Annotated in this window: 60 protein-coding genes (1 of these 60 running past the window's edge); 28 read left to right on the forward strand and 32 right to left on the reverse strand. The window is 74.4% G+C overall.

Annotated elements, in window-relative coordinates:
* Positions 1–126: 126 nt before the first annotated feature.
* Together ACZ3YL_RS04535 and ACZ3YL_RS04540 are read right to left on the reverse strand one after the other, a co-directional pair.
* A complete protein-coding gene (locus ACZ3YL_RS04535) occupies positions 127–975 on the reverse strand; it encodes an ABC transporter permease (protein ID WP_465655355.1) in 849 nt (282 codons plus the stop codon).
* The gene (locus tag ACZ3YL_RS04540) at positions 972–1,910 is read right to left on the reverse strand and encodes an ABC transporter ATP-binding protein (protein ID WP_188305646.1); all 939 of its coding nucleotides are present in this window, start codon (positions 1,908–1,910) and stop codon (positions 972–974) included. The genes ACZ3YL_RS04535 and ACZ3YL_RS04540 overlap by 4 nt, the downstream gene beginning before the upstream one ends.
* A gap of 189 nt (positions 1,911–2,099) precedes the next feature.
* On the opposite strand from ACZ3YL_RS04540, the gene ACZ3YL_RS04545 reads away from it, so the two are divergent.
* Positions 2,100–2,588 (forward strand): GNAT family N-acetyltransferase, encoded by a 489-nt coding sequence (locus tag ACZ3YL_RS04545; RefSeq protein WP_188305647.1) that lies wholly within the window; start codon positions 2,100–2,102, stop codon positions 2,586–2,588.
* A complete protein-coding gene (locus ACZ3YL_RS04550; protein ID WP_465655356.1) occupies positions 2,585–3,034 on the forward strand; it encodes a DUF5946 family protein in 450 nt (149 codons plus the stop codon). The genes ACZ3YL_RS04545 and ACZ3YL_RS04550 overlap by 4 nt, the downstream gene beginning before the upstream one ends.
* 204 nt (positions 3,035–3,238) lie before the next feature.
* On the opposite strand, the gene ACZ3YL_RS04555 is transcribed toward ACZ3YL_RS04550, so the two are convergent.
* The 7 genes from ACZ3YL_RS04555 to ACZ3YL_RS04585 all read right to left on the reverse strand — a co-directional run bounded on the left by ACZ3YL_RS04555 (position 3,239) and on the right by ACZ3YL_RS04585 (position 7,125).
* The gene (locus ACZ3YL_RS04555; protein WP_465655358.1) at positions 3,239–3,808 is read right to left on the reverse strand and encodes a hypothetical protein; all 570 of its coding nucleotides are present in this window, start codon (positions 3,806–3,808) and stop codon (positions 3,239–3,241) included.
* Positions 3,805–4,383, reverse strand: coding sequence for a hypothetical protein (locus ACZ3YL_RS04560; RefSeq protein ID WP_188305649.1), 579 nt, complete (start codon positions 4,381–4,383; stop codon positions 3,805–3,807). Before ACZ3YL_RS04560 ends, ACZ3YL_RS04555 begins: the two co-directional genes overlap by 4 nt.
* 117 nt (positions 4,384–4,500) lie before the next feature.
* Entirely contained in the window at positions 4,501–4,926 is a 426-nt protein-coding gene (locus ACZ3YL_RS04565) for an ATP-binding protein (protein ID WP_188305650.1), read from the reverse strand.
* 99 nt (positions 4,927–5,025) lie between these two features.
* Positions 5,026–5,424, reverse strand: coding sequence for a hypothetical protein (locus tag ACZ3YL_RS04570; protein ID WP_465655361.1), 399 nt, complete (start codon positions 5,422–5,424; stop codon positions 5,026–5,028).
* 342 nt (positions 5,425–5,766) lie between these two features.
* On the reverse strand, positions 5,767–6,138 hold the full coding sequence (locus tag ACZ3YL_RS04575) for a hypothetical protein (RefSeq protein ID WP_465655363.1): 372 nt from the start codon (positions 6,136–6,138) through the stop codon (positions 5,767–5,769).
* A gap of 77 nt (positions 6,139–6,215) precedes the next feature.
* Positions 6,216–6,566 (reverse strand): STAS domain-containing protein, encoded by a 351-nt coding sequence (locus ACZ3YL_RS04580; RefSeq protein ID WP_465655365.1) that lies wholly within the window; start codon positions 6,564–6,566, stop codon positions 6,216–6,218.
* 121 nt (positions 6,567–6,687) lie between these two features.
* Positions 6,688–7,125 carry an STAS domain-containing protein gene (locus ACZ3YL_RS04585; protein WP_188307926.1) on the reverse strand — a complete coding sequence of 146 codons (438 nt, stop codon included), beginning with the start codon at positions 7,123–7,125 and terminating at the stop codon, positions 6,688–6,690.
* A 266-nt stretch (positions 7,126–7,391) separates the two neighbouring features.
* On the opposite strand from ACZ3YL_RS04585, the gene ACZ3YL_RS04590 reads away from it, so the two are divergent.
* The 5 genes from ACZ3YL_RS04590 (at position 7,392) to qcrB (ending at position 12,075) form a co-directional block, all read left to right on the forward strand.
* A complete protein-coding gene (locus ACZ3YL_RS04590) occupies positions 7,392–7,616 on the forward strand; it encodes a hypothetical protein (RefSeq protein WP_465655367.1) in 225 nt (74 codons plus the stop codon).
* A 66-nt stretch (positions 7,617–7,682) separates the two neighbouring features.
* Positions 7,683–8,888 (forward strand): AI-2E family transporter, encoded by a 1,206-nt coding sequence (locus ACZ3YL_RS04595; RefSeq protein WP_465655369.1) that lies wholly within the window; start codon positions 7,683–7,685, stop codon positions 8,886–8,888.
* Positions 8,889–9,016: 128 nt separating this feature from the next.
* Positions 9,017–9,646 carry a pyridoxamine 5'-phosphate oxidase family protein gene (locus ACZ3YL_RS04600; RefSeq protein ID WP_465655371.1) on the forward strand — a complete coding sequence of 210 codons (630 nt, stop codon included), beginning with the start codon at positions 9,017–9,019 and terminating at the stop codon, positions 9,644–9,646.
* Positions 9,647–9,766: 120 nt separating this feature from the next.
* Positions 9,767–10,240 (forward strand): nucleoside deaminase, encoded by a 474-nt coding sequence (locus ACZ3YL_RS04605; RefSeq protein WP_465655373.1) that lies wholly within the window; start codon positions 9,767–9,769, stop codon positions 10,238–10,240.
* A 104-nt stretch (positions 10,241–10,344) separates the two neighbouring features.
* The gene (qcrB, locus tag ACZ3YL_RS04610; protein ID WP_465655375.1) at positions 10,345–12,075 is read left to right on the forward strand and encodes a cytochrome bc1 complex cytochrome b subunit; all 1,731 of its coding nucleotides are present in this window, start codon (positions 10,345–10,347) and stop codon (positions 12,073–12,075) included.
* Here qcrB and ctaF read toward each other — a convergent pair.
* Both ctaF and ctaD read right to left on the reverse strand, forming a co-directional pair.
* Positions 12,035–12,436, reverse strand: coding sequence for an aa3-type cytochrome oxidase subunit IV (gene ctaF, locus ACZ3YL_RS04615; RefSeq protein ID WP_188306793.1), 402 nt, complete (start codon positions 12,434–12,436; stop codon positions 12,035–12,037). The genes qcrB and ctaF overlap by 41 nt on opposite strands.
* Positions 12,433–14,160 carry an aa3-type cytochrome oxidase subunit I gene (gene ctaD / locus ACZ3YL_RS04620; RefSeq protein ID WP_188306792.1) on the reverse strand — a complete coding sequence of 576 codons (1,728 nt, stop codon included), beginning with the start codon at positions 14,158–14,160 and terminating at the stop codon, positions 12,433–12,435. The genes ctaF and ctaD overlap by 4 nt, the downstream gene beginning before the upstream one ends.
* Positions 14,161–14,426: 266 nt before the next feature.
* On the opposite strand from ctaD, the gene ACZ3YL_RS04625 reads away from it, so the two are divergent.
* Both ACZ3YL_RS04625 and ACZ3YL_RS04630 read left to right on the forward strand, forming a co-directional pair.
* On the forward strand, positions 14,427–14,792 hold the full coding sequence (locus tag ACZ3YL_RS04625) for a DUF488 domain-containing protein (protein WP_188306791.1): 366 nt from the start codon (positions 14,427–14,429) through the stop codon (positions 14,790–14,792).
* 93 nt (positions 14,793–14,885) lie between these two features.
* A complete protein-coding gene (locus ACZ3YL_RS04630) occupies positions 14,886–15,152 on the forward strand; it encodes a hypothetical protein (protein WP_188306790.1) in 267 nt (88 codons plus the stop codon).
* Between the two features lie 65 nt (positions 15,153–15,217).
* Here ACZ3YL_RS04630 and ACZ3YL_RS04635 read toward each other — a convergent pair whose 3' ends face one another.
* A complete protein-coding gene (locus tag ACZ3YL_RS04635; RefSeq protein WP_465655378.1) occupies positions 15,218–16,405 on the reverse strand; it encodes an MFS transporter in 1,188 nt (395 codons plus the stop codon).
* A gap of 115 nt (positions 16,406–16,520) precedes the next feature.
* Between ACZ3YL_RS04635 and ACZ3YL_RS04640 the strand changes: the two genes are divergently transcribed.
* The 3 genes from ACZ3YL_RS04640 to ACZ3YL_RS04650 all read left to right on the forward strand — a co-directional run bounded on the left by ACZ3YL_RS04640 (position 16,521) and on the right by ACZ3YL_RS04650 (position 21,379).
* Positions 16,521–17,369, forward strand: a complete 849-nt coding sequence (locus ACZ3YL_RS04640; RefSeq protein ID WP_188307593.1) for a helix-turn-helix transcriptional regulator — start codon at positions 16,521–16,523, stop codon at positions 17,367–17,369.
* A gap of 89 nt (positions 17,370–17,458) precedes the next feature.
* Entirely contained in the window at positions 17,459–19,747 is a 2,289-nt protein-coding gene (locus tag ACZ3YL_RS04645) for an alpha-N-acetylglucosaminidase (RefSeq protein WP_465655380.1), read from the forward strand.
* A 9-nt stretch (positions 19,748–19,756) separates the two neighbouring features.
* The gene (locus tag ACZ3YL_RS04650) at positions 19,757–21,379 is read left to right on the forward strand and encodes an FAD-binding oxidoreductase (RefSeq protein ID WP_465655382.1); all 1,623 of its coding nucleotides are present in this window, start codon (positions 19,757–19,759) and stop codon (positions 21,377–21,379) included.
* A gap of 116 nt (positions 21,380–21,495) precedes the next feature.
* On the opposite strand, the gene ACZ3YL_RS04655 is transcribed toward ACZ3YL_RS04650, so the two are convergent.
* Complete coding sequence (locus ACZ3YL_RS04655) at positions 21,496–22,527, reverse strand: homoserine dehydrogenase (RefSeq protein WP_465655384.1); 1,032 nt, start codon at positions 22,525–22,527, stop codon at positions 21,496–21,498.
* Positions 22,528–22,662: 135 nt separating this feature from the next.
* Here ACZ3YL_RS04655 and ACZ3YL_RS04660 point away from each other — a divergent pair, with 135 nt between their 5' ends.
* Positions 22,663–22,830, forward strand: coding sequence for a hydrophobic protein (locus ACZ3YL_RS04660; protein WP_465655386.1), 168 nt, complete (start codon positions 22,663–22,665; stop codon positions 22,828–22,830).
* Between the two features lie 30 nt (positions 22,831–22,860).
* Here the strand turns inward: ACZ3YL_RS04660 and ACZ3YL_RS04665 are convergent, their stop codons facing one another.
* From ACZ3YL_RS04665 to ACZ3YL_RS04685, 5 genes are all read right to left on the reverse strand, one after another.
* Entirely contained in the window at positions 22,861–23,148 is a 288-nt protein-coding gene (locus ACZ3YL_RS04665; protein ID WP_188307126.1) for a helix-turn-helix transcriptional regulator, read from the reverse strand.
* A gap of 256 nt (positions 23,149–23,404) precedes the next feature.
* The gene (locus tag ACZ3YL_RS04670; RefSeq protein WP_465655387.1) at positions 23,405–23,971 is read right to left on the reverse strand and encodes a DJ-1/PfpI/YhbO family deglycase/protease; all 567 of its coding nucleotides are present in this window, start codon (positions 23,969–23,971) and stop codon (positions 23,405–23,407) included.
* A gap of 214 nt (positions 23,972–24,185) precedes the next feature.
* Positions 24,186–24,398 carry a DUF6296 family protein gene (locus tag ACZ3YL_RS04675; protein ID WP_188307128.1) on the reverse strand — a complete coding sequence of 71 codons (213 nt, stop codon included), beginning with the start codon at positions 24,396–24,398 and terminating at the stop codon, positions 24,186–24,188.
* Positions 24,399–24,426: 28 nt separating this feature from the next.
* Positions 24,427–24,852 (reverse strand): hypothetical protein, encoded by a 426-nt coding sequence (locus ACZ3YL_RS04680; protein WP_465655389.1) that lies wholly within the window; start codon positions 24,850–24,852, stop codon positions 24,427–24,429.
* A gap of 130 nt (positions 24,853–24,982) precedes the next feature.
* On the reverse strand, positions 24,983–25,441 hold the full coding sequence (locus tag ACZ3YL_RS04685; protein ID WP_188307130.1) for an SRPBCC family protein: 459 nt from the start codon (positions 25,439–25,441) through the stop codon (positions 24,983–24,985).
* 160 nt (positions 25,442–25,601) lie between these two features.
* Here ACZ3YL_RS04685 and ACZ3YL_RS04690 point away from each other — a divergent pair, with 160 nt between their 5' ends.
* The 6 genes from ACZ3YL_RS04690 (at position 25,602) to ACZ3YL_RS04715 (ending at position 32,675) form a co-directional block, all read left to right on the forward strand.
* On the forward strand, positions 25,602–25,826 hold the full coding sequence (locus tag ACZ3YL_RS04690; RefSeq protein WP_188307131.1) for a hypothetical protein: 225 nt from the start codon (positions 25,602–25,604) through the stop codon (positions 25,824–25,826).
* 523 nt (positions 25,827–26,349) lie between these two features.
* Positions 26,350–27,978: a M48 family metallopeptidase gene (locus ACZ3YL_RS04695; RefSeq protein WP_465655391.1), complete on the forward strand. Its 1,629-nt coding sequence runs from the start codon at positions 26,350–26,352 to the stop codon at positions 27,976–27,978.
* A gap of 59 nt (positions 27,979–28,037) precedes the next feature.
* Positions 28,038–29,171, forward strand: a complete 1,134-nt coding sequence (locus tag ACZ3YL_RS04700; RefSeq protein WP_465655393.1) for a hypothetical protein — start codon at positions 28,038–28,040, stop codon at positions 29,169–29,171.
* 138 nt (positions 29,172–29,309) lie between these two features.
* Entirely contained in the window at positions 29,310–30,197 is an 888-nt protein-coding gene (locus tag ACZ3YL_RS04705) for a Rieske (2Fe-2S) protein (RefSeq protein WP_465655395.1), read from the forward strand.
* Positions 30,198–30,491: 294 nt separating this feature from the next.
* Positions 30,492–31,130 (forward strand): endonuclease, encoded by a 639-nt coding sequence (locus ACZ3YL_RS04710; protein WP_465655397.1) that lies wholly within the window; start codon positions 30,492–30,494, stop codon positions 31,128–31,130.
* Positions 31,131–31,529: 399 nt separating this feature from the next.
* Positions 31,530–32,675, forward strand: coding sequence for an FAD-dependent oxidoreductase (locus tag ACZ3YL_RS04715; RefSeq protein WP_465655399.1), 1,146 nt, complete (start codon positions 31,530–31,532; stop codon positions 32,673–32,675).
* Between the two features lie 102 nt (positions 32,676–32,777).
* Here ACZ3YL_RS04715 and ACZ3YL_RS04720 read toward each other — a convergent pair whose 3' ends face one another.
* Positions 32,778–33,683, reverse strand: coding sequence for a SigB/SigF/SigG family RNA polymerase sigma factor (locus tag ACZ3YL_RS04720; protein WP_317621035.1), 906 nt, complete (start codon positions 33,681–33,683; stop codon positions 32,778–32,780).
* A 271-nt stretch (positions 33,684–33,954) separates the two neighbouring features.
* On the opposite strand from ACZ3YL_RS04720, the gene ACZ3YL_RS04725 reads away from it, so the two are divergent.
* The 5 genes from ACZ3YL_RS04725 (at position 33,955) to ACZ3YL_RS04745 (ending at position 36,869) form a co-directional block, all read left to right on the forward strand.
* On the forward strand, positions 33,955–34,278 hold the full coding sequence (locus ACZ3YL_RS04725) for a plasmid stabilization protein (protein WP_465655401.1): 324 nt from the start codon (positions 33,955–33,957) through the stop codon (positions 34,276–34,278).
* Between the two features lie 271 nt (positions 34,279–34,549).
* Complete coding sequence (locus ACZ3YL_RS04730) at positions 34,550–35,206, forward strand: DUF6328 family protein (RefSeq protein ID WP_465655403.1); 657 nt, start codon at positions 34,550–34,552, stop codon at positions 35,204–35,206.
* A 48-nt stretch (positions 35,207–35,254) separates the two neighbouring features.
* Positions 35,255–35,518, forward strand: coding sequence for a hypothetical protein (locus ACZ3YL_RS04735; protein ID WP_465655405.1), 264 nt, complete (start codon positions 35,255–35,257; stop codon positions 35,516–35,518).
* A gap of 195 nt (positions 35,519–35,713) precedes the next feature.
* Positions 35,714–36,022 (forward strand): hypothetical protein, encoded by a 309-nt coding sequence (locus ACZ3YL_RS04740; RefSeq protein ID WP_465655407.1) that lies wholly within the window; start codon positions 35,714–35,716, stop codon positions 36,020–36,022.
* 64 nt (positions 36,023–36,086) lie between these two features.
* Entirely contained in the window at positions 36,087–36,869 is a 783-nt protein-coding gene (locus ACZ3YL_RS04745) for a YhjD/YihY/BrkB family envelope integrity protein (RefSeq protein WP_465655408.1), read from the forward strand.
* Positions 36,870–36,896: 27 nt separating this feature from the next.
* On the opposite strand, the gene ACZ3YL_RS04750 is transcribed toward ACZ3YL_RS04745, so the two are convergent.
* The 3 genes from ACZ3YL_RS04750 to ACZ3YL_RS04760 all read right to left on the reverse strand — a co-directional run bounded on the left by ACZ3YL_RS04750 (position 36,897) and on the right by ACZ3YL_RS04760 (position 38,938).
* Complete coding sequence (locus ACZ3YL_RS04750; protein WP_465655410.1) at positions 36,897–37,751, reverse strand: STAS domain-containing protein; 855 nt, start codon at positions 37,749–37,751, stop codon at positions 36,897–36,899.
* Positions 37,752–37,985: 234 nt separating this feature from the next.
* Positions 37,986–38,489, reverse strand: coding sequence for a hemerythrin domain-containing protein (locus ACZ3YL_RS04755; protein ID WP_188304617.1), 504 nt, complete (start codon positions 38,487–38,489; stop codon positions 37,986–37,988).
* A 212-nt stretch (positions 38,490–38,701) separates the two neighbouring features.
* Positions 38,702–38,938, reverse strand: coding sequence for a DUF6296 family protein (locus ACZ3YL_RS04760; RefSeq protein WP_188304616.1), 237 nt, complete (start codon positions 38,936–38,938; stop codon positions 38,702–38,704).
* Between the two features lie 158 nt (positions 38,939–39,096).
* Here ACZ3YL_RS04760 and ACZ3YL_RS04765 point away from each other — a divergent pair, with 158 nt between their 5' ends.
* Positions 39,097–39,753 (forward strand): HemK2/MTQ2 family protein methyltransferase, encoded by a 657-nt coding sequence (locus ACZ3YL_RS04765; RefSeq protein ID WP_465655413.1) that lies wholly within the window; start codon positions 39,097–39,099, stop codon positions 39,751–39,753.
* 46 nt (positions 39,754–39,799) lie between these two features.
* Positions 39,800–39,994, forward strand: coding sequence for a CDGSH iron-sulfur domain-containing protein (locus tag ACZ3YL_RS04770; protein WP_317621033.1), 195 nt, complete (start codon positions 39,800–39,802; stop codon positions 39,992–39,994).
* Here the strand turns inward: ACZ3YL_RS04770 and ACZ3YL_RS04775 are convergent.
* The gene (locus ACZ3YL_RS04775; protein ID WP_465655416.1) at positions 39,968–40,981 is read right to left on the reverse strand and encodes an iron-containing redox enzyme family protein; all 1,014 of its coding nucleotides are present in this window, start codon (positions 40,979–40,981) and stop codon (positions 39,968–39,970) included. The genes ACZ3YL_RS04770 and ACZ3YL_RS04775 overlap by 27 nt on opposite strands.
* Before the next feature lie 165 nt (positions 40,982–41,146).
* Between ACZ3YL_RS04775 and ACZ3YL_RS04780 the strand changes: the two genes are divergently transcribed.
* Together ACZ3YL_RS04780 and ACZ3YL_RS04785 are read left to right on the forward strand one after the other, a co-directional pair.
* A complete protein-coding gene (locus ACZ3YL_RS04780) occupies positions 41,147–42,100 on the forward strand; it encodes a TIGR03557 family F420-dependent LLM class oxidoreductase (RefSeq protein WP_465655418.1) in 954 nt (317 codons plus the stop codon).
* Between the two features lie 162 nt (positions 42,101–42,262).
* Positions 42,263–42,757: a hypothetical protein gene (locus tag ACZ3YL_RS04785; protein WP_188304611.1), complete on the forward strand. Its 495-nt coding sequence runs from the start codon at positions 42,263–42,265 to the stop codon at positions 42,755–42,757.
* A gap of 189 nt (positions 42,758–42,946) precedes the next feature.
* On the opposite strand, the gene ACZ3YL_RS04790 is transcribed toward ACZ3YL_RS04785, so the two are convergent.
* The 9 genes from ACZ3YL_RS04790 to ACZ3YL_RS04830 form a co-directional block, all read right to left on the reverse strand.
* On the reverse strand, positions 42,947–43,936 hold the full coding sequence (locus ACZ3YL_RS04790) for a S41 family peptidase (protein ID WP_465655420.1): 990 nt from the start codon (positions 43,934–43,936) through the stop codon (positions 42,947–42,949).
* A 162-nt stretch (positions 43,937–44,098) separates the two neighbouring features.
* A complete protein-coding gene (locus ACZ3YL_RS04795; RefSeq protein WP_465655422.1) occupies positions 44,099–44,293 on the reverse strand; it encodes a hypothetical protein in 195 nt (64 codons plus the stop codon).
* A 71-nt stretch (positions 44,294–44,364) separates the two neighbouring features.
* Positions 44,365–44,733: a PRC-barrel domain-containing protein gene (locus tag ACZ3YL_RS04800; RefSeq protein WP_188304608.1), complete on the reverse strand. Its 369-nt coding sequence runs from the start codon at positions 44,731–44,733 to the stop codon at positions 44,365–44,367.
* Positions 44,734–44,872: 139 nt separating this feature from the next.
* Positions 44,873–45,211, reverse strand: a complete 339-nt coding sequence (locus tag ACZ3YL_RS04805) for a hypothetical protein (protein WP_465655425.1) — start codon at positions 45,209–45,211, stop codon at positions 44,873–44,875.
* Between the two features lie 203 nt (positions 45,212–45,414).
* A complete protein-coding gene (locus ACZ3YL_RS04810) occupies positions 45,415–47,739 on the reverse strand; it encodes a SpoIIE family protein phosphatase (protein WP_465655427.1) in 2,325 nt (774 codons plus the stop codon).
* Entirely contained in the window at positions 47,736–51,572 is a 3,837-nt protein-coding gene (locus ACZ3YL_RS04815; protein ID WP_465655429.1) for a HAMP domain-containing protein, read from the reverse strand. Before ACZ3YL_RS04815 ends, ACZ3YL_RS04810 begins: the two co-directional genes overlap by 4 nt.
* Before the next feature lie 219 nt (positions 51,573–51,791).
* Positions 51,792–52,256 (reverse strand): ATP-binding protein, encoded by a 465-nt coding sequence (locus tag ACZ3YL_RS04820; protein ID WP_188304820.1) that lies wholly within the window; start codon positions 52,254–52,256, stop codon positions 51,792–51,794.
* On the reverse strand, positions 52,256–52,699 hold the full coding sequence (locus tag ACZ3YL_RS04825) for an STAS domain-containing protein (protein WP_188304821.1): 444 nt from the start codon (positions 52,697–52,699) through the stop codon (positions 52,256–52,258). The genes ACZ3YL_RS04820 and ACZ3YL_RS04825 overlap by 1 nt, the downstream gene beginning before the upstream one ends.
* 271 nt (positions 52,700–52,970) lie before the next feature.
* A protein-coding gene (locus ACZ3YL_RS04830; RefSeq protein WP_188304822.1) for a MerR family transcriptional regulator crosses the window boundary here: on the reverse strand, positions 52,971–53,302 show its 3' portion. It continues 91 nt past the right edge of the window; only the last 332 of its 423 coding nucleotides appear in the window; the start codon falls outside the window, past its right edge; its stop codon occupies positions 52,971–52,973.

Genomic DNA, 53,302 nt, shown 5'->3' on the forward strand with positions numbered 1-53,302 from the left:
CTACCTGCCTGGCCCGACGGGCCGGCGCGCCGGGTCCCCACCGCCCACCGCGAACCGCCCCACCGCCGGGGGGCGCGGGGGTAGGGGCCGCCGCCCCCACCGCGAGTGTCCCAGGCTCCGCCGGGCTCAGGCGTCCGTGCGCTTCAGCCGTACGGCGGCGCCGGCGAGCGCGAGCACCGTCCAGCCGAGGAAGACCAGCAGGCCGGCCGTCGGCGAGAGCGTGGTCGAGTCGTGGTGCAGGGCGAACATCGCCTCACCGGCGTGGCTGGGCAGGTACGGGCTGATGTGGCTCTGCCAGGAGGTGGGCAGCAGCGAGGTCAGGCCCGGGATCAGCATCAGCGAGGCGACCAGGACGGCGATGCCGCCGGCCACCGAGCGCAGCAGCGCGCCGAGGGCGACGCCGATCACGCCGACCAGGGCGAGGTAGAGCCCGGCGCCGAACAGGCCGCGCACCACGCCGGTGTCGGAGAGGGTCATCGCCGCCCGGGTGCCGGACAGGATGCCGCTGTCCGCCGAGAAGGTGACGAACACCCCGATGGTGCCCAGCACCAGCGCGATCAGGCCGTACACCGCGGCCTTGGACCACAGCACCGGCAGGCGGCGCGGCACGGCGGCCAGGGTGGAGCGGATCATGCCGGTCGAGTACTCGCCGGCCGCGACCAGCACCCCGAGGACGCCGAGCGCCAGCTGGGCGAAGTTGGTGCCGAACAGGGAGAGGCTGAGCGCGCTCGCGTCGGCGAAGTCCCGGTCCATCGGGCGGCCGGAGGTGATCCGCGACTTGAACTGGAAGGCGGCGATAAGGCCGAAGGCGACCAGGAACAGCAGCGCCAGTCCGAGGGTGATCCAGGTGGAGCGCAGCGACCACAGCTTGGCCCACTCCGAGCGCAGCACGCGCGCGGCCGTCACCTTGTAGACGGGGCGGGCGGGGCGCGGGTCGGCGCTCTCCGATGTCTGACTGGGGGCGATCGTGGTCATGCCGCGCTCCTCTGGGTGTCGGAGGTGGTCGTGGTGCCGTGGTACTCGACGGCGTCCCGGGTGAGGTCCATGAAGGCCTCCTCCAGGGAGACCGTCCGGGGGGTCAGCTCGAACACCGCGATGCCGTGCTCGGCGGCGGTGAGGCCGATCTCGCGGGCCGTCCGCCCGGTGACCAGCAGTTCCTCCGAGCCGGAGCGGCCGGTGATCTCCACGTCGGGGCCGGCGAGCGCCGAGCGCAACCGGGTCGGGTCGGCACTGACGACCTTGACGACGTCGCCGCCGGCCTGCTGGACCAGCTCCTGGACGGTGGTGTCGGCCAGCAGCTTGCCCCGCCCGACGATGATCAGGTGGTCGGCGACCAGCGAGACCTCGCTCATCAGGTGCGAGGAGACGAAGACGGTGCGGCCTTCGGCGGCGAGCGAGGTGAGCAGGTTGCGGATCCACAGCACGCCCTCGGGGTCGAGCCCGTTGACCGGCTCGTCCAGCATCACCGTGGCCGGGTCGCCCAGCAGGGCGGCCGCGATGCCGAGCCGCTGGCCCATGCCGAGCGAGAACGCCCCGGCGCGCTTGCGGGCCACCGACTGCAGGCCGGTCAGCTCGATGACCTCCTCGACCCGGCGGCGCGGGATGCCGTGGGTGTGGGCCTGGGCCATCAGGTGGTTGAAGGCCGAGCGGCCGGGGTGGATCGACTTGGCCTCCAGCAGCGCGCCCACCTCCTGCAGCGGCGCGGCGTGCTCGGCGTACCGACGGCCGTTGACGCGCACCGAGCCGCTGGTGGGCGCGTCCAGTCCGACGATCATCCGCATGGTGGTCGACTTCCCCGCCCCGTTGGGTCCGAGGAACCCGGTCACCGCCCCCGGCCGGACCGTGAAGTCCAGCCCGTCCACGGCGGTCTTCTCCCCGTACCGCTTCGTCAGCTGGTGCGCCTCGATCATCGCTCGCCCTTACGTCCAGGGGCCGGGCCGTCCCGGCCGCCCACGTTTCCACGCTAGGGCCGGGAGCGGCCGGATCCGTGGCACCGCGGACTGATCATCGGACGGCGTGTAGTACCGCGGTACCACACCGTCGCCCTACCCGGGGAAACTCGCTTTCGCCGCCCGGCCAGGCCGGGCGAGGATGGCGGCATGGACGATCGGAAAGTGACCCTGCGTCAGATGACCCCGGCCGAGTACCAGTCGGCCACCGAGATCCGCGAGGCCGACACCATCCGTGAACTGGCCAGGCTGATGCCGGAGGAGCAGGCCCGCGAGCGTACCCGCCAGGGCACCGCCAGGTTCCTCCCGGACGGCCCGGACACCCCCGGCCACCACCTGGTCGTCGCCGAGGACGAGTCCGGCCGGACGGTCGGCACCGCCTGGATCGGCCCCGACCCCCGCTCGGAGTCCGGTACCTCCACCTCCGCCTGGCTCTTCCACCTCCGTGTCCTGCCCGAGTACCGCCGGCACGGCTACGGCGCCGCCATCCTGACCGCCGCCGAACAGCTCGTCGCCCGCCTGGGCGGGACCGACCTCGCCCTGAACGTCTTCGGCGGCAACGACGCGGCCATCGCCCTGTACCGCCGCTGCGGCTACGGCGTCTCGGCGATGTCCATGAGCAAGACCGTGCGCGGGTGACGGGCGCCGAGCCCTGCGGGGAGTGCGGTGCCCGGGGGTGTGCGGGGCTGTTCCACGGGCTGCTGGCGCTGGACCACTCGCGGGCACAGCCGTGGGGGCCGTTGCACGGGGTCTCGGTGTCCTGCTTCCTGTTGCAGCACCCGGGCCGGCTGCCCGGGGACGGCGGGGCGGGCGCGCGGGGGTTGCTGCGGGCGTACCTCGACGGCGGGCTGCCGGCGGTGGAGCGGCTGGTCGGGCGGGCCCGGCGGGCGAACTCCCACCGCGTGCCGGGCAGGCCTCCGACGGGCGCGGCGGTGCGGCCGGGAGGGGAGGCGCCGCGGGGCGGGTTCGCGGCGACCATCGAGGAGGTCGCGGTGGACGGGACGTTCCCGGCCGACGGCTTCCCCGAACGGGTGCGGGCGTGGGCGGCGGCCACGCTGGCGGCATGGGGCGACGACGGGGCGTAGCCGCTCCGGGACCGGGACGGGACCGTCGCCCCATGCGCATGGGGCACCCCCGGCGGTGCCATGGAGGGGCGGGTCGACCGGCCTGCGCAATCCCCTCCCTGGAGGACAGCATGAGCGCCAGATCGGCCAGCCCGGTGGCGGTCGCCGCCAGGCGCCTTCAAGGGAAGGCGCCCCGACTTCCGCCCTCGCCCCGCCGCCCTGCCCTCAGCTGCTGAGCAGTCGGTCGAAGAAGGCGCGGTACTGCTTCAGCGCCACCCGCAGCTCCTCCGTGTCGGCCTCCCCGTCGCGGTTCCACTGGCTCTCCAGCCCGTTCTTGCGGCCCGCGAAGTACTCGGCCAGGCGGCGCATCAGATCGGCGACCAGCTCGTCCGCGTCGCGGACCGCCTCCCGGGGGTCGTCGACGAAGCGGGTCTGGACCTCCTGCCACCGGGACCGCAGTTCCTCCGCCTCGCCCGGCGGCAGCAGGGACTCGCGCTCCCCCCGCTCCGCCTCACCGTCGGCGGGCAGCTCGCCCTCGACGGCGCGGCCCGAGGTTCCTCCGGCCGCCCCCGTTTCCGCCGTATCCGTTTCCGCCGTATCCGTTCCGGCCGCCTGCGTTCCCACCGCCTCGCTTCCTCCGGCCGTGTCGTCCGCGCGCGGCTCCTCCGCCGCCTCGGTGGCCTCGCCGGGGTAGACGGGCCGCTCCCTCGTCTCCGGCGGCTCGTCGGCCCGCACACCCGCGAGGATGTCCTCGGTCGACGTCCGTCGCTCGTCGTCGTGGTTCATCGGCGTCATCTCGGTCGCTCCGTTCCGCCTCGTTCCGTCCCACCCCTTTCCGGTCCGCCGTCGAGGAGCGCGTCGAACAGCGCGCGGTAGTGCACCATCGCGCCCCGCAGTTCCTCGGTGGTGGCCTCGCCGCGGCCGGCCTCGGTGTTGACGGCGTGCGCGGCGCGGTAGTGCTCCAGGGTGCGGCCGTGCTCGACCGACAGGTCGCGCAGCCGCTGTTCGTAGTTCTCCGTCGGGTAGCCGCGGTCCCGCATGAGCGTCGTGACCAGGCGGTCAGCGTCCTGAACGGCGGCGCCCGGCCGGTCGACGAACTCCTGCTGCACCTGGATCCAGTCCTGGCTGTAGCGCTGCCTCGCCTCGGCCGGCAGCGGTCTGATGTCCAGCTCCTGGTGGCGCAGCTCGCGCTCCCGCAGCTCGCGTTCAGCCGCGATCCGGCTGTCCGACCTGTTCACGGTCCGTTCGTACTCGGGGCCGAATCGTTCCCGCAGCCGGCGGCGGCGGTTGACGAACCACAGCACCGCGACGGCGAGGACCACCACGACGGCGATCGGCACGATGATCGCGACGAGTTCTCCTGTCGACATCGGGCCCTCCTTGCAACTTCGATGCCGAGCCGCTGCCCAGTACCCGGGGTTCGAAACGCCTGTTCCCGGACTTCACCGACCCGGCCAGGCAGCGCCGGCCCCACGCACGACCAACCGTCAGTCCTCGGGGACCCGCAGCTCGCACCAGACCGTCTTGCCCGCGCCCGCCGGGCGCCAGCCCCAGCTCAGCGCGAGGCGGCTCAACAGGACCAGGCCGAGACCACCGGTGTCCCCTTCGCCGTGCGGCAGGCGCGGCAGCGGCGGGCGCCGGCTCGCGTCGCTGACCTCGATCCGCAGCACCCCCGGGCAGCGCACCAGGAGCAGCGCGCCGGGTGCGCCGGTGTGCCGGACGGCGTTGCCGACCAGCTCGGAGACCAGCAGGACGGCGTCGGCGACCACCAGGGGATCGGCCACGTCCGCCAGGAAGGCGGCGGTGCAGGAACGCGCCTCGGCGACCACCCCCGGCCGGGCGGACAACGGGAGCCGGCGCGCCCACGGCCGCGCGGAGGAGCGGGCCCGCGCGGGCACCCGGGCGCCGCCCATCCGACCACACCTCCCTCGTCCCTGTCGTGTCTCCGGCCCTACCGAACCGTCCGCCCGGGCCGCAGCCTCGGTCGACGACCGGACCTCACCACCCGAACCTCAATGCCCGAACAGGTGCCGGCCGCGCCGCGGCTGCGGCTCGCGCGGGATGCCGGCGGCCCGGCCGCCCTGCTCGGCGGCGCGCTCCTCCGGGCTCACCGGCGGGGTGCCACGGTCCTCCAGCGGCGCGGTCGGCTCCACCCGCCGGGCCGCGCCGTATCCGGCGGCCCGCTCGGCGCGCCGCGAGGGCCGCCAGGCCGGTCGCATCATGGCGAGACCCAGGCAGAAGACCAGGGCGAGGGCGAGGCCCGCGAGGAAGATCCCGAGGCTGTCGAGCTTCACGAGGTCGTTGCCGAGGATCGTCACCTGGTACTCCGGCCCGCCGCCGAGGTTGTCGGCGATCAGCAGCCCGGTGAAGGCACCGGAGGCCGCCAGCAGCAGAAGTCCTAGCAGCAGCATGGGGATTCCCCTTCCGTCCCGTTCTCGCCCCCACTTCCAGGCCGCGCCTACCCGGCGGATCCCGTCCGTAACGGTCCGGCGGGGACCGGTCGCCGACCCGTGCGACTGGTCCTGGCCGATCGGCTGGTCCGCGAACGGTGACACCCGGCTCCGGGCCTCGTCCCTGGCCTCGGCCCCCGGCCTGGTCGTCGGTCGCACCGGGCGGGCAGCGCGGGTTCCGTCCCGCTCCGCTTCGGAGCGGCACCGTTCCGCCCCTTCCCGTTCGCGAGACTCCTCGGGCGTGGGCCGGACGATGAGGCCGTGGCATGCCCGGGTGGTCGGTTCCGTCACGGCCGCTCGAAGTCAGGCAGGGGTGGGACGCCCACAGGCCGTCCGCAGCTCGGCAGCGGTCCCGTGCGGGTCATCCGTCTCCACCGCGATCCCGGCGAACGGTGCGGGCGGCCGCAGCTCCACGCGCAGCACGGCGTGCCGGTGCCCTCGCAGGGCGACGAAGTCCCGCCCGTCCTTGTGCCGCCACACGCCCAGGCAGAGCGCGCCGGGCACGGCCAGCCCACTGATCCGGATCCCGCGCAGCGCCCGCCAACGGTCCGGCTGGACCTCGACCGCCGTGACGGCTTCCAGCGGCGCCCGCACCTCCCGTCGGCGGGTCACGATGCGCTCCCACCACGTCAGCCGGACGACCAGGTCGTCACCGTCGACCAGCAGCCTGGCCATGCTCTGCTCCTCTCCTCCCCCGTCGCCTCTTCCCCCGGTCGCCCGGCACGGTCGTCCTCCCGGCGCGGTCGGCGGGATCAGCCGGGGACGGTGTCGCGCACCCTGAAGGCGTCGGTGGCACCGGTGAGTTCCAGCATCCGCAGCACCAGTGGGCGGGGGCGGGCCAGTTCGATCCGGCTGCCGTGGGCGGCCGCGCCGACTTGGGCGCGGAACAGCTCGTAGAGGCCGGTCGAGTCGCAGAACTCCAGCCCGGCGCAGTCGATCACGACGACGGTGGCGGGCTCGGCCAGGGCCGGCGCGAGGACGGCGTTCAGCTCGGCGACCGAGTCGAGGTCGAGTTCGCCGTACAGGGCGATCACGGTGCCCCCGGCCCACGGCGACGCCTGTGCGGTGAGGACCGCGGGCTCACCGCGGCGGTCGGACGCCAAGCCTCGGCCATTCGGCTGCCGGCGCGTCATCGTGCTCCTCCTCCTGGCTCTTCCCTCGGAGGGACTCCCACTGCGCGACTGTCCACGGCAGGGCCCGGGAAACGCCGGAAGAAGGGGTGAGTCAGCCGGGTTCCTCCGATTCCCGGCCGGGCGCAGGGGGATCGGCGACGGCCCCCGGCGTCGCGTCGGGGTCGGGGCCGGGGTCGGACCGGATCCGCAGCACGGTGTCGGTACCGGTGACCTCGAACAGCCGGGCCACGATCGGGCGCGGCCTCACGACGTCGAGGGTCCGCCCGGCCGCCTCCGCGTCGAGCCGGGCCTGCAGCAGGATGTTCAGACCGGTGGAGTCGCAGAACCGCAGCTCGGCCAGGTCGACCACGATCCGGCGGATCCCGTCGTGCAGCGGCCGGGCGAGTACGGTGCGCAGCGCGTCCGCCGAGTCGCGGTCCAGCTCTCCGGCCATCGTGACGATCCGCTCCGACGCCCGGTCGTCCACCGCCACGTACAGGCCCCCGCTGTGTCGTTCCCCCTCGCGGGGGACCTCGGTTGGCCCTCGCATCACGCGCTCCCGGTCCGGTCGGTGCGGCAGGGCTGCCGTCCCGACCATCATGCCGCGCGGCGCCCCGAACCGCTCGGACGGCCGTCGGAACCGCCCGGACGGCTCCGGGCCACGGATCCTCCGCCCCGAGGTGTACGAGCCCCTGGGCCGGAGAGACGCTGGGGGCAGGACTTCCGTCCGGAGGCTTCCAGGGAGGACGCCCGGAGTGAGCCGCGCGCCGGCTCCGCGAGCACGGGAGCAGGTCCACGACGAAGGAGGCGAGCCCCATGAGCGACCAGGACCCGACCCGCGACCACGACCGGCCCGTACCCAAGGACCCGCCCGTCCCGGTCGAAACCCCCGAGTCACGAACGGACGACGAGGACGGACCACCACTGGTCCCCGAGGAGGGGCAGCACACTCCGCACGCCGAACCGACGCACGCCGAACCGACGCACGCCGAACCGACCGAACCGGCCCACGAGCCGGAGCCCCACGAGACCCCCGACTGAGCCGGCCGTGCCGCACCCCGGACACCGTCCCCCGACCGCGCCCCGCCGACGGCGGGGAGCCGGCCCATGGGCGTGACCGGCCCCGGCCCGGGCCGACGCCCCCGGCCGCTCGGCAGCCGCCCGCCCCGGGTGACGCTGCGCCGGGCCCGTCCGGCGGCGCCCCCGGAGCGCGTCCCGGCCGGGCTGCGCACCACCGCCGGGTACATCTGGCGGCTGGGGCTGCTCGGGGTGGCCGCGTACCTGGTCGTCGAGGTGCTCGGCGAGCTGGAGATGCCGGTGATAGCGCTGTTCGTGGCGCTGGTGATCACCTCGGTGCTGCGCCCGCTGGTCGACCTGCTCGCCCGGGTGCTACCCCGCTCGCTCGCCGTGCTGGTGGCCTTCGTGTGCGCGATCGCGCTGGTCGGCGGAGTCCTGGCGCTGGTGGGGACGAACGTCGCCGACCAGTGGAACCAGATCGGCGACGAGCTGCGCGGCGGTCTCGGCCGGATCGACCACTGGCTCACCGGCGCCCCCTTCCATCTGCGGTCCGGCACCGTCACGGACCTGCGGACGAAGATCGGCGCGTTTGTCTCGGCCCACCGCTCGGCGCTGCTGACCACCGCGCTCAGCGGCGCGAGCCGGGCCGTCGAGCTGGTCACCGGGCTGGCCCTCGCGGTGTTCTGCTCGGTGTTCTTCCTGCACTCCGGCGACCGGATGTGGGCCTGGGCGCAGCGCCAGCTCCCGGCCCGGGCCCGCCCCGCCTGGAGCCGGGCCGGACAGGCCGCCTGGCAGACCTTCGCCGGCTACACCCGCGGGGTGCTGATCGTGGCGGCGGTCAACGCGGTGCTGGTCGGCATCGCCTTGGCCGTCCTGCGGGTGCCGCTGGTGCTGCCGCTGATGGTGCTGGAGTTCGTGGCTGCGCTGGTGCCCCTGGTCGGCTCCCCGATCGCCCTGGCGGTGGCCGCGCTGGTGGCGCTGGCCGCGCGCGGGCCGGTGGTCGCGCTGCTGGTGCTGGCCCTGATCGTGGTGATCGGCCAGATCGAGGGCCATCTGCTGCATCCGCTGGTGCTGAGCTGGTCGGTGCGCATCCACCCGGTGGCGGTGGCCCTGTCGGTGATCGGCGGCGCGGTGCTGGCCGGGGTGCTGGGCGCGGTGGTCGCGGTGCCGGTGGTGTCGGTGGCCTGGGCGGTGCTCACCGAGCTGCGGGACCACCGTGCGCGGGGGCGTCCGCCATCAGGGCGCGATGCCCCGGCGGTGGGCGAGCACCCGCACCGGTCCCCGCGCGACCGCTGACGTCCGTCCCGGCCCCCTCCCACCACCCGGCTGCCGCTGGGGCTGCCCCCTGACGTCCCCGGCGGCTCGCGCCCTAGGCTGGCCGCAACGTCACGGCACGGGACGATCGCACGGGGAAGGGGACGCCGATGTGGGCGGACGGGCTGGTGGAGATCACTTCGGAGGACGAGCTGCGGGAGATACTCGGGGCGCCGACCCCGCGGGACGCGGGGAAGGTACGGACGTTGCTGCACGAGCACGACCGCGCGTGGCTGGCGGCCTCGCCGTTCTGCGTGGTCTCCACGGCCGCGGCCGACGGCAGGTGCGACGCCTCGCCGAAGGGCGATCCGGCCGGCTTCACCCTGGTCCTGGACGACACCACGATCGTGGTGCCGGAGCGCCCCGGCAACCGGCGTACGGACGGCTTCCGGAACGTCCTGGGCAACCCCCACGTCGGCCTGCTGTACGTGGTCCCCGGCCGCGGCGACACCCTGCGGATCAACGGCCGGGCCCGCCTCGTGCGCGACGCGCCGTTCTTCGACCGGCTGGTGGTCAACGGGCACCGGCCCCCGGTGGCGCTCCTGGTCGAGATCGAGGAGGTGTTCTACCACTGCTCCAAGTCCTTCCTGCGCTCCGCGCTCTGGAAGCCCGAGTCCTGGGACCCGCAGGCGGCCCCGTCCCGGGCACGCATCGCCAGGAGCCTGGAGCGGCCGGACGAGGCCCTGGCGGACCTGGAGCAGTACTACGGCCCGCAGTACGGCGCCCGGCTCTACGGCTGAGCCGAGGGGGGTGCCGGGGCGGCCCCGCGAGGTCCGGGTGACACTGGTCGAGGGGCCCGGAGGCGCGGCCGCCCCGCTCTGCCCCCGCCCCGCCGTTCGCCCCGCCCGAGGAGACCCGCCATGGCCGACCACTCCCCCGCCCACCTGCTCGCCGCCATCGAACTCGGCGCCTCCGCCCGGGCCCACGGCAACCACCCCTTCGGCGCGCTGCTCACCGGCCCGGACGGGGACGTCCTGCTGACCGCCGAGAACACCGTGCTGACCGACCACGACGTCACCGCCCACGCGGAGCTCAACCTGGTCCGCGAGGCCTCCCGCACCCTGGCCCCGCACCAACTCGCCGAGGCCACCCTCTACTCCAGCACCGAGCCGTGCGCGATGTGCGCCGGGGCGATCTACTGGAGCGGCATCCGTCGGGTCGTCTACGCCCTCGCCGCGCCCGAGCTGAACGCCATCGCGGGCGCGGACCCGGACGAGCCGGTCCTCGACCTGCCCTGCCGTGCGGTCTTCGCGGCCGGCGGCAGCACGGTGGAGGTGTCGGGCCCGTTCCTCTTCGAGGAGGCCTCCGCCGTCCACGTCGGCTACTGGGGGTAGCCGACCGCGCCGGTTGCTCCGGTGGGGTGCTCCGCGCTCGCTCGGGAGCAGTATCGGGAGGCCCTGCCCGGCCGGTCCGGGCGTTTCGCACTAGGTTGCCCGCTATGGACGGAAACCAGGGCCACGACCGGCGGGTACCCGCGAACCCGCCCGCGCCCGCCGAGCGCGCCGTACGGGCCGTCGACGGGCGGCTCCCGCTGACGGAGGCGGGCCGGCTGCTGCTCCGCAAGGCGTTCCCCGACCACTGGTCGTTCCTGCTGAGCGAACTGGCCCTGTACAGCTTCGTCTTCCTGCTGCTGACCGGAGTGTTCCTCACCTTCTTCTTCACCCCGAGCATGGGCGACATCGACTACCAGGGCCCGTACCTGCCGCTGCGCGGGGTGCGGATGTCCGAGGCCTACGCCTCGACCCTGCGGATCAGCTTCGAGGTGCGCGGCGGCCTGCTGGTCCGTCAGATCCACCACTGGGCGGCCCTGCTGTTCGTCGCCTCGATCTGCGCGCACCTGCTGCGGGTGTTCTTCACCGGCGCGTTCCGCCGCCCGCGCGAGCTGAACTGGGTGATCGGGGTGACGCTGCTGACCCTCGCCCTGCTGGAGGGGTTCTCCGGCTACTCGCTGCCGGACGACACGCTGTCCGGCACCGGGCTCAGGATCGCCGAGGGCGTGCTGCTCTCGGTGCCGCTGGTCGGCACCTACCTGAGCTTCTTCGCCTTCGGCGGCGAGTTCCCCGGGCACGCGGTCATCCCGCGGCTGTTCACCGTGCACGTCCTCCTGGTGCCCGGTCTGCTGCTGGCGCTGATCGGGGCGCACCTGACCCTGGTGGTGGTGCTCAAGCACACCCAGTGGGCGGCGCCGGGCCGGACCAACCGGAACGTGGTGGGGCTCCCCTTCTTCCCCCAGTTCCTGACCCGCACCACCGGCCTGGCCTTCACCGTCGGCGGCATCCTGACGCTGTCCGCGCTGGCCGCGGAGATCAACCCGATCTGGCGCTACAGCGCGTACCGGCCGGACATCGCCGGGGCGGGCGCCCAGCCTGACTGGTACATCGGCTTCATCGAGGGGGCGCTGCGGCTGATGCCGGCCGTCGAGACCGGGGTGCTCGGGCACACCATCGCGTGGAACGCCTTCCTGCCCGCCCTGGTGGTGCCCGGCCTGCTGTTCGGGGTGCTGTACGCCTACCCCTTCGTGGAGCGCTGGCTCACCCCCGGTGGCGGCGAGCACCACCTGTGCGACCGGCCGCGCAACAAGCCGATCCGTACGGCGCTCGGGGTCGCCGGGGTCACCGGCTACACGGTGCTGCTGGTCGCCGGCGGCAACGACGTGATCGCGTACGTCTTCGGCGTCTCCGTCAACTCCCTGACCTGGGTGCTGCGGGCGGCGTTCTTCCTGGCGCCGGCGCTGGCGTTCCTGCTCACCCGCTGGCTCTGCCTCGCCCTCCAGGACAGGGACCGCTCCCGGCTGCTGGAGGGCGACGCGACCGGCCGGATCGACCAGTCGATCGAGGGCGGCTTCGACGGGCACCGCAGGCCGGTGCCGGCGGCCGAGCGGTACGCGATGCTGGTGCGCGACGCCCCGCGGCCGGCCGAGCCGCTGCCCGGGGCGCCGCGCACCGAACGGGCCCGGGCGGCACTCGGCTCCTGGTACCACGGCGACCGGGTCGACCTGCCCGCCACCGAGCAGGAGGCCCGCGCCGTCGCGGCCGTCCTCACCGACCCGGTGCACCCCGCGCGGCCGACGGCCCAGCGGCCCGCGCTCCCGGAGGGACGCGGGCCGTTGGGCCGGCTGTTCCACAGGTTCAGGCCCCGCCGTCGCCGCGGTCGTGGTACTGGAAGATGAAGCCGAACACGGCGAAGCCGAGCAGCACCGCCCCGCAGACGATCAGCCAGCGGGCGAACACCAGGCCCAGCGCGAAGACCGCCAGGCCCGCCGCCGTGAGCACCGGGTAGCCGCTGCGGGCCGGGAAGAAGCCCACCGGCCCGGCGGACTCCACGATCTCGGCGTCCTTGCGGTCCTGGGGCCGCCCGCCGCCGCGCCGCTGGTGCTGGACGAACCAGAACAGCGCGACCAGCCCCGACATCAGGAACGCCACCGTCAGGATCGCCTTGCCGGCCGGCTCCCGCGCCCAGAACCCGTAGACCAGCCCGGTCACCGCGAAGAACACCGTCATGACGGCGAACAGCCACCCCTCGGCCTTCATCGCGCCTCCCCCCGTCCGCTCCGGCCGCCCTGCGGCTGCCCGGAGCCGCTCGACGAGCCGTCCGGCGGCACCTCCGGGTGGTGCAGGTCGAAGGCCGGCGACTCGGAGCGGATCCGGGGCAGCACCAGGAAGTTGTGGTGCGGCGGTGGACTGGAGGTGGCCCATTCGAGGGAGCGGCCCCAGCCCCACGGATCGTCCTGCTCGACCCGGGTGCCGTGCCGGGTGGTGGTCCAGACGTTGTAGAAGAACGGCAGGTTGGAGACCCCGAGCAGGAAGGCCCCGACCGAGGCGACCACGTTGAGCGTGGTGAAACCGTCCACCGCCAGGTACGTCGCGTAGCGGCGGGGCATGCCCTGGGCGCCCAGCCAGTGCATCACCAGGAAGGTGGTCTGGAACCCGATGAACAGGATCCAGAAGTGCACCTTGCCGATCCGCTCGTCGAGCATCTTCCCGGTGATCTTCGGCCACCAGAAGTAGAAGCCCGCGAAGGTCGCGAACACCACCGTCCCGAACAGGACGTAGTGGAGGTGGGCCACCACGAAGTAGCTGTCGGTGACGTGGAAGTCGATCGGCGGCGCGGCCAGCAGCACCCCGCTCAGGCCGCCGAACAGGAAGGTCACCAGGAAGCCGACCGACCACAGCATCGGGGTCTCGAAGGACAGCGAGCCGTGCCACATCGTGCCGATCCAGTTGAAGAACTTCACCCCGGTGGGCACCGCGATCAGGAAGGACATCATCGAGAAGAACGGCAGCAGCACCTGCCCGGTGGCGAACATGTGGTGCGCCCACACCGACATCGACAGCGAGGTGATGGCGATGGTCGCGCCGATCATCCCGTAGTAGCCGAACAGCGGCTTGCGGCTGAACACCGGGATGATCTCGCTGACGATGCCGAAGAACGGCACCGCGACGATGTACACCTCCGGGTGGCCGAAGAACCAGAACAGGTGCTGCCACAGCATCGCCCCGCCGTTGGCCGGGTCGAAGACGTGGGCGCCGAACTTGCGGTCCGCCTCCAGCAGCAGCAGGGCCGCGGTGAGCACCGGGAAGGCCAGCAGCACCATGATCGAGGTGAACAGCACGTTCCAGGTGAAGATCGGCATCCGGAACAGCGTCATGCCCGGCGCCCGCAGGCAGGTGATGGTGGTGATGAAGTTGACCGAACCCAGGATCGTCCCGAGACCGGCCACCACCAGGCCGAGGGCCCACAGGTCCGGCCCCGTTCCCGGCGAGTGCTCCGGCCCGTTCAGCGGCGCGTAGGCGAACCAGCCGAAGGCGGGGGCGCCGCCCGCGGTGAGGAAGCCGCTCAGCACCATCAGGCCGCCCAGCAGGAAGGCCCAGTAGGTGAAGGCGTTCAGCCGGGGGAAGGCCACGTCGGGCGCGCCGATCTGCAGCGGCATGATCGCGTTGGCGAAGCCGGCGAAGGTCGGGGTGGCGAACAGCAGCAGCATGATCGTGCCGTGCATGGTGAACATCTGGTTGTAGCGCTCGTTCGACAGGAACCCGGTGTCGGGGCCCAGCAGCTGCGTCCGCATCAGCAGCGCCATCAGGCCCCCGACCAGGAAGAACCCGAAGGCCGTCGCCAGGTAGAGGTTGCCGATCACCTTGTGGTCCGTGGTGAACAGCCAGTGCAGCAGCCTGCTGCCCCGCCGCACCCGCAGCCGGACGCGCGGCGGCGCGCCGGTGCCGACGGTGGAGTCGACGGTGGTGTCGGACGCACTCATGGAACCTCCGCAGCGGAACCGGATGACACCCCCCGGCAGCGCCTCGGACCCCGTCCTCCCCGGACTGGTCGGCCGCGCGCACCGGGAGCGACCCTAGCGGCGGCGGATCGGTGCCCCGGGGCGCCACGCGGCACCGGCGGGCGCGCGCCGCCCCCCGCTGCGCCGTCGGTGTGCGGATCCGCCCGGTCCGGGCACACGCTGGTGTGGGCGGACCCACCAGTGTGGGCGGACCCGCCACCAGCACACCGAGCCGGGAGGAACCCGTCATGGCCGCACAGATCACTTACCGGCGGATCTACGAGGACGCCTCGCCCCGGGACGGGCAGCGGGTGCTGGTGGACCGCGTCTGGCCGCGCGGGATGAAGAAGGAGGACGCGCACCTGGACGAATGGCTGCGCGACGTCGCCCCGTCGACCGGACTGCGCCAGTGGTACGGCCACGACCCGGAGCGCTTCACCGAGTTCCGCCGCCGCTACCTCGCCGAGCTGCGCGACACCGAGCACCGGGAGGCCGCCGGGCACCTGCGCGAGCTGGCCGCCCACGACCCGCTCACCCTGCTGACCGCCACCAGGGACGCCGACCACAGCCAGGCGGCCGTGCTCGCCGACTGGCTGGCGAAGAGGCAGCACTGAACGGCGGGATCCGGCGATGGCGGCCGGGGCCATGACGACCACAACGATGACGGCCGGGGCGATGACGGCCAGGACACGGACAGGTGGCACGACATGACGGCGATCGTCGTCCTGTTCGAACTCGAACAGGACGAAGCCCTCGGACCCGACGGCGTGGAGCCGGTGGTGCTCGCGGTGCACGCGGCGGGCGGCGACCCGGACGTGCCCGAGGACCCGCTCCCCCGCACCCTGTGCGGCCTCGACACCGACCCGATGGAGCACTCCCACTACCGGCCGGCCCGCCCGGGCGAGCCCTGGTACCCGCCCGCCCTGGCCGACCGGCGCTGCGCCGCCTGCGAGGCCGCCCTGCGGGCCCGCTGAGCCCGCCAAGCCCGCGGGGCGCTGAGCTCGCTGAGCCCGCCGGGCGCCGGGGCGGCCCCGGGCGTTCAGCCGCGGGCGGTGAAGCGACGCCGCCCGAGCACCACCGCCGCCGTCAACGGCACGGTGGCCACCGCGGTCACACCGAACAGCACGTCGAACCGCCCCTGGCCGGCCGCGCCCCCGCCGAGCGCGGTGCCCAGGGCGCTGCCGACGAACAGCGCGGCGACGAAGCAGGAGACGGCCGTCCCGCGCGCCTCGGGCACCACCGAGGTGGCCCATGCCTGGAGCGTCGAGTGCAGGAAGGCCCAGCCCGCGCCGAGCAGCGCCGCCACCAGCGCGTACGTCCACACCCCGGGCGCCAGGGCCGCGGCGGTGTAGCCGGCCAGCACCAGGGCGCCGCCGATCGCGGCCAGGCCGTGCGCCGGGACGTACCGCGTCAGGGCCTTGACGGCGCGGGTGAACACCAGCGTCCCCGCGCCGTACAGGGCGGTGATCGCGCCGGCCGCGGCGTCGGACACACCGCGGTGCTCCAGCGCCGGGGCGACGAAGGTCAGCCCGCCCAGCAGCACCGCGCCCTCGACCAGGCCGAGCAGGGCGACCAGGTACGCGAACGGGCTCCGCAGCACGGCCCCGAGCTGCTCGGCCAGGCTGCCGGCCGGGGCACGCTCCGGCTCGACGGCGCGGCGCAGCCCGATCGCGGCCGCCGCGGCGGCTATCGCCGGCACCACGAACACCAGCCGCCAGTTCAGCCAGTTGGCGACCACCCCGGCGAACAGCGCGGCCAGTCCGTTGCCCAGCCCGAGCGCCGCCATCAGGTCGGCGAGCGCGCCCTGCCGGCGCTCGGGCGCCACCGCGTCGCCGACGAAGCTCAGCGAGGACGGGACGACGGCACCGAACGCGAAGCCGGTGACCACCCGCAGGGCGGTCAGCACCGCCAGGTTCGGCGCCGCCGCCGAGGCCAGGCCGGCCAGCGCGGCCACCACCAGGGCGGTTCGGATCACCCGCAGCCGCCCGATCCGGTCGGAGAGCACGCCCCAGACCGGTTGTGACAGTCCGTAGGCGAGCGCGTAGCCGCCGGCCAGGGCCACCGCGGAGGCCAACGGGACCCGCAGTGCGGCCGCGACGGTGACCAGCACCGGGCCGATGGCGAAGCGGTCGAAGTTGGCGGTGAACGCGGCGGCCGTCAGCGGGAACGGCACCCTGGTGTCCGGCCGGGCGGCGACCGGAGCGGCGGTGTGGGCGATCGGAGTCATGCGTCCCATCCTCGGGCCGCCGCAGGACCTCCCCCGCCACCAGGCGCTGACGGATCATCCTGGTAGTGGGAGTAACACCCTCCGCCGGATCGCGGGACCATACCCTGGGCCCACCATGAACGATCGTGAAACACAGCGCCGCACCGCGCTCGGCGCCTTCCTGCGCTCCCGGCGGGAACGCCTGACCCCGGCGGACGTCGGCCTGACCGGCGGCCCCCGGCGCCGGACGCCCGGGCTGCGCCGCGAGGAGGTGGCGCTGCTGTCCGGGGTGAGCGTGTCCTGGTACTCCTGGCTGGAGCAGGGGCGCCCGATCACCGCGTCCGCCCAGGTCCTCGACGCGCTGGCCGGCACCCTGCGGCTCACCTCGGCCGAGCGGCGCCACGTCTTCGACCTGGCCGGCGAGAACGACTCGGCCCCGCGCCCGGCGGCCGACGGCTGCCCCGCGGTCGGTGACCACCTGAGGGCCACCGTCGCTGCCCTCAGCCCCACCCCGGCCTGCCTGCTGGACCGGCACTGGGACATCCTCGCCCACAACGAGAGCGAGGCCGCCGTCTACGACGGCCTCGACCGACTCCCCGTCCAGCGGCGCAACATGATCTGGCTCTACTTCGGCTGGCCGCCGATGCGCACCGTCCTGAAGAACTGGGAGGCGGAGTCCTGGGCGGTGCTGGCCCAGTTCCGCGCCTCCGCCGACCGCCACCCCGGCGACCCGCGCTTCGCCGAGATCGTCGCGGACGTCTCGGCCGCCGACCCCGGCTTCCGCGCCCGCTGGGAACGCCACGACGTGGCGGGCTTCAACCCCGCGCTCAAGCGCTTCGACCACCCGCGGCTCGGGCTCCTGACCTTCCGTCAGGCCAAGCTGATCGCGGCCGAGGACCCGGACCTGCACCTCGTCGTCCGCCACCCGGCGGATCCGGCCACCCGCCGGGCGGTGGCGGAGGCGGTGGCGGTCGAGGGGCGTTGACCGGCCCCGGTTCCGGTCCGCGCGGTCATCCGGGTGACGGCCCGCGAGCCAGGGGCCCGGGCCGGCGCACGGATGCGACCGTCGGTCGCATGCCCGTACTGCTCCCCCTGCTCCTGGTGTGCGCCGCCGTCGCCACGGCGGTCGGCCCGGCACCCGCCGCCCCGACGGCGCCCGGCGCCGCGGTGTTCGACCCCGGGCCGGCCCGGGCCGCGCTCGGACGGCTGCTGCCGGGGCATGCCGCCCAGTTCGAGCTGGTGCCCGAGGCGCGGCCGGCGCACGGCGGCGACGGCTACACCGTCTCCGGCCCGCCCGGCGCGATCCAGGTGCGGGGCACCTCCCCGGCCACCCTGCTGGCCGGCGTCGGCTGGTACCTGCGCACCGTCGCCCACGCCGACATCGGCCTCCCGGGCGACAGCACCGCGACGCTCCCGGCCGTGCTGCCGCCGGTGCCCGCCGCCCACACCGGCTCCGCCGTCGTCCCGCACCGCTACGCGCTCAACGACACCGACGCCGGCTACTCCGGCGCCTACCGCGGCTTCGCCGACTACCAGCACGAGATCGACGTGCTCGCCCTGCACGGCTTCGACGAGGTGCTGGTCACCGTCGGAGCCGAGCAGCCGTACCACCGGGCGCTCCAGGGGTTCGGCTACGGCCCGGACGAACTGCGTGCCTGGACCCCGGCGCCCGCGCACCAGCCGTGGTGGCTGCTGCAGAACATGTCCGGCTTCGGCGGACCGGTCTCGGAACAGCTGGTCGGCGCCCGCGCCGCCCTCGGCCGCCGGGTCTGCGACCAGCTGCGGGCCCTCGGCATGACCCCGGTCCTGCCGGGCTACTTCGGCACCGTCCCGGCCGACTTCGCCCGGCGCAACCCAGGCGCCGCGGTCGTCCCCCAGGGCACCTGGACGGCGTTCGACCGGGACTCCTGGCTCGACCCGACCGGCGCGCTGTTCCCGCGCGTCGCCGAGGCCTACTACGCCGCCCAGCGCGAGGCCTTCGGCGACAGCGCGCTGTACAAGATGGACCCGCTGCACGAGGGCGGCACCGCGGGCGGCGTCGACGTCCCCGCCGCGGCCGGCGCGATCCAGCGCGCGCTGCTCACCGCCCACCCCGGCGCGGTCTGGGCCCTCCTCGGCTGGGAGCACAACCCCACGGCCGCCCTGCTCTCCGGGGTGGACCGGAGCCGGATGCTGATCGTCGACGGCCTGTCCGACCGCTCCGACGGCCTGGACCGCGAAGCCGACTGGGGCGGCACGCCGTACGCCTTCGGCACGATCCCCAACTTCGGCGGCAAGACCACCTTCGGTGCCAACACCGGCGTCTGGACCCGGCGGTTCCACCGGTGGCGCACCGAGCCCGGCAGCGCGCTCAGCGGCATCGCCTTCATGCCCGAGGGCACCGGCACCGATCCGGCGGCGCTCGCGCTGTTCGCCGACCTCGCCTGGTCCCCCGTCGAGATCGACCGGAGCGCCTGGTTCACGGCGTACGCGGCCGCCCGCTACGGCGGGGCCGACACCGCCGCGGCAGCGGCCTGGGCGCAACTGCGCGACGGCCCCTACGACATGCCGTCCGACGGCTGGAGCGAACCGCAGGACGGGCTGTTCACGGCACGCCCGTCCCTGACCGCCACCACCACCGGCTCCTGGTCGCCGCCGCGGTCACGCTTCGACCCGGCCACGGTGCGCGGCGCCCTGGACCGGCTGCTGCGGACGGCGCCGGGGCGGCGCGGCACCGACGCCTACCGGTTCGACCTCGTCAACCTCGCCCGGCAGGTGCTGGCCGACGAGAGCCGTCGACTGCTCCCGCTGACCGAAAAATCCTACACCGCACAGGACTTGATCAGCTTCCGGTCCCTGGTGGAGCGCTGGAACGGCGCCGAGGCCGAGCTGGAACGGGTGACCGCGACGGACCCGCGCTTCCTGGTCGGCGGCTGGCTCGCCCAGGTGCCGGACTGGGCCGCGACCCCCGCCGAACGGGACCGGCTCCAGTACGACGCCCGGTCGATCCTCACCACCTGGGGCGGCACCCGCGCCGAGGCGGAGGACGGCGGACTGCACGACTACGCCGCCCGCGAGTGGTCCGGCCTGGTCGCGGACCTCTACGCCCCGCGCTGGGCGGCCTACTTCGCCTCCCTGGACGACGCCCTGGTGCACGGCACCCGGCCGGTTCCGGTCGACTTCTTCGCCCTGGACGACGCCTGGGCGCACTCGACGGCTCGCTACCCGGCCGCACCGGTCGGCGACCCGGTCGAGGCCGCGGCCGCCGTCGCCGCCCACCACCCCGTGGCCGAGGCGGGCCCAGGCCCGGCCCCGGCGCCGGCGCCGGCGGGTACCGTCGGGCCACGGGCCGCGGCGGTGCAGGAGGGCGGCCCCCCGGAGTGAGGGGTGGACATGAGTGACAGCGAACCGACGCCGGACCTCCCAGCGGGGATGCCCCGCCGGCGGGTGCTGCGGCTCGCCGCCGCGCCGTTGGCGGCGGTGCTCGCGGCCTGCGGCGGACCGGAGCGGCAACCGTCCCCGGCCCCGTCGGCCGCCACCCCATCGCCCTCGCCCCGGCCCGGCACCGCGAGCCCCACCCCAGTCGGCCCGGCCGACTGGGCCGCGCTGGCCAAGGACCTCGGCGGCACCGTCATCGGCCCGCAGGACGGCCGGTACCAGGAGGCGAGCCGGCTCTACCAGCCGCAGTTCGACGGCCTCCACCCCGCCGGGATCGTCTATCCGGCCACCGCCCAGGACGTCGCGACCTGCCTGGCCTTCGCCCGTGGCCACGCCGTCCCGGTGGCGGTGCGCAGCGGCGGGCACAGCTACGCGGGCTGGTCCTCGGGCAGCGGGATGGTCCTGGACCTCGGGTCGATGGCGGGGGTCAGCGGCTCGGGCGGCGCGGCGACGGTCGGGGCCGGGGCGCGGCTGATCGACGTGTACGCGGGGCTGGCGGCCGATGGTGTCACGGTCCCGGCCGGCTCCTGCCCGAGCGTGGGCGTCGCGGGGCTGACCCTGGGCGGCGGCATCGGCGTCACCTCCCGGGCGTACGGGCTGACCTGCGACAGCCTCACCGGCGCCCAGGTGGTCACGGCGGAGGGGCGGATCCGGCAGGTGGACGCGAGCACCGACGCCGACCTGTTCTGGGCGCTGCGCGGCGGTGGCGGCGGCAACTTCGGCGTGGTCACCTCCTTCACCTTCCGCACCCACCCGGCGGTGAGCTGCGCGTACGGCTTCCTCTCCTGGCCGTGGTCCGCCGCCGGAGCGGTGGTCGCGGCCTGGCAGACCTGGGTGGCGGCCGCGCCGGACCAGCTCTGGGCGAACCTGCACCTGGACACCTGGCCGGACGGCCGGCTGCGCCTGACCAGCACCGTCAACCTGCTCGGTCCGCAGAGCGAACTCGCGGACCTGGTCGACCGGCTGACCGTGGCTCCGGCCACCGCCTCCCTCCACACCGCGCCGTTCCTGGACACCATGAAGGAGATGGGCGGGGTGGCCGGCTGGTCCGAGGCGGCCGCCCACCTTCCGGGCAGTCTGCCCGGCCAGAACCCCGACGGCCGGCTGGCCAGGGCCTCGTACGCGGCCCGGTCCGACTTCTACACCAGGCCGATCGGCACTGCCGGGATCGCGGCGCTGGTGGCCGCCGTCGACCGGTACGCACGGGCCGCGCCGCAGGGCGGGAGTGCCTCGGTCGCCCTCGACGCCCTGGGCGGCGCGGTCAACCGGGTCGCCCCCGGGGACACCGCCTTCGTCCACCGCGGCGCCCTGTTCTCGGCCCAGTACATCGCCAACTACCCCTCCCCCGGCTCCGGTTCGGGCCCGGGCGTGGACCAGTCGCAGGCCTGGCTCCAGGACGTCTGGAGCACCATGCGCCCGTACGCCAGCGGTGAGGCGTACCAGAACTACCCGGACCCGCGGCTGGCCGACTGGACCCAGGCGTACTACGGCGGCAACCTCGCCCGACTTCGCCGGGTGAAGCGCGGCTACGATCCGGACGGCCTCTTCGCCTTCCCCCAGGCCATCGCGCCGGCCTAGTCCCGGCCCGGTCCTGGCCCGACGCACGCCCGGCCCGACGCAGGCCCGGCTCAGGCTCGGCTCAGGCCCGACGCAGGCCCGGCTCAGGCCCGACACAGGCCCGACGCAGGCTCGGCTCAGCCGAAGCCGTGGGCGCGGGGCGCCGTCACGTCGAGGGTGTCCCGCAGCATCGCCAGCGCCGCCCCGAGCGGGCTGGACCGGCCGCCGCTGACCGTGATGTCACCGGCGTCGGGGCAGCCGTAGACGACCGCCTTCTCCGGGCCGGTGAGCGCGTACAGCGGGTCGCCCGGCGCGGTCTGCTCCAGACGGACCTCGACCAGCAGCGGCCGGTCCGCGCTCGCGCTCGCCACCGCCCGCAGCCGACGCCCCCGGGCGGCCGCGGCAAGCGCCGCCTCGCCCGCCCCGGCGTCCACCGCCTCGGTGCCGACCCGCACGGCGGACGGCTCCCAGCCCCACAGCAGGGCCGCGAGCAGCCGCACCTTGGTGGCCGCGTCGCCGCCCGAGAGGTCGGCCGAGGGGTCGGCCTCGGCGATGCCACGGCGCTGGGCCTCACCGACCGCCCGGTCGAGGGAGTCGCCCTCCGCCAGGCGGTCGAGCACGAAGGTGGCCGTCCCGTTGGGGCAGGCCCGGATCGACCGGCAGCCGAGGCCGCGCACCCCGGTGCGCGCCAGGTCCGCCGCCGGGAGGGCGGCGCCGGTGGCCCCGGAGATCCTGATCAGGCTGCCGCCCGCTCGCGCGGCCCCGGCGAGTTCGTTCCAGTGGCTCAGCAGGTGACTCTTGGTGGCGGTGACCACGTGGACGCCTCGGCTCAGCGCCAGGACGGCCTCCTCGGCGGCCTGCTGCCGCGCCTGCGGGGAGGACGGCAGCGCCTGGACGAGCACCCGCGCGCCGGTCCGGTCGAGGGTCCGCGCCAGGGAGGTCAGCGGACCCCACTCCGCTCGCGGCGGGACCGGCCCGCCGTCACCGGGCTCCACCTGTGCGGATCCGACCCGCACCGCCGCGAGCCCCGGCCGGACACCGTACTCGCGCGCGATCCCGTCACCCTGCGCCAGCAGTCGCTCGGCGTAGGCGCGGCCGACGGGGCCGTAGCCCGACAGGACGACGGCCGCTACGGGCGGGGTACCGGTCCGGACATCTGGTGGAGGCATCCGGCGAGGATACCCCGGGGGCTATCAGGCTCCCGGGGTTGCCGGGAGTCGGCCTCCCGGGCGGGGAATGGACCGGGCCGCAGCGGGCACACGCCGGATCCCTACCGTCCGTTCCTCACGAGAGGGCCGATTCCGATGCTTCTCCTCGTCCTCGTCCTGCTGTTGGCGATCATCCTCGGCGGTGCGGGCTTCGCCATCCACGTCCTGTGGTGGATCGCGCTCGCCGTCCTGGTGGTGTGGATCCTCGGGTTCGTGTTCACTGCGGGCGGCCGCGGCGGTGGCAACAGGTGGTACCGGTGGTGACCGTACTCGGCCTCGGCGGGTGGCCCGCCGTCAACGCAGCACGGCGAGCAGCTCGGCGAGGGTGGGCCCGGCGTCCGCCGGATGGCGCAGCTGCTTGCCCGCGATCACGTGGTAGTGGTTGACCCGCCCCCGGCGCTCGTGGGTGAGGTACCCGGCCTCTTCGAGGTCCGCGATGATCCGCTGCACCGCCCGCTCGGTGAGCAGGCAGCTGGCCGCGATGTCCCGCACCCTGACGCCGGGGTCGCGGGCGATCTGCACCAGGACGCGGGCGTGGTTCGTGAGGAAGGTCCACCCCAGGCCCGCTCGCCGCTCGGTCATGGTCTCAGCCTACGGCCGGTGCCCTGCCCCTGCGGCGGCCGCGGATCCGATCCGATCCACTCGCCCGGTGCCGTCTGCCGACCGCGCCGGTGGCAGCCCGCAGGAGTGTGGCGCACCCAGGAGAACCCGGCGGCCGACGGGCCGCCGCGCGGGGCGGGGTTCGCGCTCGTCGGGCTGAGCAGTCGCCTTCCCGGTGTCGGCTCGTGGCGAAGGCCCATACGGATGTCGTACGGGCCTTCGCCACGAGCCGACACGGTCAGGCGGCCTTCCCCGCCCGGGCGTTCAGGGCGGCGTCGATGCCGTGCAGGAAGTCGTCGAGGTCCCCGGGGTTGCGGGAGGTGAGCAGCCGCCAGCCGTTGGCGTCGTCGGCGACCAGTGGCTCGTCCACCCAGGTCGCGCCGGCGTTGGCGAGGTCGGTGCGCAGGGACGGGTAGGAGGTGAGCCGCTTGCCGTAGGCGACGCCCGCCTCGGCCAGCAGCCACGGGCCGTGACAGATGGCGGCGACGGGCCGGCCCGAGGTGGTGAAGGCGAGCAGGATGGCCACCGCCTCCAGGCGGAGTCTCAGGGCGTCCGCGTTGAGGGTGCCGCCGGGGATGAGCAGCAGGTCGTACCCCGCGGGGTCGATCTCGTCGAGGGCGTGGGTCGGGCGCACGGTCTCGCCCGGCTCCCGGTCGTGGACCAGGGTCCGGATGTCGTCCCGGTGCGGGGCCGCGATGTCGACCTGGCCGCCGCTCCCGCGCAGGTGCCGTACCGGGACGAGGAGTTCGTCCTGTTCGACGCCGTAGTTCGTCACGATCGCCAGGACCTTGGTGGGGTGGGTCATCGCTCCTCCTGGGCAGCGTCAGCGGGCGTCGGGCGCGGTCGGCCGCGCCCCCGGGTGCCGGCGGGTACCCGGCTTCCGCCCGGTCATGCCCGGATCGGTGGCACCGGACCGACGGGACCGGACCGATTGCACCGGACCGCGCCGGACCGCACCGGCTGGTTCCGGGCGCGACCTCGGGACCAGCCGACGGCTCATCGGAGCGACGGAACGGCGGTCAGTCCAGCGGCTCCGCACGGACCGGGCGGCCCAGCGGGACGGCGGTGGTGATGGTCCGCACCTCGCCCTCGGCGTCGATCTCGACCCGGACCGCCCCGGACTCGTCCACGTACACCTCGGTGCCCGAACTGCCCATCGCCCCGGTGGCGGTGAGCACGAACTCCCGGTACGGGTCGGTGGCGACCAGGCGGTAGCGTTTCGCGGTCCTCATGGTTCGTCATCCTCCGTGGCTGGTCGGTTCACTGCTCGCCCTCGGCCGGGCCGCCGTAGCGGGCCCGCCAGGCGCGGGCACGGGCGTTGTGCCACTCCACGCCCCGCGTCGCCTGCTCCACGGACAGGCCGCTCAGCCGGGCGACCAGGCTGAGCGGGACGGGATCGTCCTGCCCGGCGAGGGCCCGGCAGATCTTGCCCGCCCACTGCTCCTCGGGGACGAAGGGGCGACGGCGGTACTGCCCGACCAACTCGGCCAGGTGCTCCACGCCGCAGGCGGTGAGCACCCGACTGCCGTCCAGCTCCGGGTCGCTCGGGTGCAGCGCGGAGGAGTCCGGCACCATCGCGCAGAGCAGTTCCCGGACGGGAACGACCTGGCCGCACTGATCGCACAGGTCGAACTCCTCCGTGCCGTCGTCGGCCGGGCCGTCCGCCGGGTGTCCGATGTCCTCCATGCCGCGCGCCTACCCCGCACCGCCGGGGCAAACCCGCCGGTGCGGGCCACGACGGGCCGGCCGGCTCACGCCGCCGACGCGCGGGTGCGGCTCCGTTCCCGGAGGAACGGAGCCTGACCCGCGGATGCGGTCAGCCCGGGCTGATCCGGCCACGCCAGCCGCCCTCTTCCCGGCCGCGCTCCTCGATGAACTCCTTGAAGCGCTTCAAGTCCCCCTTCACCCGCCGGTCGACCACGCCCATCACGTCACCGGCCTTCTCGGCCATGCCCTCGGGCCGGAAGTCGATGGCCATGTTGACCCGGGTGTGCCGGTCGTCGAGCCGCTGGAAGGTCACGACGCCCTTCTGGTCCACCTCGCCGTCCCTGGTCCGCCAGGCGATCCGCTCGTCCGGCTGCTGGTCGACGATCTCGGTGTCGAACTCCCGGCTGACCCCGCCGATGCTGGTCCGCCAGTGGTTGTGGCGGTCGTCCAGCTGCGTCACCGCGTCGACGCCCTCCATGAAGCGGGGGAACTCCTCGAACTGCGTCCACTGGTTGTAGGCCGTGTGCAGCGGGACGGCGACGTCCACGGACTCCTTCACCATGCTCATCCTCGAGCCTCCTCGCGAGTGCGGCCGGGCCCGTCCCGGCCGACCACGCGTCTGCCCGCCCCTGGGCGGCGTAACCATCCCACCGGGTCCGGCCCGGTGGCCGACCGGGGTGTCCCGGGTTTGCATGGGGTGACCGAGTCCCGAGACCCCGGAGGTCCCCGTGTACGAGATGTGGGCCGAGCACGACCCGGCGGTGTCACCGCCCGCCGTGGTGTGGCACGTGGTGGCGAAGGACGACGCGACGGCGTCGCTGTGCGGGCGGTTCCTCGAACCGTCCCAGCGTGTGGTCCCGGCGGGCGACGGTGCCGGCGCGGAGGTGCCCGACCGGTACTGCGACCCGTGCCTGGTGACCGTCCGTGAGGCGCTCGCGGCCACCGGCCGCTGACCCCCGGAGGGCGCCTCGGACCGGCGTGGCCCCCACTGCCACCGGCCGTCCGCGGACCACGGTGTCGAGGCCGGGGCCGGTCGCCCTGCCGGCCGGTGAGCGGCGGTCAGGGCGGCGTGCGGGGTCACGCCGAACCGCTCCGCCGTACTGCCGATGGCCAGTCCCATGGCGCGCCGGCGGTCCAGCGGGTCGGCGTCCGCCCGGGCCGGCCGGCGCCGTGGACGGCGCGATCCGCGGGAGACCGGCCGTCTTCGCGGACCGGGTGTGCCGAATCGTTACTCTCGGCTGATCGGGCCGATCCCGGGCAATGAATCCCCGCAAGCCCGCACGAATCGGAAGCAATGACGAACCCGCAGGTGGGAGCGGGTTCCCGTGGGCGGAAACCGCGGTGCGAGGACGGTTCGGCGACCGCTACGATCCTCACTCGTCGTACACCCGTTCACCATGCAAAGACCGCGCGCCGCCCTGCCGTCGCGCCCAGGGGGAGGACCATCGCATGGGCGCGCCCCGGCGTTCCACTGCCATGAGCACATCAGCCAGAGCCGTCACAGCCGTGGCCCTGCTCGCCGGCTTCTACCTGCTCGCCCTCGGCATCCTCGCGGGCCTGCTGGCCCTCGACATCGCCCTGTACCAGGCCTCGGGCGAGTTCCGCCCCGGGCTGATCAAGATCTGGGGGCTGACCGCCATGGTCGGCTACCCCGTCGTCCGGGTCGTGTTCCTGACCCGCCGCCGCAAGGACGACGGCGACCTGCCCGGTGTGCTGCTCACGCGGGAGCACCAGCCCGCCGTCTGGGCCCTGGTCGACCGGATCGCCGAGCGGACGGGCGTCCGCGGCCCGGCCGAGATCCGGCTCGTGCCCGAGGTCAACGCGGGCGTCCTGGAGGAGACCAGGCTGCTCGGCCTGATCCCCGGCAAGCGCCACCTGGTGATCGGCGCCCCGCTGCTGATCGGCCTCAGCGAGGGTGAGCTGGAGTCCGTACTGGCGCACGAGTTCGGCCACTACAGCAACCGGGACGTCCGGCTGGCCGCCGTCACCGTCGCCGGCCGGCGCGCCCTCCTGCACACCGTCGGCGGGCTGCACCAGCGCGCCGACCAGCACGAGGTCGAGGAGGCCGCCAAGCTCGCCGCCAAGGCCGAGAAGCGGCTGGCCAAGGGCCGCAAGCCCTCCGGCGAGCAGGCCGGCGGCGGCATCGACCGCTTCCTGGCCGGGCTGTTCACCCTCTACGCCAAGCTCTACTTCCGGGTCTCCGAGGCCGTCGGCCGCCGCCAGGAGTACGCCGCCGACCAGGTCGCCGCCCAGCTGGCGGGCCGGGACGCCACCGCCGCGGCGCTGCGCAGGATCCCGGCGCTGGTCTCCGCGCAGAACTTCTACCTCAACCGCTACGTCACCATCGGCTGGGACGTCGGCCTGCTCCCGCTGCCCGGCCAGGTCTACGGCGGCCTGCAGCACCTGCTGAGCGACCCGAAGCGCCGGGCCGAACTCGCCGAGCACATCCTCGAACTGCCCGAGGAGGAGCCCGACCCGTACGACTCGCACCCGCCGATCCACCTCCGGGTCGCCGCGATCGAGGCGCTGCCCGACGACGGCCGCGGCAGCGGCACCACCGAGCCCGCGCTCGCCCTGCTGCGCGAGGCCGAGCGGGTGCTCACCCAGCTGGAGGTCGTCTCGCTGATCCCCGAGGCGGCCGGCAAGCAGCGGGTGGAGTGGCCCGAGCTGGTCCGCGCGGCGATGCTGGCCCACGCCCGCGAGGCGGCCGGCCCGGCCCGCCAGGCCCTGACCGGCCTCGGCCTGCCGCCCAGCGCCCACGGCCTGCTCGACGGCATCGACGCCGGCCGGGCCTGGGAGTTCACCGACCGGCTGCCGAAGAGCGACCAGGCCGCCGCCGCCACCGGCCGGGCCGCCCGCGAGTTCGCCCGCCCGAGGCTGCGCGAGGAACTGGCGCACGCCACCGTCGTCGCCCTGGCCGAGGCCGGCCTGGCGGGCTGGGAGCTCTCCTGGTCCGGGCCCACCGAACTCCGGCTGCCGGACGGCTTCGAGGACGGCTTCGACGCGGCCCTCGACGCCGCCTGCGGCGACACCCCGGACACCGCGCCGCTACGGGCCCTGCTCGCCGCAGCCGGCCTCCCGTCGCCCGCCGCCACCGCGGTCTGACCGGCCCCGCCGGCTCACCGGCCCGGCGGACCGACCGCCGCGCCACGGAAGGAACACCTTTGATCGGCATCATCGTGCTCGCCGTCGTCGGCCTGGTCCTGCTCTTCCCGGTCGTCATGACCAGGCTGGCCAAGCGCAAGCTGGCCCAGCTGGAGCGGGCCAAGGCCACCATCGCCGACCACGAGGCCAGGCTCGCCGCGGAAGGTCGGGCGAAGAACACCATCGTCCCGGCCGACCACGGACTCGTCCCCGGCAGCGAACTCGTCCCGGACGACGAGCCCGGCCCCGAGGAGGCGGCCGCGCTCGCCGCCGCGAAGGCCGGCGACTGGCGCCCCGCCGCCGCCTACCTCAGCGCGGACGCCACCGCCGACCTCCGCTGGCGGCGCCAGCGCGAGCTGGCCCGGCTGGCCGCCGAGGACGACGGCTGGCTGCGCGACTGGCGCGCGGAGCACCCGCAGGACCCGACGGCCGCACTGCTGCACGCCGACGCCCTGGTCTACCTGGCCTGGAACATCCGTACCAGCGCCCGGGCCAACCAGGTCACCCGCGAACAGTTCGAGAGCTTCCGCCGGGTCCTGCTGGAGGCCGAGCAGGCCGCCGTCGCGGCCGCCGCGCTCGCCCCTGACGACGACCCCAACCCATGGGTGGTCCAGACCTCCATCGCGATGGGCCTCAACTGGCCCAACGACCGCTTCCGCAGGCTCTGGGCCGAGCTGGTCAAGCGCGACCCCCACCACTGGTCGGCGCACGCCCGCGCCCTGCAGTACTGGTGCGACAAGTGGCACGGCAGCCACGAGCTGATGCACGGCTTCATCGACGAGGCGATCGCCGCCGCCCCGGCCGGCAGCCTGCTCACGCCTTTCAAGCTGGAGGCGTACTGGGAGCAGTTCGCCCAGGACCGCGAGAAGCTCACCGCCTGGGAGCGGCCCGAGGTCGGCGCCGCCCTGGACACCGCCCTCGCCGACCTCGCCGCCGCCGACCCCGGCCACCCCCGGATCCGGTACGCCCGCGGCTGGCTCGCGTACGCCCTCACCCGCGCCGGACGCCCCACCGAGGCGCTGGAGCAGTTCCAGGCACTCGGCCACTTCCTCCCGCAGCCGTTCACCAACTTCAACGACCCCCGCCAGGCCTTCATCGACCTGCGGATCGCCGCCGTCCAGGGCGCGGTCGCGCAGGCCCGGACGAAGGCCTGACCACGCAGACGCCCGGTGGCCTCCCCTCCCGCTCGCGGGGGCGGAGGCCACCGGCGTTTCCCGCCGACGGCGGGACGCCCGGGCGCGCCCGCCGGGGCCGGCGGGTTTGACCGGGCCGGGTTCGGCTAGCCGCCCGGTATGAACACCTCAGCTCTGCACACCCGCCGTTGGTCCCGTCGGCTGCGCCGCGCCCTGGAGGCACCGGCGCACTGGAACGTCCTGGACACCCCGGCCCGGCCGCTCGCCGACGCGGTCGAGGCCCTGCCGCTGGGCCGGTACCGGGACGCCCTGCACGGGGTGTGGTTGGGCCACCCGCTCCACCCGGCGCTGGTCCAGCTGCCCATGGGCTGCTGGATGTCGGCCGCTCTGCTCGACCTCCCACCCGGCCAGCACCGCTCAGCCGATGTCCTGGTGACGGCGGGCCTGCTGGCGGCAGGTCCGGCCGCGCTCGCGGGTTGGGTGGACTGGGCCCGGCTCGACCCGCCGCGGCGCCGCACCGGACTGGTGCACGCGGTCACCAACACCGGGGGCGTGCTGCTGTACAGCGCCTCGCTGCTGGCCCGTTGCCGCGGGCGCCGCGCGCGCGGCCGGCTGCTCGGCCTCGCCGGGCTGGTCGCCGTGTCGGGCGGCGCGGCGCTCGGCGGGCACCTGTCCTACCGGCAGGCGGCCGGGCCCGACCGGGCCGCCGCGGTACCCCGGCTGGCGCCCCCGGAATGGACCACGCTCGGCCGGGTCGAGGACTTCCCCGTCGGCCAGCCGGTCCGCCGCACGGCGGGAGAGCTCGCCGTCGTCGTGGTCCGCGACGGCGAGCGCTGCCACGTGCTCGCGGAGCGCTGCGCCCACCTCTCCGGCCCGCTCTCGGAGGGCACCGTCGTCGACGGCTGCCTGCGCTGCCCGTGGCACGGCAGCGAGTTCCGGCTGCGCGACGGCGAGGTGGCCGCCGGCCCCGCCACCGCGCCCCAGCCCGTCCTGGAAACCCGGATACTCTCCGGGCACCTGGAGGTCCGGCTGCCGGGAGCCGGCTGACCGGCCGTCACCTGCGGTGTTTCACCGGGCCGGGCCGGGGCAGGGCCGGTGGCGCCCGGTGCCTGCCCCACCCGCACGCGGTGGAGCCGCACCTGCCGATCCTGCTCCGGCGGGCGCGGTACACCAGCGGGGCCCACCCGGCACCCGGCTGCGGATCGACCTGCACGCCGGCACCTCGGGCGGCGCGGCGCCCCGGCGGAGCGCTGCCCGCGCCGTCCGTCGAGCCGACCTGGCCCGGCGAGCCCGAGCCCGACGGTCCCGGCAGAGTGGAACGAGGACGGAGGTGACGCTGCGATGACGGTCGACACGATCACGGCCCGGCTGCTCGCCGAGTACGGCCGGACGTACGCCGAGGAAGCGGGCATCACGCTGCGGGACAAGCCCTCGCCGCTGTACCGGCTGCTGGTCCTGACCGTCCTCTGCTCGATCCGGATCAACGCCGGGACGGCCGTCCGGGCCGCCCGGGAGCTGTCCGCCGCCGGGTGGCGCACGCCGCGCGCGATGGCCGGCTCCGGGTGGCAGGACCGGGTGGACGCGCTGGGGCGGGCCCACTACGTCCGGTACGACGAGAGCACCGCGACCGCGCTCGGCGAGGGCGCCCGGCTGGTGCTCGACCGCTGGCACGGCGACCTGCGCCGACTGCCGGACGAGGCCGGCCGCGACCCCGCCGCCCTGCGGGAGCTGCTGCGGGAGGTCCCACGGATCGGCCCGGTCGGCGCGGGCATCTTCTGCCGGGAGGTCCAGGCGGTGTGGCCGTGGCTGCGCCCGTCCTTCGACGAGCGGGCGTGCCGGGCGGCGGCGGAACTCGGGCTGCCGCACACGGCCCACGGCCTCGCCGGGCTGGTCCCGCCGGAGGAGTACGCCCGGCTGGCCACCGCGCTCGTCCGGGTCAGTCTGTCGAAGGGGGCGTCGGCGCGGCTTCGGGCCGGCTGAGCGGCACCGGCCGGAACGCTCGCGCGCCGGGCGGGGGCGTTCCGGCCGTCGGGGTCAGGGCGCCGGGAAGCGGGTGACGCCGGTGACCCGCATGGTCCCCCTGGGACGTGGTGCGGGCAGTGCGGGCAACGTATCGGCGCGGGTGGTTCGGTGTGGGCGGTGTGGCGAGTCCGTGACCACTTCGGGACCTCCTCGCCGACCAGCGGTCGCCGCCGTGCCCCCTGCCAGGGCGCCCGCGTGTGACAGCTGTCAGGTCCGATCGGTGACGGAGTGGCCTGTCCCTCGGGCGCCGCGCTCGGTGAAACTGATCACGCATCAACCGGACGCCCGTCGGCAGGAGTTCGCGCCCCGCGCGCGGCGGGCGTTCGACGGGAACGACGAGAGACGGGGAACGTCAGCATGAAGGTGTTGGTGGCCGGCGCCGGGATCGGCGGGCTGTGCCTGGCGCAGGGGCTGGTGCGGGCCGGGGTCGATGTCCGGGTCTTCGAGCGGGAGGACGCTGCGGACAGCCGCTACCAGGGCTTCCGGATCGGGCTGGACGCGCCCGGGCTGGACGCGCTGCGCCACTGTCTGCCGCCCCGGCTGCACGGGCTGCTGGAGGCCGTGACCGGCCCGCTCGCGGGTGAACGGCGGTTGGTGGACGAGCAGTTGAACGAACTCCGCCGACTCGGCCCGACCGACGGCGGCACCGCCGCCGACCGCCATGTGCTGCGGCAGCTGCTGCTCGCCGGGCTGGAGGACCGGGTGGAGTTCGGCCGCGCTGTGGTCGGGTACGAGGAGCGGGCGGACGGCCGGGTGGCGGCACGGCTCTCGGACGGCGGCACGGTGCTGGGCGACCTCCTGGTGGGCGCGGACGGCGTGGGCTCGGCGGTACGCCGGCAGCTGCTGCCCGGGGCCGGGGTCGTCGCCCTGCCCGGCGACTCGCTGCTCGGGCGCACCCCGATGACCGAGCGCCTCGCCGCCCTGGTGCCGGGCGCCGGCACGCTGGTGCGGGGCGCCGGGGTGAGCCTGCTGATCGGCCGGATGGAGTTCCGCCGGTCACCGCGGCTGGCGGCGGCCGAGCTGGCACCGGAGGTCCGGCTGCCGGACACCGGAAGCTATCTGCGCTGGGTGGTGATGCTGCCAGCGCCGCTCACCGGGGAGCCCGGCTCGCCCGAGCCGACGGACTGGACGGGGGTCCGGGACCGGCTGCTCACGCTGATCGACGGCTGGCACCCCGACCTGGTCGAGCTGGTCCGGCAGTCCGACGTGGGCAACAGCTCCCCGCTGACGATCCGCTACGCCGAGCCCGTACCCCACTGGGGCACCGGGCCGGTCACCCTGCTCGGCGACGCGATCCACCCGATGCCGCCGAGCGCCGGCCAGGGCGCGAACACGGCCTTCCGCGACGCCGAGCTGCTCTGCCGCTCGCTCACCGCCGTCCACCGCGGCGAGGCCGAACTGACCGCCGCCGTCGAGGAGTACGAACTGCAGATGCTCGACCGCGGCTTCGCCGCGGTCGCCGACAGCCTGGCCCGGCTGCCGGAGTTCGCGCCCGCGCGCTGAGACCGGCCGGGTCGGGACGGGCGCGCAGCCGAGGGGCCCTTCGCGTTCACGCGACGGCCCCCGCGACGCGGGCTACCCGCTGCGGGGGCCAGGAGGAGCAGGTCAGTCGGCCTCGGCCGGTTCCCCGGCCCAGCCGGGGGCGTCGCGGTCGTCCAGCTGTTCCCGCAGCCGGGCGAGGGTGGCGGTGAGCAGCCGGGAGACGTGCATCTGGGAGACGCCGATCCGGGCGGCGATCTCGGACTGGGTGCAGCCGTCCCAGAAGCGGAGCTTGATCACGATCTGATCGCGTTCGGGGAGGTGGGCGAGCAGGGGGCGTACGGCGGTACGGAAGTCGGCGAGTTCGATGCCGGGGTCGCAGCCGCCGAGGCGGTCCAGCATGGCGCTGCCGCTCTCGTCGGTGTCCTGGTCGCGCAGGGCGTCCAGCGAGCTGGGGCGGTAGACCCGGCCCGCCACCAGGCCCTCGGTGGCCTCCTCGACGCTCAGATGGAGGTCCTCGGCGATCTCGGCCGGCTGCGGGAGGCGGCCGAGTTCCTGCTCCAGGCGGTCCGAACCGCGGGCCACCGTCAGGTACAGCTCCTGCATGCTGCGCGGGACGCGCACGGGCCAGGAGGTGTCCCGGAAGAACCGCTTCATCTCGCCGGCGATGGTGGGGATGGCGTAGGTGACGAACTCGACCCCGCGACTGCGGTCGTAGCCGTCGACGGCCTTGATCAGGCCGATCGTGCCGACCTGGAGGATGTCGTCCATGTCCTCGGCACGGTGCCGGAACCGGGCCGCGATGAATCGCACCAGCGGCATGTTCAGCTCGATGATCGTGCCCCGGACGTAGCTGTAGGCGCTGCTCTCGCGCTCGAGGGCGGACAGTCGCTCGAACAGCGCGTCGCTGAGTTCGCGCGCCTCCGTCTTGCCCATCGCGCGCAGTTCGGTCCTGCTGGGTCTGGTCGGCAGGTCGGAGCGGGTGATGGTCTCGGACCCACCACGGGGAACTGTTTCCGGAGGGGTGGACACGTGTCCTCCTCGGCATCGGGCGGACGCCCGGCGACGCCTGCGGGCTCGCGTCCGTGGCGTCGGGGGCTCTTCCCCGGGACCCGGCCCGGATTCGACGGTGGAGGTCCCGGTGGCACCCGTTCGGGTGCCGGCGACCGTTCGTCCGGCGAACCTGTCGCACGAATGGTCTACCCGACATACGACATTGAATTCATGTTTCGGCCGGTTTCTTGCGATTCGTCCGGGTACACGCAGACACGCAAGGCCCCGGACCACGAGAGGAGGGGCAACCATGCCCCGAGGATCCAGCCCCAAGCGGGAACGCCAGTACGAGCACATCAAGGAGAGCGCGCTCGACCGGGGCGAGAGCGAGAAGCGGGCCGAGGAGATCGCCGCCCGGACGGTCAACAAGGAACGCGCCCGGCACGGCGAGTCCAAGACCGGGAGCCGCAGCTCCACCCACGACATGTCCTCGAGCCGGCGCGGCGGGCTGCGCTCGCACAGCGGCGCTCAGGGCCCGACCTACGACCAGCTGTACAACGAGGCCAAGCACCGCAACATCAAGGGCCGTTCGAAGATGAACAAACGCGAACTGGCCCACGCGCTCGGCCGCTGAACCCACCCGTCGACCCGACTGCCGAGGCAGGTGCGCCATGACCGTTCCGACGCCCCCCGATCCGGACACCCAGCCGATCCCCCACCCCAACCCCGCGCCCCGGCCGGGCGAGGGCCCCGATCCGGTGCCTCCGCCCATCCCGCCGCTCCCGGACCCCGGTCCCTACCCGGCCCCCGACCCGGCACCACCGCCGACGCCGCACCCCGGGCAGCGGTGACAGGCCGGGCACCCACCGGAAACCGTCGACTCCGCCGGACGGGACGACCCCCTCGTGGCCACCCGCACCACCCGCGCCACCCGCGCCGACGCACAGGAGGCGGAGGTGATCACCATGACGACGCCGGGCACCGGCCGCGACGGCCTCGGCTCCCGGCCCCGGACGGGGCGCCGGGAGTCGGCCGAGGAGCGCGCGGACCGGCGCTGGCGCGACCTCCTCCAGGAGGTCCGGGTCGCCCAGACCGGCTCGCAGGTCCTCTTCGGGTTCCTGCTGAGCGTGGCCTTCATGCCGCGCTTCGCCCAACTCGGCGCCTTCGACCGGGGACTCTACGTGGCCACCGTCGTGCTCGGGGCACTCGCCACCGGCGCGCTCACCTCCCCCGTCGCCTACCACCGGATCTTCGCCGGACACCGCCTGAAGCCCCAACTCGTCGATGCCGCAGCCCGACTGGTGACCACCGGCCTGATACTCCTGGCCCTCACCATCGGCTCGGCGCTGCTGCTCCTGCTGCGGGTCGCGACCGGCTCGGCCGTTTCGGGCTGGATCACCGCCGCCGTCATGCTGTGGTTCGCCTTCTGCTGGCTCCTGCTGCCGGTCGGACACCTCTACCGCCGCAACGGCCACGACACCCCGCCGCCGGGCGACCACGCCGCCGGCGAGGACAGCAGCGACGACGACGGCAGCGACCGCGGCGACGACGACGGCCCGTGACGTTTCGGCCCCGCACGCGGGGCAAGACGCTTGCGGGAGGTGAACGCGATGAGCGCCCCGGGAGAGCCCGGCCCGAAGGACCCGACCGTGCCGGTCGAGACTCCGGAGTCCCGGATGACCGGTGCGGGCGGACCGCCACCCGAGCCCGAGGAGGACGAAGGCCCGCAGGACGGGCCCGACTACGACGCGACGGAGATGGCCCACCGACTGGAACCGCAGGAGCCGACGGATCCGGCCCCCGCACGGCGGCCGCAGGCGGGCACGGCGCCGGAACAGGCCCAGGAACCCGAACCGCGCGAACCGCGCGACTGAACCGGCCGAGCCGATCAGCGAGGAACCGGATGAAGGCCGGCCGACGTCAGGGAGGCAGGCGCCGGCCCGAACGGCACCGGATGGACCGACGCGCGGCGGCCGCGGACGGATCCACCCGGGTCACGCCACACGGCCGACTGGTCCGGATGCCGCCGCACGAGTGCGGCACGCCGCGTCCGAGGCCACCGTGGGGAGATGGACATCGTCGTCGTGCTGGAACTGGATGCGCCGACCAACGTTCGGGGCCTTCACCCCGACCACGCACCGGCAATCCCCGAGAACCCCGTGCGCAGCGCGCACCACGCCCCCACGGAACCGTCCGGCACCTGCGGACCCCTCACCTTCTGCGGCCTGGACACCTCCGACATGATCATCGCCCCACAGCCGACCACCCACGACCACCCACCCCACTGGCACACCTGCAGCACCTGCCGGATCGCCACCACCCACACCCCACCCGCCCCCGACGCCGTCACGGCTCCGCTCGCCCCCTCCGCCCCCTGAACCACGGGGGCACCGGCCCGCCGTGTCCCGGGGCGGTGTGGGCTTCGATGTGGACGGGAGTGGCATGCGAGTACTGGCGGACCGGGCGCGGGAGCTGTGGCAGCGTGGGCGCGAGGTCCAGTTGCTGGAGCGCTCGATGGCCTTCGCGGCGTTGTTCCTGGTCACGTTGATGCCGTTGCTGGTGGTGATCGCGGCGGCTTCGGTGACCCGGGGCGACGGGCTGGCCCAGTGGATCACGGACGCGATGGGACTGTCGGGCAAGGGCGCCGCGGCGGTCCGGGAGCTGTTCGCCGCCCGGGGCCGCACCTTGAGCACGACGACGGCGGGCAGCGTGGCGGCCGTCGCGGTGTTCGGGGTCTCGCTCATGGCCTCGGTGCAAGGCGCGTTCGAGCGGATCTGGGACCTCCCCAGGGGCCCGTGGCACAGCGCGGCCCGCCAGGCCGTGGGCCTGGCGGGCCTCCTCGGCTACATCCTCGCGGCGGCGTGGAGCGGCCAGCCCGGCCGTCACAGCGTCTGGCAGCCGGGTCTGCGGATCGCGGTGACGCTGCTGGGCGGGGTCCTGGTGTTCTGGTGGCTGCAGCGGCTGCTCCTCGCATCGCGGGTGGACTGGAGACTGCTGCTGCCGGGCGCGGTGTCCGTGGTGGTCGCCCTGGTGGGCCTGTGGTTCTTCTCCACCCTGGTCCTGGCGCCACTGCTGGTCGCCAACGCCGTCTCCTACGGCACCATCGGCACCGTCCTGGTCGTCGTGTCCTGGCTCGTGGGCGTCGGTTACACCATCTACGGCGGCGCGCTGTTCGGCCGCGTTATGGTCCACCCCGCCCGGGACCAGGACCAGGAGCCGGCGTAGGCCGCCCCCACCCGCGGCCGGGTTCGCTCAGTGGTGGGCACGCCCGGGCGTCGCCAACAGGTCCGTGGTGTCGGTCAGGTCGAGCAGCCGCCGGACCTGGGGTGAAGCGCTCGCCAGGACCACGTCCTTGCCAGTGGTCCCGGCCGCCGACCGCGCCGTGAGGAGGGCGTTCAGGCCACGGCAGTCACAGAAGGACACCTGTGTCATCACCACGTCCACGCCGGTGGTGCTGGCCCGCAGGGCCATGGCGAGCGCCCGGGCGAGCGCGGGCGCGACGTCCGCGTCGATCTCGCCGCGGACCACCGCGCGGCAGCGGCCGGTACCGTGCCGGGTGAGCCGGATCGCCAGGTGCGGCGCGGCGACCTCGCCGAACGGTACCGACACACCGGCCGGATGCCGGGGTGGAGGCAGCTCCGCCGTGGGCTCCGTCCGCGGGTCCGGGTCGGCGGCGGGCAGGCCCGGAGACCACCGGCCGGTACGGCGACCGGCCGTGGTCTCGCTGAGCCGGCGCGTCCGGCCGCGCTCGCCGTCGCACACCGGGAGCCCTGCGGCGGGGTCGGGCCGCTCGGAGCGGACCGGGAGCCGGGCGAGGTCGGCGAACACGGCGAGCAGTCCGGCGACCTCGTAGCCTTCCTCGGCCGGGTGGCGGAAGTGCGTACCGCGCACGACGCGGTAGTGGTTACGGCGGCCGTGCCGCGTACGGATGACGTAGCCGGCGCGCTCCAGGTCGGTCACGATCGCCCGCACGGCCCGCTCGGTGACCCCGCACGCGGCGGCCATGTCCCGCAGGCGCACATCCGGTTCGCGGGCGATCATCAGCAGGATGCGGGCATGCTGCGTCAGGAACGTCCACTTGGTGCGCGGCTCCTGGACCTCGGCCATATGCCCATCATACGAACTCCAATACCGGTTTCCGCAAGCCTGTTTCCGGCTTCCCCTGTCGCCCGGTCCGTTGGCCCCCGTCCGCTCGGGCAGCCGAGGGTCGGCGGTTTCGACCGGCCGCCGACGGTTACCCGCATGTGCTGGGCGCACCCGGCCGGGTCTTCGTCGTGGTGCGCGGCTGCCCCTTCCGGCGGGTGTCGCTTCCCGGGTGTCGCTCCCGGTGAACGGGCCCGGTCAGCCCTCCAGGGCGTCGGCGATGCGGTGCAGCACGCCGCCGCCGCTCGGGCGCCGGGGCGCCGACTCGCGCACGGCCTGCATCCGCACACCCAGCTCCTGCAGTTCCTTGCGGCCGAGCGCGGCCCGGACCGTGGGGAACCACGCATCCTCCTCCTGCTCCATGTGCCGCTCCACGGCATCGATCAGGACGGCGGTCTTGGCGTCGAACCCCTCGTCGCCTGGGGACATCCGGCTCAGTTCCTCACAGAGCAGGTCGGCCACGTGGTGCTCCTCTTTGGCCCGGTCCATCTCCTCGGCGAGCCCGGGCACCTCCTGACGGATCCTGGGGTAGACCAGTTCGTCCTCCAGGTAGGTGTGGACGGTCAGCGACTGGATGATCTGTCGGACCGTCTCGGCCCGGGCCGGGTCGTCGCCGTCCTCGGCGAGTCCGCGGTACTCGCGGAACAGGTGGCGGACCTCCTTGTGGTCCTCCCGCAGCAGGACGATCGCATCGTTCGACATCGTTCGTCTCCTTCTCGACACGTTCCCGACCGGGCGTGTCCCCGGGTGGCCGGGAGGCAAACGCGGGGCCGCCGAGCAGGACTGCCGCCGCTGCTTCCGGGCGTCCGTCCGGGTCCGGGCCGAGGTTCCGGAGGTACGCCGGGTACGGGGAGGGGGCCGACGCCCGCCTGATCACCGTCCGGGAGGCTCCGACTGCCACCGGTGGCAGTCCGTCACGGTAGCGGCACCGCGTGCAGACAGGGGTGGCGGCCGCCCTCGGCGGGAGCCGCGAGCACCGTTGCGGTCTCGCCCGTGATCTCCACCCGCAGGTCTCCGGCCTCGTTCTCCCAGACGAGCCCTCCCCCGGGACCGACGGTGTCGGTCGCGTGGACGACGACGACGGTCGCCGGCCCGTGCCCGCTGATCGCACCGGGCAGGGTCACCGCATAACGGCGGTTGAGGCGTGTCATGGCGGGGCTCTCCTTCTTCCCACCCCGGTGCGCCCGATTGTCCTCCCCCCCGCGACTCCCGTGTACACGGGCCGTTACGGCCCTGTCGTGCCCGGAAGTCGTACCCGGTGGAGCCCTCCGGAAGGTGTGAGCCGCACCCTCCTGGGCAGCCGCCCGGCATGCTGATGCTCAGACCACCCGGCGTCTATCCGCCTCAGGGTGACACCGAACTGCTGGCCGAGTGCGTCCGGCTGGAGCCGCTGGACGACTCCAGCCGGGTGCTCGACCTGTGCACCGGCACGGGAGCCGTCGCGCTCGCGGCCGCGCACAGCGGGGCGCGGGTCACGGCGGTCGACCTCTCCGTCCGTGCCGTGGCCACCGCCTGGTGCAACACCCGGCTGCACCATCGCCGGGTCCGGCTGCACCACGGCGATCTGCTGTCGCCGGTGGTCGGCCGACGTTTCGACCTGGTCACCGCCAATCCGCCCTACCTCCCCGCCGACCCCGGCCGGTCGCACCCCGGTCGCGGCGCGGCGCTGGCCTGGGACGCCGGGCGGGACGGACGGCTGGTGCTGGACCGGATCTGCCGGGCGGCCCCCGGAGTGCTGGCAGGCGGCGGTGTGCTGCTGGTGGTGCAGTCCGCCCTGGCGAACGTCCCGGCCACCGTGTCGCTGCTGCGCGCCGCCGGGCTGCGCGTGCGGGTGGCGGCCAGGCGGCACCAGCCCTTCGGTCCGGTGATGTCGGCCCGGGCGGAGCTGTTCGAGCGGCGGGGGCTCATCGGGCCCGGTGAGCGTGCGGAGGAACTGGTGGTGGTGCGCGGTGTCCGGGAACGCTGACCGGTCGTCCGGGTACGCCGAGCGGCCTCTCCCTCGGGTGGTCGTGGTGCCGGGTGGTCCACTGCTGGTCGAGGGGCCCGTCGAGGTGGTCCTGCCGGACGGCACGGTGCGGATCTGCGAGCGCCCCGTGGTGGCGTTGTGCGCCTGCCGGCGAAGCCGGATCCAGCCGTTCTGCGACACCAGTCACCGGCGGCACACCCGCCCGGGCGAGGCCTCAGGCCGGGCCGTCGGGGAGAGCTGAGCGCAGGGAGCTGCGGCCGTCCCGCCAGCAGTCCAGCAGGTGGTCGGCGAAGCGGTTGTCCAGCACCTCCGCAGCGGCGATGCCGAAGGCGATGTCCTGCGCCGACTCCCGCTCGCCGGAGACGAGTTCCTCGATCACTCCGCGGCGCACCAGCTGTTCGTGTACGGCGTCGGCCTCGATGTGCTCACGGTAGAAGAGCGTCCCGTCCGGCCCGCCGCCCAGACGTTCCAGCGCCGCCGCCAGCCGGGCCGCGCCGGGCGAGGAGGTGATCTCGATGCTCGCGAAGTGCCCGACCGCCGCGCCGCGCAGTGCCCGACGCAGGCCGAAGAGGGTCATCAGGTTGACCATCGCCAGCGAGGGCGCGGGCACCAGGTCCAGGTAGTGGCCGTAGCGCGGGTCGAGCCCGAACGCGGCCATCATCCGGGCGAACAGCAGCGCGTGCGCCCGTTCCGGCCGCCCCGAGCCGTACTCGTCGTAGGCGATCGCCATCAGCACGGCCTGCGCGGGGCCGTGGATCCTCGGCAGCATCCACAGCTGCGGGTCCGCTTCCTTGAGGTGGTAGACCGAGCGGTGCACCAGGTACTCCCGCACATGGCGGCGCTCCCCCTCCGCCTGGAGGAAGTACGAGGGCCCACGGCCCTCGACCGGCTCCACGAGCAGGTGTTCCAACGCCTCGGACAGCGGCCGGACCGGCTCCGCCTCCGCCCGTACCGCGTCGAGGAAGGGCCGCTCCAACTCCGCTCGCAGGAGGATGAGTTCAGGATCCCACTCCCAGTCGGGGTGGACACCCGGCAGGCCCCGGTCGTGGAGTTCGTAGCAGAGGTGGAGCGCGAGCTGGTGGTCCTCGCCCCAGGGATCGGAGAACGGGCCGGGCGGGGCCGACAGCCGCCCTTCGCCCGGCGGGCCGGCCGTCACCAGGCCGAGCACGGCCTCCGACAGGGGTCCGCGCGGACCCGGGACGGGACTCATCGCCTCGCGCGCGTCCATGGTGGCCGCCTCCGTACGACAGGGGTGCTCCGACGGAGCGCCTCCGAGCCAACCGGCTACCCGATGCCGGACCGGGCAAACCGGGCCGAGGTTTCGGCGCGGCCGGTCCGGTTAGCCGCCTCGGCGAACGACGTCCGACGAGCCCACCGACCAAGCGAGGCTGCCATGACCGAGTTCGGCTACTTCCTGTCCAGCGAGGAGTTCACCCCCGCCCAGCTTGTCGAGCAGGCCCGGCTGGCCGAGCGGGCCGGCTTCACCCGGCTGGCGATCTCCGACCACTTCCACCCCTGGAACGACGCCCAGGGCAGCGGCCCGTTCGTCTGGGGCGTGATCGGCGCGCTCTCGCAGGCCACCCGGCTGCCGGTGACCACCCTGGTCACCTGCCCGACCGTCCGGCTCCACCCCGCGGTCACCGCCCAGGCGGCGGCCACCGCGGACGTGCAGCTGCCCGGCGGGCTGCGGCTGGGCGTGGGCACCGGCGAAGCGCTCAACGAACACGTCCTGGGCGACCGCTGGCCACCGTTCGACGTACGGGCCGAGATGCTGGAGGAGGCCGTGGCGGTGATGCGCGAGCTGTTCACCGGCGGCGTGGTGTCGCACTACGGCCCCCACTACACCGTGGAGAACGCCCGGCTCTACACCCCGCCGGAAGGCTGTCGGCTGCCCGTGTACGTCTCGGCGTTCGGCCCCAAAGCCGCCGAATCCGCGGCGGAGTACGCGGACGGGCTGGTCACCATGACCCCCGACGCCGAGTTGGTCGGGCGCTATCGCGCGGCGGGCGGCACCGGGCCGGTGGTCGGCGGGGTGAAGGTGTGCTGGTCGGAGAACCATGAGCGGGCGGTCAAGACCGTTCACCGGCTCTGGCCCAGCGAGTTGCTGCCCGGCGAACTCGCCCAGATCCTGCCCACGCCACAGCACTTCGAGCAGGCCACCGAGCTGGTGACGGAGCAGATGGTGGCTCGGTCGGTGACCTGCGGCGACGACCCCCGGCAGCACGTCGACCGCCTCCGCGGTTACGTCGAGGCCGGCTTCGACGAGGTGTACGTCGGCCAGATCGGCCAGGAGCAGGAGGGCTTCTTCGACTTCTACCGCGAGCGGATCCTGCCCCGGGTGAACTGACGGCGGGAACCCGAGGGGTTCCCGCCCACCGGCGCCAGCGGCCGCGCCGGATCGACGCTCCCGGCCTCCGGACGGCCCGGCCGCCGCAGTCCGCCGGGTGGACGGGCGACTCTCCGGTTAGCGTCGGGCGTGGGGGCCGGACAGTGGTCGGAGGTCGACGGCATGGCAACAACAGCACTCGCGCGGCTGGCGGAGGAGTGGCGGCGGGCGGCGGATCGGCACCTGACGCCGACCAAGCGGTCACTCGTGGTGATGTGGGCGGCGTTCGGCACCACCTTCGGCGCGGTGCGCCTCATCACGCACGGGATCAAGGGCGGCTGGCTGCCCTGGGGCAACGTCTCGGCCGGCGGGAAGCACCTGCACCACTACAACCTCGGCATCGCGGCGCTGGCCGGGGTCGGCCTGGTGGCCGTCCGCGGCGACGAGCCTGCGGTCGGCCACCCGGCGGTGGCCGCCGTGTACGGCGCGGGCGCGGCCCTGATCACCGACGAGTTCGCGCTGCTGCTGGACCTGCAGGACGTCTACTGGACCAAGCAGGGCCGGGTGAGCGTCGACGTCTCGTTCGGCGTGCTCGCCGCGCTCGGCGGCTACCTGTCGGCCGCGCCGTTCTGGCACGAGATCGTCCGGAGCACCCACCGCAGGCTCACCGCCGGGTAGGACGCCACCCCTGCCGGCGGCCACCGTCGGCGGACCGGCCCGCCGGCCCGTCCAGGCGGCGGCCCCCCGTTCAGCCGCCCCGGCGCACGCGGCCGGCACCGTCAACGCCTCCCTGACCGGCAAGGGCCGCACCGTGCCCGCCGGGACCTACACCTGCTTGGACCGGGCTTGGACCCCTGCCATGTCGGTTCAATAGCCCTTGCAGGGACCTTGGCCGGCAAGCCAGTTGACGGCGGCGTCAAGGGCCGGGTCGGCGTTCTTGGTGGTGGGGGCATCGACGGTCTCGTCCGGTACGAGCGGGCCCTGAAGGATCCGGCCGGTACGGTCCGCCTCGGCAGCGCCGGTGAGGACGATGACGGCACCGTCGGAAAGGCGGTGCGGCTCGTTGCCGGTGGGCACCCCGTAGGTTCGGTCGCCGAAGCTGCGGGTGGCCGGCCGGCCGATGAAGGCGATGGCGACGGCCTCGCCCGCGCTGGCCGTCCAGCGGCCGGTGAGCACCGCGACCGGCGGGGTGGCGGCGGCGAGTGGGTGGGCGCCGTCGGCGTCGGCCAGCGGGGTGTCGTCCAGGTACGGCACGCCGCCGCGGATCGACCAAGCGGACCGTTTGCCGTCTGCGGAGACGAAGCCGCCGAGCGGGCCGTCACCGAGGATCGGCGCCGCTACTGCGAGCGGCGCCCACATTCCGCCGCCGGTCTCGCCGCGCAGGTCCACCACCCAGCCGCAGGCGCCCGCCCGCTCCGTTCCGGCGACGGCGGCGCGGCCCCGGGCGACGTACTCGGCGTAGGTACGGTCCGAGCCGTTCACCCCGCGCAGGGTGAGATAGCCGATACGGCCGGGGAGTTGGCGCGAGGTCGGGGAGTCGACGACCTCGGGGTCGCCGAGAACCCGGTCGACCTGGTCCGGGGGAACGAAGCGGCTGTGGCGGTCGTCGAGCGCACCCACGGCGCCGTTGATCGCGGAGTACGTGTCCTGCGGGGTGCGGGCGCCGTCGGCACGGGAGAAGGCCTTGGCGCGGACGTCCTTCCAGTCCACCCTCGCGGTGTTGAGGGAGTCACGCCGGAGGAGGTCCAGGGCGTCCGAGAGATAGGCGCGCGCCTGCGGCGAGAGGCGGGCGCCCTCGGGCTCGGAAGCGGGCCCCGAGGCGGCGGCGCCGCCGACGAGCAGCAGCGTGGCAACCATGGCAGCGGCCCACCGTCGCCTCATGCGTTCCCCCTGTGGTTCGTGGCCCCTGATTCTTGCTCACGGCCCCCGGACGGCGGAACGGGGCACGGCGGAACCAGCACTCGGTTCTCGGTCGAGCAGCGGGGCCCGGAACCGAGCGGAACTGTGCGGGTCACTGTTTCAGGTCTGTGGCCAGCGGGTTCGGGTGGCTTCGACGCCGAGGAGTTCGAGGAGGTGAAGTCGGACGCAGCGGGTGATCCGCACTGTCGGCCGCTCGGCGAGGCTGCCGACGCGCAGGGTGAGTTCGCCGAGGTGGTGGAGGGCCATGCGGCCGGTGGGCCGGACGTGGCGGTTGTCGGGTTGTAGGCCGACCATGGCCCGGTTTTATGACCAGCGCGCGCGTACCCCCCAGTGCACTGGGGGGTACGCGCACACCAGCCGACGGTTCAGATGATGTGGCCGCCGTAGTAGGGGTCGTAGTAGAACGCGTAACGGTCGCGATAGTCCGTGTCCGCCTCGTGCGTGCGCTCGTCGTAGTCCGGACTGTTCTTGATCTCGTCCTTCGTCCGGTCGAGGTAGAGCTTGCGTTCACCGAGCTCGATGCGGGTGACCGTTACGGCGGGCAACAGCACGTGCTTGCCGAAGATCCACGGGCCCGTGTCGACGACCAGGTACTGGGAGCCGACCTCCTCGGACAACTTGTGGACCTTGCCGATGGGTCCGTCGGTGGCCTCGACATGGAACCCGATGAGGTCGGTGCCGGCGGTGTGGCCGGACGCGGTGCGGAACTGCCAGATGTCGACGTTGTCGCTCATGCGCTGCCCTTTCGCTCGGGACCGGCCCGTACGGACCGGTCTGTGGCTTCGGGTGCCCCCAAGTGCGTGGTTCATGCCCACGTTCTGGTGGCGAAGGCAGCTGGTCCGCCCCGGAGGTGCCGCCACTCTCGGCCCGGCCTCAAGGCCGGTCGTCGTGGTGACCGCACAACCAGGCCAGCGCCGAGTAGGCACCCAGAAAGCGCCCGCCGTCTCGGCCCTGCTCGGTCCAGGCACGGATGCCGGAGGCCGCAGCCTGACACTCCGCCAGCAGCTCGGCCCGACACGGCCCGACCGCACCCACCGCCGCGGCGCCGGTCACGGGAGCCCCGACCTGGGCCCCCACCGCCCACCGGAACGCCTCCAGCAAACCGTGCTCGTATCCGGTCCACGGCTCGCGCCGCCCACCCACCTCCTCCAACGCGGCGAACACCTCCTCCGCCGAACGCACCCCCACCGCTGTCATGTCGTCACTCGTCATACCGACGACGCTACGGCTGCCCAGGCCCGATCGCCCGCCCGCCGTCGCCAACCGCTCACCGGCCGAGCGGTCGGAGGGTCCGGAGCGGCGCGTGAGCGCGGCACGGGCGGTCAGCGGGCCCAGCGGCGGCACCGTGGTGGCCCAGGACGGCGATCACCGGATCGGCGGGCCGTCCACCTCCTCCGGGGGCGCACCCGGCCGGGCTACTCGGCCCGAACGGCGATCAGACAGGTGTCGTCGTCGGTGTCGGCGGGGCTGAGCTCCAGCAGCCGGTCGAGGTAGCGCTCCAGATCCGGGCCGGGTGCCCCGGCGGTCCGGATCAGCTGGTCGACGGACTCCTCCACCGGGCGGTCCCGCCGCTCGACCAGGCCGTCGGTGTAGAGCAGCAGGACGTCGCCGGCGGACAGGTGGGCGGTGTACTCCTCGTAGCGGGCGTCGTCCAGGGCGCCGAGCAGCACGCCGTGCGGCAGCGGCAGCACCTCGGCGCCGCGCGGTCCGACCAGGATCGGCGGCAGGTGGCCGGCCCGTGCCCAGCGCAGCCCGCCGCCGGCCGGGTCGACCAGCACGCACACGGCGGTGGCGGTGACCTGCCCCGGTTCGCGCAGCGCCACGGTGTTGGCCCACTCCAGCAGCCGGGCCGGGCCCGCCCCGGTGACGGCCAGGCCGCGCAGGGCGTGGCGCAGCGCGACCATCCCGGTGGCCGCGCCGACGCCGTGCCCGGCGACGTCGCCGACGGCGAGCAGCACGCACTTGTCGGGCAGCGGCAGGACGTCGTACCAGTCGCCGCCGACCCGGTCGCGTTTGGCGGCCGGGCGGTAGCGCACGGCCGCCCGCAGGCCGGTCACCCCGAGCGGGGGCGGGGCGGCGGGCAGGATGGCCTGCTGGAGCCGTAGAGCCAGTTCGGCGCGCTCGGCCGTCTCCTGCTCGCTGTCGGCCAGTCGCGCCCGGGTGGCGCCGAGCGCGACCTCCGCCCAGTGCTGGGCGGACACGTCGAGGAAGGCGCCGCGCACTCCGGTGTGCCGCCCCTCGTCGTCCAGGACCGGCTCGACGATCACCCGGGTGTACCGGTGGCTGCCGTCCGGCTGCGCCAGCCGGAACACCGCCGAGGCGGTCCGGTGACGGCGGCGGACCCCGTCCAGCAGGCGCCGGACCGCCGGGGCGTCGTCGGGGTGGGTGCGCTCCGCGAGCCGGCCCAGCGGTACGGGGTCGGCGTCCGGCGGCAGCCCGTACAGTTCGCGCATCCCCTTCGTCCAGCGGATCCGGCCGTCGTCGCCGCGTTCCTCGAACCCGGCCACCCGGGCGAGCCGCTGGGCCTGGTGCAGCAGGGCGTCCTGCTCGGTCGGCCCGGCCCGCGCCGTCTCGTCCTGCCACTCGACCAGCAGCTTCCCGCCGAGCGGGGCGGCCCCGAGCAGGACGGTGGCGGGGACGGAGAGTTCGCGGTAGCGGAAGACCAGTCGCACGTTCTCACCGCGGACCGGCTCGCCGGTCTCGTGCGCGCGCACCAGCCGTTCGAAGAGGCCGGTGGCGGCCGCGGCCGGGTAGGCCTCCAGCAGCGAGGCGCCCTCCAGCGCGTCCCGGGGGCGTCCCAGCGGATCGCGGAACCGGGCGTTGGCACGCAGCAGCGTGAAGTCCACCACCCGGCCCTTCCGGAGCACGGGCTCCATCAGGAGCGCGGGGGTGACCAGCGCCTCCAGGAGGGCGGCCGGCTCGTCGGGCGGCGGCACGGGGCCGGCGTGGGCGAGCAGGGTGGCGCACAGGTCGGCGATCGCGCCGAGCTGTCGGCGCTGGAACACGTTGAGCGCGGGGCCGGGGGGCCGCCACAGGACCTCCAGCGCGCCCCGTCGGCGTCCGTGGTCGAGCAGCAGGAGGACGGCCCGGGCCGATCGGGCGCTCACCGAAGGGCCCTCGGTCCCCCGGTCCCCCGGCCACAGGTCGGCACCCTCGGCGACCACACGCTGCGCGGGGGTGGGGACTCCCGGGGGGACCCGGCTCCAGGCCTCGACCTCGGCGGCGGGCAGGCCGGCGTGCGCAGCGAGGGCGAGCGCGCCGCCGGGCAGCCGCTGCCAGACGGCGACCGCGTGGGTACCGAGCGACTCCGCCGACTGTTCCAGCACGGTCTCGGCGGCGCGTTGCAGGTCGGTGGCGACGGCGAGCGCGGACGGAACGGGCAGCGGATCGTCCACGGAGCGCGCGGGGGCCGCGGGCCGGGCATCGGGCTCTGCCTCGTGCCCTGCGCCGTGCCTTGCGTCAGGCCCTGCGTCAGGCCCTGCGCCGGGCAGTCCGGCGATGTCGGCGGCCAGGGACGCGACCGGTACGCCCGCCTCGCGGGCCAGCCGGACGAGCCGGACGGCGGCTTCGCCGGGCAGGACGCCGAACCGCTCGGCGAGGATCCCGGTGGCGAGGTCGACGGCCGAACGGCCGCGGGCCTCGGCACGCCCCCGCTCGGCCGCGTGCTGGAGTCGTCGGACGGTCTCGGCCAGGGCCAGGGCCATGGCCGTACGGTCCGGGGGCCGGTGCTCGGCGGTCATGACGCGTTCAGCCAGTGCCGGATCCGGTCGAGCAGGTGGTGCGCGTCGACGGGCTTGGCGATGTGGTCGTCGGCGCCGGCGGCAAGGCTCTTGTCCTGGTCGCCGGGCATGGCCTTGGCGGTGACGGCGATGACCGGCAGGTGTGCGAAGCGTGGGTCGGCGCGGATGGCGGCGATCGCGGCGTAGCCGTCGAGGCCGGGCATCATCACGTCCATCAGGACGAGATCGGTGTCGGGGTGGTCCCGGAGCAGGTCGAGTCCGGCCTGTCCGTCGCCGGCGTGCAGGACGGCGAGACCGCACTGTTCCAGAGCGGCGGCCAGGGCGAAGACGTTGCGGACGTCGTCGTCGACGATCAGGACCCTGCGCCCGGCGAGCGGATCGTCCGCGGGGTGGGCCGGCGGCGCCGCGGCGCGGGGCCGGGCCGGGTGGCGGCCACCGAGCAGGCGGATCACGCGGTCGCGCAGGTCGTCCAGTCCCTGCGCGAGTTCGATGCTCCCGATGGCCGCGTCGGCCTGGCCGCCGTCCTCCCGGTAGCCGAGGACGGGCGTGCCGCCCGGAAGGGCGTCGAGCAGGGCGGGGGCGAGTTCACCGGAGCCCGTCAGGTCGAGGACGACGCAGTGGTGGACGCCTTCCGCCAGGGCGGCCCGCAGCGCCGCCTCGGATCCGGCCTCACTCACCCGCACCGGGTGTTCCGGTGCGCCGAGCGCGTCCACGGCCGAGCGGACGAGCAGGGTGAGCAGGGCCGGCGGGTCCGGTTCGATCACCAGGACCACCCGCTCGTCCTCGGGCGGCTTACGGGCGGGCTTCGGCCCGGTGAGCGGGAGGTAGAGGGTGAACCTGCTGCCCTCGCCCAGGGTGGAACGGACGGTGAGGGTGCCGCCGAGCAGCCGGGCGAGTTCCCGGCTGATGGACAGGCCGAGGCCGGTGCCGCCGAAGCGGCGGCTGGTGGTGCCGTCGGCCTGCTGGAAGGCGGTGAAGATGGTGTCGAGGTGGGCGGCGTCGATACCGATGCCGGTGTCCCCGACGTGGAAGGCCACCGCCGCCTCCGCATCGCCGAGTTCGACGGGCAGGCCGGCTCCTCCGACGCGCTCGATCCGCAGCTCGACCCGGCCGGTGTCGGTGAACTTGACGGCGTTGGAGAGCAGGTTGCGCAACACCTGGCGCAGCCGGGCCTGGTCGGTCAGGAGGTCCTTCGGCACCGCGTCGGCGACGCTGATCTCGAAGCCGAGGCTCTTCTGGTCGGCCAGCGGGCGGAAGGTGGACTCGACGTACTCCAGCAACTCCCGTACGGGGAAGGGCTCGGGAGTCAGTTCCATCTTGCCGGCCTCGACCTTGGAGAGGTCGAGGATGTCGTTGATGAGCTGGAGCAGGTCGGTGCCCGCGGAGTGGATGACGCCCGCGTACTCGACCTGTTGGGGGGTGAGGTTGCCGCCGGAGTTCTGGGCGAGCAGCTGGGCGAGGATGAGCAGGCTGTTCAGCGGGGTGCGCAGTTCGTGGCTCATGTTGGCCAGGAACTCGGACTTGTACGTCGAGCTGAGGATCAACTGCCGGGCGCGTTCCTCCAGTTCCTGCCGGCCCTGTTCGATCTCCAGGTTCTTGGCCTCGATGTCGCGGTTGCGCTGGGCGAGGAGTTCGGCCTTCTCCTCCAACTCCGCGTTGGAGCGGCGCAGTTCCTCCTGTCCGGCCTGCAACTCCGCCGATCTGGCCTGGAGTTCGGCGGTGAGCCGCTGGGACTCGGCGAGCAGTTCGTCGGTACGGGCGTTGGCGAGCAGGGTACCGATGTTGACTCCGCAGGATTCGGTGAACTGTTCCAGGAGATCGAGGTGGACCTGGGTGAAGGGGTGCACGGAGGCGAACTCCAGGACGCCGAGCAGCCATTCCTCCAGCGCGATGGGCAGGATGACGAGCGAGCGGGCGTCGGTGGCCCCGGCGCCGGAGCCGATGACGGCGTAGCCCGGCGGCAGGTCGTCGACGGCGATGATCCGCCGGCTGCGGGCGGCCTGGCCGACCAGCGACTCCCCCAGCCGCAGGCGCCGTGCCGGCAGGGCCCCGGCCGGGCGGCCGTAGGCGCTGATCAGGACGAGTTCGGTGCCGCCGTCGCACTCCTCGGCGAGGAAGAAGGCCCCGTACTGGGCGCCGACCAGGGGCGTCAGCTCGTCGGTGATCATCTCGGCGACGGCCTTGATGTCCCGGCGGCCCTGGACGGCGGTGGAGAAGCGGGCCAGGTTGCTCTTGAGCCAGTCCTGCTGCTGGTTGGCCTGGATCGTCTCGCGCAGCGATCCGACCATGGCGTTGATGTTGTCCTTGAGGTCGGCGACCTCGCCGGAGGCGTCCACGGTGATCGAGCGGGTGAGGTCGCCGGCCGCGACGGCACTGGTGACCTCGGCGATCGCCCGGACCTGCCGGGTGAGGTTGCCGGCCAGCTCGTTGACGTTCTCGGTGAGCCGCTTCCAGGTGCCGGACACTCCCTCGACCTCGGCCTGACCGCCCAACCGCCCTTCGGTACCGACCTCGCGGGCGACCCTGGTCACCTCGGCGGCGAAGGAACCCAGCTGCTCCACCATGGTGTTGACGGTCGTCTTCAGTTCCAGGATCTCCCCGCGCGCGTCCACGTCGATCTTGCGGGTGAGGTCGCCCCGGGCGACGGCCGTGGTCACCTGGGCGATGTTGCGCACCTGACTGGTCAGGTTGTGCGCCATGAAGTTGACGTTCTCGGTGAGGTCCTTCCACGTCCCGGCGACGTTCGGTACCCGGGCCTGGCCGCCCAGGATGCCCTCGGTGCCGACCTCGCGGGCCACCCGCGTCACCTCGTCGGCGAAGACCGACAGGGTGTCCACCATGGTGTTGATCGCGGCCGCGAGCGCCGCGACCTCGCCCTTGGCCTCCACCGTGATCTTCCGGGACAGGTCGCCCCGGGCGACCGCGGTCGCCACGTCGGACATCGAACGGACCTGGCCGGTGAGGTTGGAGGCCATCACATTGACGTTGTCGGTGAGGTCCTTCCAGGTGCCGGAGACGCCCCGTACGGTCGCCTGCCCGCCCAGGTTCCCGGCCGTGCCGACCTCGCGGGCCACCCTGGTCACCTCGTCGGCGAACGCGGACAGCTGGTCCACCATCGTGTTGATGGTCTCCTTGAGCTCCAGAATCTCCCCGCGCGCGTCCACCCGGATCTTCTGGGTCAGGTCCCCCTCGGCGACGGCCGTGGCGACCTGGGCGATGCCGCGCACCTGGGCGGTCAGGTTGCCCGCCATGGAGTTCACCGAGTCGGTGAGGTCCCGCCACGTCCCGGCGACGCCCTGGACCCGGGCCTGACCTCCGAGCCGCCCCTCCGTACCGACCTCGCGGGCCACCCTGGTCACCTCGTCGGCGAACCCGGAGAGCTGGTCCACCATCGTGTTGACGGTGTTCTTGAGCTCCAGGATCTCCCCGCGCGCGTCCACCTCGATCTTCTGGGTGAGGTCGCCCCGGGCCACCGCCGTGGTCACCTGCGCGATGTTGCGCACCTGCCAGGTAAGGTTGCCGGCCATCGCGTTCACCGAGTCGGTGAGATCCGACCACGTCCCCGCCGTACCCGGGACCCGGGCCTGACCGCCGAGCCGCCCCTCCGTGCCGACCTCACGGGCCACCCTGGTCACCTCCGAGGTCACCCGCGCCAGCTGGTCGGCCATGCCGTTGAAGACCGTGGCGATCTCCCCGTGCACACCGGGCACGCCCTCGGTCAGCCGGGTGCGGAAGTCCCCGTCGCGGACGGCGGTCAGCCCCGCGAGCAGCTGCCGCAACGCCTGCTCCGCCGGGTCCACGGGCTGCGCACGGGGTACCGGCTGGTCGTCCATCCGTCCCACCGCCCGGGTCGGCCACGTGCCCGGGGCGCCGTCGGCGCTCCCCGGCCCCGAGGGCGGCGGGTGCCGCCCTGCTCCCACTGTGCCACCGGACGCCGAAGGCTGACACGCGGGAAAGGTGTCCGTCGGCGGGGTCCCCCAGCACACCACCGGCGGGGCCGGCCGGCGCACGCGCCCGGTCTCCGGGTGTGTCCGCCGCTGGACCCACCACCGTCAGAACGGGTGACGGACATGGTGGTCGAGCGGGGAGGGCACCTCCAGCCAGACCTGCTTCCCGCCGGCCTCGGGCGCGCTCCCCCACGCCCCGGCCAGCCGGTCGACCACCCGCAGACCGTGACCACCAGGCTGCCCCGGATCGGTGCGGGGGCGCAGCTTCGGTCGCACCGGGCTGGCGTCCGTGACCTCCACCCGCAGCCTGGCTCCGTCCCAGCTCAGCCGCAGTTCGCGAGGGCCTCCGGGGGCGTGCAGACAGGCGTTGGTGACCAGTTCCGAGATCATCAGCAGCACGTCCTCGGTGACGGCCCGCTGCTCGTCGTCGACAGCGGGCAGCCACCGCCAGGACCGCAGGGCGTCCCGGCCGAAGTCGCGGCTGCGCTGCACCGCGCCCGAGCTGCCGGCGAACGACATCCGCCTGGTCTGCTCGCGGCCCCGTAGCGGGCGCTTCCCGGGACGGTCCATCACTCCCCCTCACGCCGTTCCGTCGAAGGGGCGGCACCGGGCCCCTCCGGCGGGCCCGCTGCCCTCAGCGCCGAGCCGACGTCGGGATGGATCCGCAGCACGCTGTCGGCCCCCGTGATGGCGAACAGCCGCGCCACGATGGGGCGCAGGCCCGCGAGCTCCAGTCGCACCCCGGTCTTCTCCCCTTCGATGTGGGCGCGCAGCAGGAGGTTGAGCCCGGTCGAGTCGCAGAACCGCAGCTCCGCGAGGTCGACCACGATCCGCTCGATGCCGGCCTCCAGCGGGCGGGCCAGTGCGGAGCGCAGTCCGTCCGCCGTGTCGTGGTCCAGTTCCCCCGCCACGGTGACGATCAGAACCGGCCCCTCGCGGTCCACCGCCACGTGGAGGCCGGGCCGGTCCTGTTCCCCCTCGGTCCCGCTGGGATCCTCCGCTGGCCCCGGCATGGCGCACTCCCTGACCGGTCGGGACGGCGGGGCGCCGTCCCGACCATCATGCCGCGCACCACCGGGGGCCGCGCGGACGACCGGAGCCCGCGGGGCTGCCCCGGGCGCGGTCTGGCGCACCACCTGCTCGCCGTCCATGCCGCGCGTCTGCCCGGCCGGATCACGGCTACACACACCCGCGCGAGGACGCGGTGGCGGACACCACGGCGACGCCGAACAGCGACCGCGACGGGACCGCCCGGGCACCCGCCGGGTCCGTGCGCGCCTGCCGTCAGGGGGCGGACGTCGACGCCGGCCGGCCGCTCCTCGGCTCCATGGCCGGGCCCGGCGGGCTGGAGGCGCCGCCCACCCGCAGGGGGCAGTCGGTACCGACCCGTGCGGCCAGCTCGGCCCGGAGCGCGGCCAGTTCGGCCATCCGCCGGTCGATGGTGCGGATCCGCTCCTCGAACAGCGCGGAGAGGGCCTCGGCACTGTCGGGCGCGTCCCGCAGCTCCGCGCCGTGCCGGGCGATCTCGGCCAGGGTCAGACCCAGGCCCTGGGCGACGCGGACGTAGTGGAGCCAGGTGACCGCCTCCGGAGGGAAGTCGCGGTAGCCGTTGGCCA

The sequence above is a fragment of the Kitasatospora sp. NPDC023176 genome, assembly GCF_055560495.1.

Bases quoted from the DNA above. Each gene is read 5' to 3' on its own strand.
- ACZ3YL_RS04825 (WP_188304821.1), bottom strand. From the start codon at position 52,699: ATGCCGGGGCCAGCGGAGGATCCCAGCGGGACCGAGGGGGAACAGGAC.
- ACZ3YL_RS04660 (WP_465655386.1), top strand. From the start codon at position 22,663: ATGCTTCTCCTCGTCCTCGTCCTGCTGTTGGCGATCATCCTCGGCGGT.
- ACZ3YL_RS04605 (WP_465655373.1), top strand. From the start codon at position 9,767: ATGGCCGACCACTCCCCCGCCCACCTGCTCGCCGCCATCGAACTCGGC.
- ACZ3YL_RS04645 (WP_465655380.1), top strand. From the start codon at position 17,459: ATGCCCGTACTGCTCCCCCTGCTCCTGGTGTGCGCCGCCGTCGCCACG.
- ACZ3YL_RS04655 (WP_465655384.1), bottom strand. From the start codon at position 22,527: ATGCCTCCACCAGATGTCCGGACCGGTACCCCGCCCGTAGCGGCCGTC.
- ACZ3YL_RS04570 (WP_465655361.1), bottom strand. From the start codon at position 5,424: ATGCTGCTGCTAGGACTTCTGCTGCTGGCGGCCTCCGGTGCCTTCACC.
- ACZ3YL_RS04790 (WP_465655420.1), bottom strand. From the start codon at position 43,936: ATGGTTGCCACGCTGCTGCTCGTCGGCGGCGCCGCCGCCTCGGGGCCC.
- ACZ3YL_RS04740 (WP_465655407.1), top strand. From the start codon at position 35,714: ATGGACATCGTCGTCGTGCTGGAACTGGATGCGCCGACCAACGTTCGG.
- ACZ3YL_RS04680 (WP_465655389.1), bottom strand. From the start codon at position 24,852: ATGGAGGACATCGGACACCCGGCGGACGGCCCGGCCGACGACGGCACG.
- ACZ3YL_RS04705 (WP_465655395.1), top strand. From the start codon at position 29,310: ATGAACACCTCAGCTCTGCACACCCGCCGTTGGTCCCGTCGGCTGCGC.
- ACZ3YL_RS04820 (WP_188304820.1), bottom strand. From the start codon at position 52,256: ATGGACCGTCCCGGGAAGCGCCCGCTACGGGGCCGCGAGCAGACCAGG.
- ACZ3YL_RS04600 (WP_465655371.1), top strand. From the start codon at position 9,017: ATGTGGGCGGACGGGCTGGTGGAGATCACTTCGGAGGACGAGCTGCGG.
- ACZ3YL_RS04735 (WP_465655405.1), top strand. From the start codon at position 35,255: ATGAGCGCCCCGGGAGAGCCCGGCCCGAAGGACCCGACCGTGCCGGTC.
- ACZ3YL_RS04540 (WP_188305646.1), bottom strand. From the start codon at position 1,910: ATGATCGAGGCGCACCAGCTGACGAAGCGGTACGGGGAGAAGACCGCC.
- ACZ3YL_RS04765 (WP_465655413.1), top strand. From the start codon at position 39,097: ATGCTGATGCTCAGACCACCCGGCGTCTATCCGCCTCAGGGTGACACC.
- ACZ3YL_RS04780 (WP_465655418.1), top strand. From the start codon at position 41,147: ATGACCGAGTTCGGCTACTTCCTGTCCAGCGAGGAGTTCACCCCCGCC.
- ACZ3YL_RS04575 (WP_465655363.1), bottom strand. From the start codon at position 6,138: ATGGCCAGGCTGCTGGTCGACGGTGACGACCTGGTCGTCCGGCTGACG.
- qcrB (WP_465655375.1), top strand. From the start codon at position 10,345: ATGGACGGAAACCAGGGCCACGACCGGCGGGTACCCGCGAACCCGCCC.
- ACZ3YL_RS04630 (WP_188306790.1), top strand. From the start codon at position 14,886: ATGACGGCGATCGTCGTCCTGTTCGAACTCGAACAGGACGAAGCCCTC.
- ACZ3YL_RS04650 (WP_465655382.1), top strand. From the start codon at position 19,757: ATGAGTGACAGCGAACCGACGCCGGACCTCCCAGCGGGGATGCCCCGC.
- ACZ3YL_RS04785 (WP_188304611.1), top strand. From the start codon at position 42,263: ATGGCAACAACAGCACTCGCGCGGCTGGCGGAGGAGTGGCGGCGGGCG.
- ACZ3YL_RS04815 (WP_465655429.1), bottom strand. From the start codon at position 51,572: ATGGACGACCAGCCGGTACCCCGTGCGCAGCCCGTGGACCCGGCGGAG.
- ACZ3YL_RS04800 (WP_188304608.1), bottom strand. From the start codon at position 44,733: ATGAGCGACAACGTCGACATCTGGCAGTTCCGCACCGCGTCCGGCCAC.
- ACZ3YL_RS04725 (WP_465655401.1), top strand. From the start codon at position 33,955: ATGCCCCGAGGATCCAGCCCCAAGCGGGAACGCCAGTACGAGCACATC.
- ACZ3YL_RS04755 (WP_188304617.1), bottom strand. From the start codon at position 38,489: ATGTCGAACGATGCGATCGTCCTGCTGCGGGAGGACCACAAGGAGGTC.
- ACZ3YL_RS04685 (WP_188307130.1), bottom strand. From the start codon at position 25,441: ATGAGCATGGTGAAGGAGTCCGTGGACGTCGCCGTCCCGCTGCACACG.
- ACZ3YL_RS04805 (WP_465655425.1), bottom strand. From the start codon at position 45,211: ATGACGAGTGACGACATGACAGCGGTGGGGGTGCGTTCGGCGGAGGAG.
- ACZ3YL_RS04695 (WP_465655391.1), top strand. From the start codon at position 26,350: ATGAGCACATCAGCCAGAGCCGTCACAGCCGTGGCCCTGCTCGCCGGC.
- ACZ3YL_RS04710 (WP_465655397.1), top strand. From the start codon at position 30,492: ATGACGGTCGACACGATCACGGCCCGGCTGCTCGCCGAGTACGGCCGG.
- ACZ3YL_RS04565 (WP_188305650.1), bottom strand. From the start codon at position 4,926: ATGGGCGGCGCCCGGGTGCCCGCGCGGGCCCGCTCCTCCGCGCGGCCG.
- ACZ3YL_RS04810 (WP_465655427.1), bottom strand. From the start codon at position 47,739: ATGACCGCCGAGCACCGGCCCCCGGACCGTACGGCCATGGCCCTGGCC.
- ACZ3YL_RS04795 (WP_465655422.1), bottom strand. From the start codon at position 44,293: ATGGTCGGCCTACAACCCGACAACCGCCACGTCCGGCCCACCGGCCGC.
- ACZ3YL_RS04760 (WP_188304616.1), bottom strand. From the start codon at position 38,938: ATGACACGCCTCAACCGCCGTTATGCGGTGACCCTGCCCGGTGCGATC.
- ACZ3YL_RS04675 (WP_188307128.1), bottom strand. From the start codon at position 24,398: ATGAGGACCGCGAAACGCTACCGCCTGGTCGCCACCGACCCGTACCGG.
- ACZ3YL_RS04640 (WP_188307593.1), top strand. From the start codon at position 16,521: ATGAACGATCGTGAAACACAGCGCCGCACCGCGCTCGGCGCCTTCCTG.
- ACZ3YL_RS04535 (WP_465655355.1), bottom strand. From the start codon at position 975: ATGACCACGATCGCCCCCAGTCAGACATCGGAGAGCGCCGACCCGCGC.
- ACZ3YL_RS04715 (WP_465655399.1), top strand. From the start codon at position 31,530: ATGAAGGTGTTGGTGGCCGGCGCCGGGATCGGCGGGCTGTGCCTGGCG.
- ACZ3YL_RS04745 (WP_465655408.1), top strand. From the start codon at position 36,087: ATGCGAGTACTGGCGGACCGGGCGCGGGAGCTGTGGCAGCGTGGGCGC.
- ACZ3YL_RS04670 (WP_465655387.1), bottom strand. From the start codon at position 23,971: ATGACCCACCCCACCAAGGTCCTGGCGATCGTGACGAACTACGGCGTC.
- ACZ3YL_RS04555 (WP_465655358.1), bottom strand. From the start codon at position 3,808: ATGACGCCGATGAACCACGACGACGAGCGACGGACGTCGACCGAGGAC.
- ACZ3YL_RS04750 (WP_465655410.1), bottom strand. From the start codon at position 37,751: ATGGCCGAGGTCCAGGAGCCGCGCACCAAGTGGACGTTCCTGACGCAG.
- ACZ3YL_RS04775 (WP_465655416.1), bottom strand. From the start codon at position 40,981: ATGGACGCGCGCGAGGCGATGAGTCCCGTCCCGGGTCCGCGCGGACCC.
- ACZ3YL_RS04635 (WP_465655378.1), bottom strand. From the start codon at position 16,405: ATGACTCCGATCGCCCACACCGCCGCTCCGGTCGCCGCCCGGCCGGAC.
- ctaF (WP_188306793.1), bottom strand. From the start codon at position 12,436: ATGAAGGCCGAGGGGTGGCTGTTCGCCGTCATGACGGTGTTCTTCGCG.
- ACZ3YL_RS04665 (WP_188307126.1), bottom strand. From the start codon at position 23,148: ATGACCGAGCGGCGAGCGGGCCTGGGGTGGACCTTCCTCACGAACCAC.
- ACZ3YL_RS04590 (WP_465655367.1), top strand. From the start codon at position 7,392: ATGAGCGACCAGGACCCGACCCGCGACCACGACCGGCCCGTACCCAAG.
- ACZ3YL_RS04585 (WP_188307926.1), bottom strand. From the start codon at position 7,125: ATGCGAGGGCCAACCGAGGTCCCCCGCGAGGGGGAACGACACAGCGGG.
- ACZ3YL_RS04625 (WP_188306791.1), top strand. From the start codon at position 14,427: ATGGCCGCACAGATCACTTACCGGCGGATCTACGAGGACGCCTCGCCC.
- ACZ3YL_RS04560 (WP_188305649.1), bottom strand. From the start codon at position 4,383: ATGTCGACAGGAGAACTCGTCGCGATCATCGTGCCGATCGCCGTCGTG.
- ACZ3YL_RS04595 (WP_465655369.1), top strand. From the start codon at position 7,683: ATGGGCGTGACCGGCCCCGGCCCGGGCCGACGCCCCCGGCCGCTCGGC.
- ctaD (WP_188306792.1), bottom strand. From the start codon at position 14,160: ATGAGTGCGTCCGACACCACCGTCGACTCCACCGTCGGCACCGGCGCG.
- ACZ3YL_RS04545 (WP_188305647.1), top strand. From the start codon at position 2,100: ATGGACGATCGGAAAGTGACCCTGCGTCAGATGACCCCGGCCGAGTAC.